Origin of the sequence: Caballeronia temeraria, assembly GCF_001544795.2 — a bacterium.
Taxonomy (GTDB): Bacteria; Pseudomonadota; Gammaproteobacteria; order Burkholderiales; family Burkholderiaceae; genus Caballeronia; species Caballeronia temeraria.
On record NZ_FCOI02000002.1, the window covers coordinates 227647 to 284165 of the forward strand.

Here is a 56519-nt window from a genome sequence, read left to right on the forward strand (position 1 = left end):
ACGCTGCTTTCGGTCGCTCGGCTCGAATGGGAGCACATCCAGCGCGCGCTCGCCGAGAACAACGGCAATATTTCCGCGACGGCGCGCGCGCTCAACATGCATCGGCGCACGTTGCAGCGCAAGCTGGCGAAGAAGCCGGTGCGTCAGTAAGACGGATCACGCCCGGGCCACGCTCGGGCGTCGATTCAATAGAGGCGGGAAGGGCGGCGTTCGACGCTTTAAGAGTCGCGTCGACGCAAAAAGCGAGCGCCCAAAAAAGAACCGCCCAAGCCGGGTGCCAAGGGCGGAAAAATCGGAGAGTTGCAACGACATGCGCGTACATGGAACACGCATGTAGAAAGCTTACGTTGCAAACTTAAGCACCCATATAAGAAAACTCCTAATTAAGAATCCACTTAACTTGTCTGCTTTTTGGCAGCAATCGGTGGATTTCTTTCGGATGCGCTTTCGGTCGACTTTCGTCGATATTTCGACGCCCATGCCCGCGGCGTTATCCCCTTCATACGCGCTCAAGAAAAATCGAACGAGCGCCGTAAAGCCACTCTGTGCGCGAACCGGAGTTTGCGCCACGCTGTCCGCGGGCGTCGTCTGCGGGGCGTGACAGAGGAGACATCGATGAAATGGTTTGACCGCCTGTCCGTGCGCAGCAAGCTTTTGCTGTCTTTCGCGGTGGTGATCCTGTTTACCGCGTGCGTGGGCGCCACCGGCGTGATTTCGCTCGCGAAGATGAACGGCTTGATCGAGGAAATCGGCGACCGTCATATGGACGGCCTCTATTGGGTCGAGGAAATCAACAAACACAAGCTCAACACGGATCTGGCCGCCGCCAATCTCACCTTCGCCGACGATGCCGGCAAGGCGCAGTTGAAGGAAGGCATGGCCGGCTCGCTCGACAACATGCACCGCGCGTTCGAGCGCATGCGCCCGACGATGCGCTCCGCCGAAAGCCTCGCGCTCTACGACACGGCGAGCAAATCGGTCGCCGCGTGGGAAGACATCGTGCTCATGCAGATGGGCAAGAAAGCCATGCCGGTCGATGTCGATCAGATGGGACTCATCGCGCGTGCGATCGCCGCGAGCGAAAAGGCGCGCGATTCGCTGGAACGCCTCGCCGACTTCAAGCGCAAGCGCGCGACCGACGCGCGCCACAACGCGGCATCGGAATATGAAACGATGCGCATCGTCATGCTCGCGCTCGTTTTCGGCGCGATGATCGCGGGCGCGCTGCTCGCGGTGCTGATCGGGCGGCGTCTGTCCGCGCAACTCGGCGGCGAGCCGGCGTACGCGGCGGATATCGCCGACCGCATCGCGCGCGGCGATCTGACGGCGCGCGTCGACACGCGCCCCGGCGATGACACCAGCATGCTCGCGAGCCTCGGCAACATGAGCGCGAAGCTGGCGGATATCGTCGGCGGGATTCGTCATTCGAGCGATTCGATCCTGTACGCATCGCGCGAAATCGCGCAGGGCAACACCGATCTGTCGCAACGCACTGAAGAGCAGGCGGCGTCGCTGGAGGAAACCGCGTCGAGCATGGAGCAGCTCACGCAGACCGTGCGCCAGAACGCGAGCAACGCGGATGAGGCGAGCGGGCTCGCGCGCGGCGCATCGGATGTGTCGGCGCGGGGCAGCGAGCTCGTCGGCGAAGTCGTCGACAACATGCGCGAACTGGCGTCGGGTTCGAAGCGGATGACGGACATCATCGCGGTGATCGAGGGCATCGCGTTCCAGACCAACATTCTTGCGCTGAACGCGGCCGTGGAAGCGGCGCGCGCCGGCGAGGAAGGGCGCGGCTTCGCGGTGGTCGCGGGCGAAGTGCGCTCGCTCGCGCAGCGCAGCGCGATGTCGGCGAAGGAAATCAAGGAGCTGATCGAAGCGTCGACGGCGCGCGTGGACAGCGGCGCGGCGCTCGCCGAACGCGCTGGCGCGACGATGGCCGAAGTCACGCAGGCTGTGCAGCGCGTGACGGACATCATGGCGCAGATTTCGTCGGCGTCGCATGAGCAGAGCGCGGGCATCGAGCAGGTGAATCGCGCGGTCGCGCAGATGGACGAGGTCACGCAGCAGAACGCGGCGCTCGTCGAGCAGGCCGCCGCCGCCGCGGGCGCGATGGCCGATCAGGCTGAGCAACTGAAGAGCGCGGTCGCGGTGTTCGAACTGGAACGCGGCGTCTGACGCGGCGAAACAGCCGGGCACGCGGCGGGCGAGCGACGGCCAAACGGACGTAATATCGGCTCGCTTGCCACCCGGCAGCCCGCTCCGTACACTCGCGCCTGTTTTTTTTCAGAACATGCGCGCCGCACGGGCGGCGCCTCACCGCCCACAAGGAGCCCGCCGATGTCCGATTCCTATTTCCCGCGCTGGCCGGTCCAGCCGGACGCTCAGGAGGGCCGCGTCGTCGCGCCCGACGAGCGCCTCGCCTGGCCGCAGATGATCGCGATGGGCATTCAGCACGTCGTCGCGATGTTCGGCTCGACCGTGCTCGCGCCGCTCCTGATGGGCTTCGATCCCAATCTGTGCATTTTCATGTCGGGCATCGGCACGCTGCTGTTCTTCGTGCTGGTCGGCGGGCGCGTGCCGAGTTATCTCGGTTCGAGTTTCGCGTTCATCGGCCTCGTGATTGCGGTCACGGGATACGGCGGACACGGCACGAACATGAACATTGCGGTGGCGCTCGGCGGGATCATCGCGTGCGGTGTGGCTTATACGATTATCGGGCTGATTGTTGCGGCGGTCGGCACGAAGTGGATCGAAGCGCTGATGCCGCCGGTCGTGACGGGCGCGATCGTCTGCGTGATCGGGCTGAATCTCGCGCCGATCGCCGTGAAGGGCGTGATGGGCAGCAGCTTCGAATCGTGGATGGCGCTCGTCACCGTGCTGTGCGTGGGCGGCGTCGCCGTGTTCGCGCGCGGGATGGCGCAGCGGCTGCTGATTCTGATCGGCCTCGCGATCGCGTACCTCATTTATGCGGTGCTGACCAACGGCATGGGCATGGGCAAGCCGATCGATTTCTCGATCGTCGCGAACGCCGCATGGTTCGGCATGCCGCACTTCACCGCGCCCGTGTTCGAAGCCCCGGCGATGACGCTGATCGCGCCGGTCGCGATCATTCTCGTCGCGGAGAACCTCGGGCACATCAAGGCCGTCGGCGCGATGACGGGCAAGAGTCTCGATAAATATATCGGCCGCGCGTTCGTCGGCGACGGGCTGGCGACGATCGTTTCCGGTTTCGCCGGCGGCACGGGCGTGACGACGTATGCGGAGAACATCGGCGTGATGGCCGTCACGAAGATCTATTCGACGCTCGTGTTCGTCATCGCGGCGCTTTTTGCGATCGTGCTCGGGTTTTCGCCGAAGTTCGGCGCGCTCATTCAGACGATTCCGGGGCCAGTGCTCGGCGGTGTGTCGATCGTCGTGTTCGGTCTCATCGCGGTGACCGGGGCGCGGATTTGGGTCGTCAACAAGGTGAACTTTTCGGATAACCGGAATCTGATCGTCGCGGCGGTGACGCTCGTGCTCGGCACTGGGGATTTCACGCTGAAACTCGGCGGGTTTGCGCTTGGTGGGATCGGGACGGCTACGTTCGGTGCGATCATTTTGTATGCGCTTTTGCGTCGGCGTGGGGCGGGGGTGGTTTGATGCTTGACGTCAGGGTCTGCCGGATATCTCTCTCTTCGTAGCAAACACTTCCAGATGGCGATTGACGCGGCGCATCGATGCGCCGCGTTTCGCATCGGTTTATTCGCATTTCTCTGAAACCATTCGGACTTATCTAGTTTGGCAGTTTGTCTTGCCTCGCTAGAGTCTTTTTCTGCGCCTCGCCGAAGACTCCGTTTTGGCGATGGTCCGAATTAACTCATTAGGAATGCATATGAACCGGAATATTTGGAGGCGTGTCACGCGGCGTGATTCGCTTGGATTGACGCGAAAGTCGACGAGACGTGGTGCGAGTTCGTCGATGCTGGCGCGTGCCGCGGGGATTCCTCGGGTTCTGATGATGCTTCTTTCCGTGGTGGGGATCGGGCTTGCGGGGAATAGTTATGGGCAGAATATCGTCAACGGCAGCGGTGCGCATGCCGACAACACATCCGTCGGCTTCAACAACGGCGTGGCGATTGGCCTCGACGCGGATGCCGACACGGGTGCTCCCAGAGGGGCGGCTCCCGTGGCAATCGGGTCCAAGACAAGCGCTTCCGGCACAGGCTCGCAGGTGGCGATCGGCGATGGTGCGGCGGCCAACGGAAGAAATTCCGTTTCCATAGGCGGTCTACCGGGAGCCGACGGCGCGCAGAAGTCGGGTACGACGGCTTCGGGGGATTATTCGGTGGCGATCGGCTCATCGGCACAGGCGACCGGAGCGGGCGCGCTCGCGCTCGGGGGCGACGACACCAGCGTAAGCGGGGGCGCTGTTGCCGCGGGCGATCACGCAATGGCGTTCGGCGCGCTGTCAAATGCAAACGGAGGGTACTCGCAAGCATTCGGAATTGGCTCAACTGCATTAGCAAACGATTCGCAAGCCTATGGAACGAACGCCAAGGCGACCGGAACGTCCGCGCTGGCGCTGGGAGCGAACTCTAACGCCGCCAACGCAAACGACGTCGCCCTCGGCAGCGGAAGCGTCACGGCAGTGGCCGTAGGCACCTCGAGCGTGACGATCAACGGCGTCACCTACGCTTTCGCCGGGCAGGTTCCCAACGGCACGGTCAGCATCGGCTCGGCGGGCAAAGAGCGCACGCTGACGAATCTCGCCGCTGGCCGTCTCGACGCAACCAGCACCGACGCGGTCAACGGCTCGCAACTCAACGCGACCAACCTCGCGGTGGAGGCCACGAACGTCAAGGTCAACACGCTCGGCGGCGACGTTGCGACCGCACTGGGCGGCGGCGCGAGCTACGACGGCAACGTCTTCACGATGCCGAGCTACAACGTCTACGGAAGCCAGTACAACAACGCAGGCGCCGCGATCGCCGCATTGCAAAACCTCGCGCCGCTGCAGTATTCCACCGCCGCCGCGCCGACAACCGGTCTCGGCGCAAATGGCGCGCCCGTATCGAACGATGTCACGCTCGTCGGGCCGCTCGCCGGCGCGGTGACGCTGCACAACGTCGCAACCGGCATCGATGGCACCGACGCCGTGAACGTCGATCAGTTGAACAATGCGATCAGCGCAGCTGTCATCAACGTCGGTCCGACGGGCGCGGTCTACGTCGCGGGCAATCCGGACACGTACGCCATGCCGAGCGCCACCGGCGCCAACGCCACGGCGGTCGGCAGCGGCAGCGTCGCATCGGGCCAGGGCAGCACGGCTATCGGCAACGGCGCGTCCGCGACCGCCGACAATTCCGTCGCGCTCGGCGCGAATTCCGTCGCGAATGAAGCGAACACCGTGTCGGTCGGCGCCGCGGGCAGCGAGCGCCGCGTCACCAATGTCGCGCCGGGCGTCAACGGGACGGATGCCGTCAACAAGAACCAGCTGAACGCCGGTCTCGGGCAAGTTCAAAATCAGGTGAACGACAACCTCAAGAAGTCCTACGGCGGCACCGCCGCGGCGATCGCGATCGCCGGCCTGCGCTATGACGATCGTCCCGGCAAGATTTCGGCAGGCGTCGCGACCGGCTGGTACCACAATCAGATGGGCCTCGCGATCGGCGTCGGCGGCACGTCGGACGATGGCGTGTGGCGCGTGAACGGCGGCCTCACGATGTCGCCGACATTGTCGTCGCCGGACATCGGCGGCGTGGTCGGCGTCACGTACACGTTCAACTGATCGAGCGTCGGGCGCGCGTGCAACCGTCGCGCGTCCGAGCCGGTTCCCTCACGCTCCACTCCCCCGCTTGCGATTAACAATCGCAGTCTCCGAAAGATCGACCTCCCGCATCAGCTTGTTAAGCGTTTCATCGTTGATATGCTGCAATGAGCGCAGCCTCAGCAACTCCGCCCGCTCGGCCCGCAACGCCGCCATCTTCAGCCGCGTCTCCACCATCTCGCTCTTCTTCGCGGCCTTGCGCGGCGCTTCCTCTTCGCCGAGCGATTCCAGCCGCCGCCGATACATCCCCATCACGCGCGCGGTCGAATCGGCGCAACGCGCGGACCCGGCCTCATCCATCTGCTCGATGAGCTCATCGTGCGTGTCGTCAATCGCGCGAATCGCCGCCTGCGCCGCACGCCGGCGCGCCATGCGTTCCTCCGCCGCGTGCGGATTTTTTTCGCGTTCGATGCCGCGCAGCATCAGCGGCAAACCGACGACCGCGATCAGCAGCGACACCAAAATCACCGCCGACGCGATGAAAATCGCCAGGTCGCGCCCGGCGAGCGTCACCGGCAGCGACAGCACGCCCGCGAGCGTGACCGCGCCGCGCACGCCGCCGATCGTCGTCAGCGCGAGCGTGCGAAAGCCGGGCGCAGCGCTGTCGAGGCCCTGCTTCGCCGTCCGGCGCGCCGCGACCCAGCGCAGCGAATACACCCAGACGAAACGCAGCGCATAGAGCGCGACCAGCGTCGCGAACACATAGCCGATCAGAAGGCCGACCTGCGCGTTGCTGTCGTGATGCGCCTCGATCAGCGCCTGCCCGAGGATGTGCGGAAACTGCAGCCCGAGCAGGATGAAGACCATGCCGTTGAACACGAATTCGATCATCGTCCAGGTGCTCGTCATGCGCACGCGCACCGCGCTCGGAATGCCTTCGCGCAGGCTCTGGATGTTCATCATCATGCCCGCCGATACCGCCGCCAGAATCCCCGAACACCCCGCATGCTCGGCCACCACGTAGGCCGCGAACGGAATCAGGATCGTGAGGATGACGCCCGCGGCGGGATCGTCGTCGTCGGAAAATTTCAGCAGGCGCGACGGAATCTCGGTGACCGCCCAGCTGATCGCCGCGCCGATCACGAGCCCGCCCGCCGCGATGATGAAGAAGCTGATCGTCGCGTCGCGCAGCGAGAACACGCCCGTGAGCGCCGCCGCAATCGCGAACTTCAGCGCGACGAGGCCCGACGCGTCGTTCATCAGCGCCTCGCCTTCGAGAATGTGCATCAGGTTCGCGGGAATCCGGTTGCGCCCGGCGATGCCCGTCAGCGCGACGGCATCGGTCGGCGAGAGCACGGCGGCGAGCGCGAACGCGATGGGCAGCGGCATCGACGGAATCATCGCGTGCAAGAAATAGCCGAGCACGCCGACGGTGATGAACACGAGCCCGAGCGCGAGCATCAGGATCGCGCGGCGCTGCATATACAACTCGCGCTTCGGAATGCGCCAGCCGTCCGCGAACAGCAGCGGCGGAATAAACAGCAACATGAAGAGTTCGGGATCGAACGTGACGTGCAGCGCGAAGCCCGGCCACGCGAGGCACGCGCCGATCGCGATCTGGATGAGCGGCAGCGGCAGCTTGACCGGGAGCAGGCTCAGGCCGAATCCCGACAGCGCGACGGCCAGCAGAAGAATGAGAACGGTAAAGACGATTTCCATGTGTGCGCTACTGCACGACGCACGCGAGCGGCCGGCGCCCGCGGCGTCTAGCATTGATTCGATGAGCCGAAAGTTTAGCCCGTGCCCGCAAGACGTTGCAGCGCGCGCGACGCGGGATGGCGCACCGCGATGGTGCGCGTGCACGAGAGGTCGCCTGTTGACGGTGCACACACGGCGCAAAAGTCCCGCCGGACGCAGCGCGCTCTGCGCACGGAGCTTGCTTAAGCGAAAGCCACGGGACACAGAGACTCCCGGCGAGATCATCGAGGGCAGTTCTTATGGAAATGGCATGGGGCATCACGCGGTCGACCGCGTTTCGCCAGAACGTTTGGGCGGGGGCATCGGGATGGTGATTGCAAATCCTGAAAAGACGGTTTCCGCGCGCAGCTTCGAGCTGGGCGTGACTTCGGGCTTCGACCGCTATTCGGTCGAGCATGGCGAGTTGACGCTGTCGAGCGTCTTTCAGCCGGTGTTCAGCTTGTCGCACATGCGTGCGGTCGGCTACGAGGGCTTATTGCGCGCGCACGATGCGCTCGATCGCCCGGTATCGCCGCTCGACGTGTTCGGGCAGGCTACGCGCGTCGGCGAAGCGTTGCAGATCGACCGGCTCGCTCAGGCGCTGCATCTCGAAAACTTCAAGATGCTCGGCGCGCGCGACGAGTGGCTCTTTCTCAACGTGCATCCCGGCGCGCTGACCGAGCCGTATCACGCGGCCTCGCTGCTCGCGAATCTGAAGCGCCTGAATCTGGAGCCGCGCCGCGTCGTGCTCGAAGTGCTCGAACAAAGCGCGGAAGATGTGGAACGGCTCGCGCTCGCGGTGCAGCAGTTCCGCGATCACGGCTTTCTCATCGCGCTCGACGATTTCGGCGCGGGACATACGAATATCGAGCGCATCTGGCAACTGGACCCGGATATCGTCAAGCTCGATCGCGTGATGCTTTCGCACGCCGGCCACAACGTGCACGCGCCGCTCTCCGCGCGCTCGCTCAAGCAGCGGCAGAACATGGAGGCGGTGCTGTCGGGGATCGTGTCGCTGCTGCACGAGGCGGGCAAGCTCGTGCTGATCGAAGGCGTCGAGACCGAGCACGAAGCGCAACTCGCGCTCGCGAGCGGCGCGGATTTCGTGCAGGGCTTTTTCTTCGCGCGGCCGCATCCGGGTCTCGCGGACAGCGTGCACGCGCAGAACGTGATCGGCGAGCTGACCGAGCGATATCGCTTGCAGACGGAAGCGCGCGAACGGCGCGTCGCGACGCGGCTTCAGCCGTACGTCCGCGCATTCGAGCGCGCGGCCGAGCGGCTCGCGGCGGGCGAACCGCTCGAAGAAGTGTGCTGGAATTTCCTCGCGCTCGATAACGCCGCGCGCTGCTTCCTGCTCGATCAGAACGGCAAGCAGGCCGGCCGCAACGTCGTGCTGCGCGCCGACCGCGCCGCGCACGAAGCGCGCTTTCTGCCGCTCATCGACGCGCAGGGCGCGAACTGGCTGCGTCGTCCGTATTTCCGTGCGGCGCTCGGCGACCCCGAGCGTGTGCATGTGACGAAGCCGTATCTGTCGATCAACGAAGCAATGCCCTGCGTCACGCTCTCCGTGGAGACGCGCGCGCAGGGCAAACGCTGCGTGCTGTGCGGCGATATCGACTGGCTGCCCGACGACGCCGACTAGTTACTTCGCCACGACGACCGGAATCCCCTTGAGCGATGCCGCGCCTTTCATCGAATCGATGGCGGCGCGCACCGCATCGCCCGTCGCCGCTTCGATGCCGATGCGTTTGGCGATATCGCGTTCGCCGCGCTTGACCATCGCGACGTTCGCGAGCTTCACGTGACCGTAGCCGCGCACCTTCTCGAACGACGCGGCGAGCGATTGAACGTCCTTCGCGGTGCCGGCATCCACGCGAGACAAGGCACGCGTCATCGTGATTTCGAAGTCGTCGGCGAGCTGGCGCTCCATGCGACGTTCGAGCGTCCGGCCGAAGACATCGAGCGCGGTGCCGCGCAGCGCGCGAATCTTCGCGAGGCCGCCGAGCACCGGCCACATCCACTGGCCGAACACTTTCTTCTTCGGCGCGCCGTGCGATAGCGCCGGCGGCGCGAGGTTGAACTTCACCGTGTAGCTTTCGCCCGCTGTGCCTTCGAACTGCGCCCCGAGCGCCGCGCGGAACGCCGGGTCCGCGTGCAGACGCGCGACTTCGTATTCGTCCTTCACGGCCAGCAGCTTGAAGAACGAAATCGCGATAGCCCGCGCAATCGCCTCGTTGCCCGCCGCCGCATTTACCAGCTTGCGATAACGCGCGACATATTTCGCGCCGCCATACGCGAGCAGCCGCGCTTCGCGATCGCGGATCAGATCGGGCAGCGACATCGCGTCCATCGTGACGCGCTTCGCCATCGCCTGCGCGGTCAGCGCGTCGAGCGCGGCCATGTCCGACGCCGCGAGACGGCCGATCGAAAACGCCAGCTTGTTCGCCGCGACCGCGACATTGTTCAGCTCGATCGCGCGCATCAGCGCCGCGAGCGACAGCGGCACGAGGCCCAGTTGCCACGCGAAGCCGAGCATCAGAATGTTCGCACCGATGGTATCGCCGAGAAAACGCTGCGCGAGCGCCTGCGCGTCGCAACTGCGCATGGCGTCGTGCGCGCCGGGACCAGCGGCGTGACGCATCTTGTCGAGCAGCGCATCCGCATGAAGATTCGCCTCGGGATTCTGCACGAAGCTCGCGTTCGGAATCGCGTGCGTATTCACGACGATCTTCGTGCGATCGTGCCGCACCGTCTGCAGCGCTTCCGGGCTCGCGCCGACGACCATGTCGCACGCGAGCAGCAAATCCGCCTGCTGCGTGTCGATGCGCACCTGGTTCAGCAGCGCATCCGTCGCGGCGAAGCGCACGAACGACAGCACCGAGCCGCCTTTCTGCGCGAAGCCCATGAAATCGAGCACCGATGCGCTCTTGCCTTCCAGATGCGCCGCCATGCTGATGAGCGCGCCCACGGTCACGACGCCCGTGCCGCCGACGCCTGTCACGAGAATGTCGTAAGGCGCGTTATCGAGATGACCTTGCGGCAGCGGCAGCGCATCGACGCGGCGCGCGAGTTCGGCGGGATCGAACGCGTGGCCTTCGGCTTTTTTCAGCTTCGCGCCTTCGACCGTGACGAAGCTCGGGCAGAAGCCGTTCACGCACGAATAATCCTTGTTGCACGACGACTGATCGATGCGGCGCTTGCGCCCCAGCTCCGTCTCCACCGGCTCGACGGACAGGCAATTCGACTGCACGCCGCAATCGCCGCAGCCTTCGCAGACGGCTTCGTTGATGAAAAGCCGCTTGTCCGGATCGGGAAACTCGCCCTTCTTGCGGCGGCGGCGCTTTTCGGCGGCGCACGTCTGATCGTAGATGAGCACGGTGACGCCCGGCGTGTCGCGCAGGCGGCGCTGCACGTCATCCAGTTCGCCGCGATGATGAAACGTCGTGCCGCGCGGAAACTGATCTTCGTGACCGATGTATTTCTCCGGCTCGTCGCTCACGACGACGAGCAGCGCGATGCCTTCCGCTTCCACCTGCCGCGCGATCTGCGGCACGGAGATGCTGCCGTCGACCGGCTGGCCGCCCGTCATCGCGACGGCGTCGTTATACAGAATCTTGTACGTGATGTTCGCCTTCGCGGCCACGGCCTGACGAATCGCGAGAATGCCCGAATGGAAGTACGTGCCGTCGCCGAGATTCTGAAAGACGTGCGGCGTCTTGGTGAACATCGAATGCGAGGCCCAGTCGACGCCTTCGCCGCCCATCTGGATCAGGCCGGTCGTGTCGCGCTCCATCCACGACGCCATGAAGTGACAGCCGATGCCCGCCTGCGCCACCGATCCTTCCGGCACCTTCGTCGACGTATTGTGCGGGCAGCCCGAGCAGAAATAGGGCGTGCGCTTCACGGCATCGGCGACATTCGAGAGGATTTGCGGCGCGACGAGATCGACCACTTTGTCGCGGCGATCGAGCGCCGGCTTGTGATGCGCGAGCCATTGCGCGAACACCGGCAGCACGCGCGACGGACGCAATTCGCCGAGCGCGGAAAGCAGTTGCGCACCGTCGCGCGCGTTCTTGCCGATCACGACCGGCCGCGCGCCGTCGACGCGGTTGTACAGATGATCCTTGATCTGCTGCTCGATGACCGGGCCTTTTTCCTCGATCACGAGCACTTCGCTCAAACCTTCGACGAAGCTTTCGAGCCGCGTCGTTTCGAGCGGATACGAGAGCCCGACCTTGTAGATGCGCACGCCCGCGCGGTCGAGATCGTCGACGGTGAGCTCGAGGCGGCGCAGCGCTTCCATCAGATCGAGATGCGCCTTGCCGCACGTCACGATGCCCACGTTCGCGCGCGGGCTCGGCGCGATCCATTTGTCGATGCTGTTCACGCGCGCGAAGTGGCGCACGGCGTCGATCTTCGCGGCGAGGCGCGCTTCGATCGTGAGGCTCGGCAGATCGGGCCAGCGGTTGTGCAGTCCACCTTGCGGCGGCGTGAAATCTTGTGGGGCTTTCCAGTCGAGCCTGAGCGCGTCGAGATCGACGGTCGAGCCGGATTCGACCGTCTCCGAAATCGCCTTGAAGCCGATCCACGCGCCCGAGAAGCGCGACAGCGCCCAGCCGTAGATGCCGAATTCCAGCATGTCCGCGACGTTCGACGGATTCACGACCGGCATGTGCCAGGAGATCATCGTCTGATCGCTCTGATGCGGCATCGACGACGACACGCAGCCGTGGTCGTCGCCCGCGACGACGAGCACGCCGCCATGCGGCGACGAACCGTACGCGTTGCCGTGCTTGAGCGCATCGCCGGCGCGATCAACGCCCGGGCCTTTGCCGTACCACATTGCGAACACGCCATCGACGGTGCGTTCCGCGTCCGATTCCACGCGCTGCGTGCCGAGCACGGCGGTGCCGCCGAGTTCTTCGTTGATCGCGGGCAAAAAGCGCACATCGTGCGACGCGAGCAGTTTCTTCGCTTTCCACAATTGCTGGTCGACCATGCCGAGCGGCGAGCCGCGATAGCCGCTGATGAAGCCGGCGGTGTTGAGACTCGCGGCGCGGTCGAGCTCGCGCTGCATCAGGACGAGGCGCACGAGCGCCTGCGTGCCGGTCAGGAAGATTCGGCCTTTGGTGGCGGAGAGGTTGTCGCTGAGTTGATAGTCGGACAGCGCGGGAGGAAAAAATGCATCGGCGGGGACGCGCGCGTTCATGGAATCTCCGATCAGTTTTTGGTATGTGAGGCAATGCGACATTCTTTGCCGACAAATGCGAAATGTTTTTGCGCACTTGCTGCCTTTAGGCACACATCGAGAAGCAACCGCCCTATTTTTGAGATGCGCGAGCGGAATTTTCTCGATCCGTCCGGGCTGCGCGTAAACCCGGATCGGGCGACGACGCATGAAGGGACTAACCTGAATGCCTCGAAAGCCAACCAGAACAACGCCGATGAAGCTCTTCTACTGGCCGAAGACGCGCGCCTTCCGCGCACTGTGGATGCTCGAAGAAATGCGCGTGCCGTATGACCTGGAATTCGTGAACATCCGCGCGGGCGCGCAGAACGATCCGAACTTTTGCCGCGTCAATCCGATGTCGAAGCTGCCCGCGCTGCAAGACGGCAGCGTGCGCGTGGCCGAATCGGGCGCGGTGCTGCTGTATCTCGCGGATCGCTACCCGGAGACTGCGCTCGGCGTGCCGCTGCACGATCCGTCGCGCGGACGCTTTTTGCAGTGGATGTTTTTCACCGGCTCGTGTCTCGAACCCGCGATGGCCGAACGCATGACCGGCGCGCAAGGCAACACGGTGAGTTTCGGATGGGGCGATCTCGCGCGCGTCGAGCACGCGATCGAGAACGCATTGGAAGAAGGTCCGTGGCTGCTCGGCGAGCAGTTCACCGCCGCCGATATTCTCGCGGCGAGCACGCTGCAGATCGCGTTCAAGGCGAAGCTGATCGAGCCGGAGGGCGTGCTCTTCGATTACGTCGAACGCTCGCTCGCGCGCGAAGGCTACGAGCGCGCGTCAGCGATCGACCGGCGCGAGGCCGAGCGGCTCGCGCTGAATGCGCACGTCGGTGTGGCGCATTCGTCGAATGAACATTGATTAAGGGAACGCGCGCGGCTTCGGAATGCCCGCGCCGGCCTCGATATCCGACACCGCCCGCTGATGCGCAAGCTCGACGGCTTCGGCCTTGTCGGCGAGACCGTCGTCGCCGCCGACAGTCGTCCACGTCTGCACCGCCTTGTCGTGATGACGGATCTCGTATTCCGCGTCCCAGCGCGATCCCTGAAGCTCGACCGGCCTCACGTGGATGGCGTAGACGCCGTACAGGAAGATCTGCTCAGGCATGATGTCCTCCGATGCAGGCGCCGCGCGGCCGCCTACAGTTCGATTTCCCCGAGGATGCGGTGCGCGAGCGCGCGCGCTTCGTTGAGCGCTTCTTCTTCGTTGCCCGATGCGGCTTCCACTTCGTAGAAGGTCGCTTCGGTATCCTCGCCGTCGTCGCGGGCGAGCGAGACAAGACCCTGGAACTGACCGCCGTCGATGGCGCGCACGCCGATCGTCGCGGTATAGATGCCTTTCGTGTAGGTAGTGTCTTCCATCAGGATTCGCCTCCAGGCAAGGACGAACCCATGCTAGCACGCTGATATGTAACGCGCGCGACGCTCATTCGAGCAAACTTTCGACCTCTTCCAGCGAAGGCGAATGCGCGCCCGAATGACGGCACGCGGCCGCGCCCGCCGCGAGCGCAAACTTCAGATGTTCGGGCCATTCGCCGTGACGCGCCATCAGGCTATAGAGCAATCCGCCGATGGACGCATCGCCCGCGCCGACCGTATCCGCCACTTCGACGCTCGGCGGACGCGCGCTGTACTGCTTGTCGCCGGCATAGAGCGTGGCTTCCGCCGAGCCGCGCGTGACGAGCACGGTGGCTTGGCGGTTCATCGAACGGATTTTGGCGAGCGCGTCTGCTTCGGGCATGCCCTTGAAAAGCATGTGCAGATCTTCGTCGGACACCTTGATGAGATCGGCGAGGCTTGCCATGTTGCGCAGGATCGGCTCGTAGTCGTGCTCCATCAGATTGCGATAGTTCGGATCGAAGCTGATCTTCACGCCGTGCTCGCGCAGCTGACGGGCGAGCGCGGCGAGCGTCGCGCCGAGCGGCTGGCGCACGAGGCTGATGCAGCCGAAATGCGCCCACTTCACGCGCTCCATCCAGCCTTGCGGCAGCCGCGAAGGATCGAACGCGAGATCCGCGCCGTTCTCGCCCATGAAGTAGTACGTGGGCGGCTGCGTCTTGTGGACGATCGCGAGCAGCGGCGGACGTTCGACGCGCTGCATGAAGCGCATGTCGAGACCCGACGCGACGCTCGCTTCCCAGAGATCGTCGGAGAAATTGTCCGTGCCGAGCGATCCGGCGCAGGCTGTAGGCAGGCCGAGCCGCGCGACTGCGCGCGCGACGTTCCAGCCCGCGCCGCCCGGACGCGAAAGCCAGCTCGACACGTCCGTACGGATCATGTCGGTGAGGATGTCGCCGGCGGAGACGAATTGGGGGAAGTTGGGTTGCTCGCTTGCCATCGTTGTCACCGTTGGTGTTGGGGCGAAGAAAGCGCGTTCAGCACTTCGTAGCACGCGCCCATCGTGTGATAGTCGGTCTTGCCGGCGGGACTTTTCTCGTCGCCGTACTTGCGGTTGTCGCACGTGAGAATGCGATACCACGCGCCGTATTCGTGATCGACGAAGTGGTTCCAGCTATAGCGCCAGAGTTCGTCGTAGCAGTCCCAGAAACGCTCGCGGCCCGTGCGCGCGCCGAGCAGCGCCGCCGCCGCGAAGCTTTCCGCCTGCACCCAGAAGTATTTGTCGTGGTCGCAGATGGTGTCGTCCGGGCCGAAACCGTAATAGAGGCCGCCGTGACGACTGTCCCACGCGCGGTTGAAGCCGGCGTCGAACAGTTCGACGGCGCGCGGTGCGAGCCAGGGCAGCGCGCGATGCCGTTCGAGGATCAGCAGCAGCTTCGCCCATTCGGTCTGGTGCCCCGGCTGAAAGCCCCACGGACGGAAAATGTTCGAGCTGTCCGATTCGTTGTAATGCCAGTCGACCGACCAGTCGCGATGAAAATGCTCCCACACCATGCCGTGCGACAGCTTCGCCTGCCGCAGCGTGATGTTGCCGGCGATCTTTTCCGCGCGGTCGAGATAGATGACGTGGCCGGTCGCCTCGTAGGCGGCGAGCAGCGCCTCGGTCGCGTGCATGTTCGCGTTCTGCCCGCGATAGTCCGAAAGCTGCCAGTCGGCCGTGGCTTCGTCGGCGTAGAGGCCGGCGTCGGCGTCCCAGAAGCGCTTTTCCATCAGCGCGAAGGTGTCGTCGATCATCGGCCTGGCTTCGTCGATGCCCGCCATCGCCGCATGCGCGCACGCGAGCAGCACGAACGCCGTGCCGTAGCAGTGGCGCGTGCCGTCGAGCGTGCGCTTCTGGCCGTCGCGCCACTCGATTTCCCAGTCGTAGCCCTCGTTCGCGGCGTCCCAGTGCGCGTCGCGCAGGAACTTGAACGCGTGGCGCGCGTCGTCCTGATAGGCCGCGTCGCCGAAGTGGCGGAACGCCATCGCGTAATTGAAGACGAAGCGCGTGCTGCTGACGAGATGGCGCGTCGTGCGGTCGTAGACGCTGCCGTCGTCCTTGAAGAAATGGAAGAAGCCGCCGGACGGGTCGCGCGCGTTGGGCGCGTAGAACGCGAGCGTGTCGCGCACGTGCGAGAGCAGGAAGTCGCGGCTGCGGAAGTCGATCGCGCGTTCCGCTGGCGCGCGTTCCGCGATGGCAGGTGAGGCGGTCATATTCATGGCGTGCTGATGTCCTGTTTCGTGCCCGAACTCGCGCGAGGAACGAAATTGACGGCGACGAGCGTGTCGGCCTGGCTCGGCGGGCTCGATTGATCTTCCAACAGCAATTCGACGCCGCGGCGCCCGAGCGCTTCCTTGTCGACGCTCACGGTCGAGAGCGGCGGCGTGCTTTGCGCGGCGGCCGGAATATCGTCGAAACCGACGAACGCGATGTCGTCCGGCACCCGCAACCCGTGCGCGAGGCAGACGCGCATCGCGGCGAGGGCCGCTGCATCGTTATAGGCGAAAACGGCGTCGGGCAGGGGACTGGATTGCGCGCGGGCGTCGGCGATCAGGCGTTCCATCGCGTCGGCGGCGGCGAGATCGGCGGTCAGGCCGGGCTGGGTCATGATTTCGAGCATCGGATCGAAAAGCTGGCCGGCATCGAAATACGCCTTCCGATAGCCGAGCGCACGTTGCGCGATGCTGTAATGCGCGAGCGATCCGCCGATGAACGCAATCCGCCGCCGCCCTTGCGCGAACAGATGCTGCATGGCGAGCGACGCGCCTTTCACGTTGTCGATATTCACCGACCGGAATCCCGGCGCGCGCAGATCGATCAGCACGGTGGGCCGCGCGAGCGAATGCAGGTGCGCGAGCAGTTCCGGCTCGACGAAACCCGCGACCGCGATGGCGTCCGGCGCGTGCAGGCGCATCTGCTGGGCGAGATCGTGCGTCGGACCGGCGGCGAGCACCGACGGCACGAGCCGCCGCTCGCGGCAGGCTTCCTCGAAGCCGTTCAGCACATGCGAGAAAAACGGGCTGACGGCGAAATTGTTGTGCTGCCGATGCAGCAGAAAGGTCACGCGACGAATGCGCGTGCGCAATTGCGCCGAGTCGTAGCCGAGCTGCTGCGCGACTTCGACGACTCGTACGCGCGTGGCTTCTGACAAGCCCGGCTGATTCTTGAGCGCGCGCGACACCGTCCCGATCGAGACGCTTGCCGCACGCGCGACATCGCGAATGGTGGTGGCCATCTTGGTGTTTCCAGTCTCCGCTTTTTCGCCTTGTTCCCGGCGGACGCGGTGTTTATCGCGTTCGTCCAGTTCGCTTATTGGAGGCGATTGTATAGTAAAGATGCATGAAAGATCGTCGCGAAGAGACTGGAGAAAACCAGTAGAACCTTGTTATATATGAGATTCCTTGCGATTTGTTTGTTTAGTAAAAATTGGGAAACGCTATGGCGCTTCCCGGTCGTGAATCGACCGCTTGTCGGGCGTCCATACGTCTAGGATCAGATCGTCGTCCCAGTAGTGACTCAGCAGCGGAAGGCTCATGCGGCCGCGCAGTTTCGCGTGCACGTCATCGCCGTTCTGCAGCCAGCCGTCGATCGGCCGACGCCAGTGACACGCGACGACTGCGCCGTCACGCGACAAGGTCTGATGAATGTGCTCAACGATATGCCAGAGCTGCGGCTCGTCAAGGTAATAGCCGATCTCGCTGATCACGACGAGATCAAGCTTGCCGTCCGGCCAGATATCGGGCAACAGCATTTGCTGAACTTTCACGTTCTGATAGTCCGCGACGCGCTGCCGCGTCAGCGCGACTGCGTCCTCTGCGATGTCGGTGGCGATCAGCTCGTCGCAGCGCGCCGCGAGCAGGGCGGTCAGCTCGCCGTTACCGCAGCCCGGCTCGAACGCGCGCGCGTAGCGTTCATGCGGAAGCGAGGCGAGCAGAAGCGCACGCTTGCGCCGTTCATACCAGCGATTTCTGATTTTCCAGGGATCGTCATTATCTTGATAAAGATCATCGAAGTACTGCTTAGTATTGTTGCTGGTGTTGTTCATATGAGTACGACTTCGAAAGGCCGGGTCAGCCTGGCCAATACATGCTCGGGCAGCACGGGTGCCTGCCCGGTTGTAGCGTCGGGGTCGAGCTGGCTTCGAAAAGCCTGCACGGCCCGAAGCTTCCGGGCATGCGTGGCGCCGTCGAGGACGATGCGGCGGGCACGGCTCCATGGCACGCGCGTATCGTCCGGCGACGCCCAGTGCCAGGTCCAGAGCGGCACTTCCACGCAGGGCAGGTCGAGCGCCTGTGCCGCGGATTGTACGGCGCGCCCGGCTGCCTCGTGGTCGGGGTGCCCATCATAGCGCCAAGTGGTGAAAACTATATCGCCCGGTTGAAGAAATTCTGATAGGGCTCCTGACAAGCTGGCTTCGATTCGATGGTGATCGCCGTCCTGAAGACCGAGCCTCGCCACCTGAACCTGACGCAGACGCAGACGTTGCAGTGCCGCCCTCGTTTCCTGCGGGCGCACGCGTGCAAGGCGCTCAGGCGGCCATTCGGACGATTTCGGGTGGCTCGCGGTGCCGTCCGTCACGGCGACGATGAGAATCTGCCGGCTGATTTCCGATAGACGCGCGAGCAGGCCGCCGGTGCCGAGGATTTCATCGTCGGGGTGTGGGGCAACTACGACAGCGCGTCCACCGAACGGCACGAGTTCGGCCGGATCGACTTCCGGCAGTGCATTGAGACGCGCCCATCCTTGCCATGCGGCTTCAGGCGTGCCTTCGCCGGAAATGGCGCGATCGATGGCCGTGTTTTCGGCGGGTGTTTGCGTGGTCACACTTGCCATGAAATCTCTTCCCCCTCTATGACGCGCGCGGCGAGCGCTGCTTCGTCCCGCTCGGCGTGGCTTTGCCGGATAAATACCGGCAGATCGGCCATGAGTTGCGCGAAGTGCGCGTCGCGGCACAGCGGACCGGCGCCCAGTGCGCGGCCGGCGCGCTCCACGACCAGCGCGGCCGCCCGTTCCGCGGCGAGGCGGGCGCGCATCGTGTGCGCCATGACGTCGGCGTGCGGCTCACGGTCGATGAACGCCGCCGTTTCGCGCAGCAACGCGGCCGTGGCCGACAACGCGGTGTCGATGGCGCCGAGATGCGCGAGCTTATGCGGTTCTGCCCGGCGCTTCGCGTCGCGCGCGACGAACGCCGCGATGTCCGCTGCCGCGCCGAACCAGCACGCGGCAATCCCCGCGCCGCCTTGCCAGAAGCCGGGGCGCTCGAGATACGCGCGTGGCGCACCGACGATTCGCGCGGGCACGCGCTCGAAACGCACGTCGACACTCGCGCTCGCTTTCATACCGACGGCTTGCCATCCGGCGTTGGTGATCTCGACGCCGTCCTGCCGCAGATCGACGGCGGCGAGCACCGGTTCGTCACGCTCGTTCCATGCGGTCACGAGCGCACGCGTGACCGATGCCGCGCCGGAGCACCATGCCTTCGTGCCTTCCAGAAACACGGTCTGTGAATCGCTGCCTGCCAGCGCCGATAACCGTGCGCTCGGCGGCTCGGCGGCCCAGACTGCCCATGCGCTGCCGTCCTCCGGTTGTGTACCGTCGAGTTCGGCGAGGATCGCGAGCGCGTCCGTGTGGCCTTCGTAGAGTTTGACGAGCGAAAGATCGAACGCCGCGACCGCGCCCAGCGCGCGCCAGCGCTCAGCCGTATCGCCGCGCCCCGGCAAAGGCAGGCGATCCAGACCCGCGCCGATCAGCGCATGCAGCGCGCGGCCTGCGTCTTCGGCACTGTTGCGCCGATACGGCATCTCGGCGAGAAAGCCCTGCAACGCGCATAACGTCGCATGTTGTTCGACGTTGTTCATGGCTTCTCGCGCCGCTGAAGGGTGATGCGTTGTATCCACATGGCGTGTCCTGTCCATTTCTTTGCGGTTCTGAACAAGAGTGTGGCAAGGGACATGCCCGCACGCTATTCAGCCGAACGGCGTAGGCCGAAGTGCCGGACGCGCGGCAGCGCATTTTCGTAAATAGATGAGAGGCATCAGGTTTTCCGGCCTACGCCATTCGGCCGAGTCGACGCCGGCGTGCAGCCGGGTTCAAATGAGCAAAAGGCCGCGCAGGGCGGCCTTCTGAAGGATGAAAGATGATGAACCTAAGGAGTGGTTCAGCGGCGGGCGGGCGCTCCGACGCTCTTGCCTTCGCGCGCCGTGTCGGGCGCGGTCTTGCGTGCACCCCAGCGCTGCGCGAGCACTGCGCAGACCATCAACTGAATCTGGTGGAACAGCATGAGCGGCAGCACGACCGCGCCGACGGCATGCGACGCGAAAATGACCTTCGCCATCGGAATGCCGGAGGCGAGACTCTTTTTCGAGCCGCAGAAGATGATCGTGATCTGGTCCGCGCGGGAAAAGCCAAGGCGCTTGGCCGTGAATGCCGTAATAAACAGCGCGGCCGCCAGCAGCAGGATATTGACCGCGAGCAGCCCCGCGAGCGTCGAGAGGGAGATCGAGTGCCAGATGCCTTCGTTGACGGCCTCGCTGAACGCGACATACACGACGAGCAGGATCGAGCCCTGATCGACGAATTTGAGCAGCGCGCGATGCTTGTCGATCCATTTGCCGATAGCCGGCCGCAGCAATTGCCCCGCGATGAACGGCACGAGCAATTGCAGCGTGATATTGCCCACCGTGTGCCACGGCGAGCCGGTCGTCGCGCCGTGATTGCTCACCACCAGCCCGACGAGCGCCGGCGTGATGAAAATGCCGAGCAGGCTCGACGCGGACGCGCTGCAGACGGCTGCCGGCACGTTGCCCTTCGCCATCGACGTGAACGCAATGGACGATTGCACCGTGGACGGCAGCGTGCAAAGGAACAGGATGCCGGTGTAGAGCGCGGGTGTGACGAGCGGCATCAGCACCGGCTTGAGCACGAGGCCGAGCAGCGGGAAGAGCGCGAAGGTGCTGAGCAGCACGACCAGATGCAGCCGCCAGTGCGTCGCACCGGCCACGATCGCCTCGCGGGACAGCTTTGCTCCGTGCAGGAAGAACAGCAACCCGATGGCGACGTTAGTGATCCAGTTGAACGCCACCGCCGCGCTGCCGCGGCACGGCAGAACGCTGGCGATGATGACAGTGCCGACAAGCGCCAGCGTGAAGTTGTCGGGAAGAAGTTTGGGCCGTGCCATCAAAGGATCTCGTACCTGGACACGCCGGGCGCGCTGCGCGGCGTTGTGTGCGTCAAGTCAGGAAAAACCATGATTCTCGCTTGTACCCGATTAAATTGGCAAATTCATTTACTGGATCGATTGATTCCCGATGCGCATGAAAGCACGGTTTCCACCGCGCAGGCCGGAAGTTCGAGTCAGCAACATTCGGGCCGGAAACCCGTCAATTTGGGCACCGGAGAATCATCAGACAAGCATAATTTTTCGTAACATGATTGGTGGTCCGAAACGGTCGGCAAACGCGAAAAACTCTGACGTAACATAGTGTTACAACCATCGAGCAGGCCTAACACTTTTTGGCTCGACTGCCGCCGCGGCTCGAAATAAATTGTTGAATACACCGGTTGGCGGGTTTTTGCATCACCCGATGCAATGGCTCGATTGTTCCGACTACGGCCGGTTGCCCGTCTGGATCGAAAGCCCTGCGCTTTCGTCGAGCGGGCGGGAATATCGTCGGACCAGGCTGTTTCGACATGGCGCTCATAAGCATTCGCAAGACTACCCGGCTTTTCGCATCCGCAGCGCTTGGCGCGCTCGCGGTGGCGGGTTCGCTTGCGCTTGCGGGGCCGCGCGTCGAGTGGCTGTCGTCGGCGGTATTCAACGATTCGGCGGCCAGCCGGCAATCGCTGCATTACACGCCGGTCGCCGCGAAAGACGGTTTGACGCCCGTGAGCGCCGAAGTCCGTCCCGGCCCGCGTGCCGATCAGGCGGTGCCCATGCGCGGCGCGGGTTCCATTCGCGCCGACATCACGCGCTACAACGAAGAGCGCAGCCTTCCACGCCCGCCCGGGCGTCCAGCGGACGACGGCCGCGCGCCGGCGAACGGCAACTATCGCAACTGATCCCAGAGTCTCCCCGACACTTGGCTAACAGGCTCGGCCGTTTATCGCGCGGAACGAAAAACTATTGGCGCGTCTAGTTCCGCTGTCACGATGACGTAATCTCGCCACAGTTGCGCCTCCGATTCTCATCAGACATTCCGATCTTTTTTCCACGCAAGGACAATGCGCCTTGCGCGGGGAAATGCCGTTTTTCTTATTTCAAACGCCTTTCGACGCCTGAAAACGCGCGCCCGCACTCGCTGTGCGTCGCGCCGGTCGTCGAATTGGCCGTCGCGAGTCTGAGGCGACGCGTCCCGATGAGTAGCCGGGCCAGGTGAGAAGTATCCGAACCGCTATACCCGTAATAACCAAAAACATTTTTGACCGGATAAATGGTCCGTAAAGATGGTGCCGCTCCACACGCGATGCCTCTTCGCCCACTAAACCGTTAGCCGGTCAGACGAGGCGAGCGCAACGCAACTCGCCCGCCAAGATTTCAATTTTCGACAAAGAACAGGAGAGTTCATGAAGTCAACCGTCAACCGTGCGACGACTACGGTGAAAGCATCGGTCAAAGCCACCGCAGTCGCCGCAGCGATGCTCGGCCTTTTTGCCACGGGCGCGGCTCACGCGCAGTCGAGCGTTTCGCTGTACGGGCAGGTCGACGAATGGGTCGGCGCTCAGAAATTTCCGGGTGGTGATCGTGCGTGGAACGTGAGCGGCGGCGGTATGTCGACGTCATACTGGGGCTTGAAGGGCGCCGAAGATCTGGGCGGCGGCTACAAGGCCATCTTCACCTTGGAAAGCTTCTTCCGCGCGCAGAACGGCCAGTACGGGCGCTTCCAGGGCGACACCTTCTTCGCGCGCAACTCGTACGTCGGCATTCAAGGTCCGATCGGCACGTTCACCGCCGGCCGCCTGACGACGCAACTCTTCGTATCGACGATTCTGTTCAACCCGTTCGTCGACTCGTACGTCTTCTCGCCGATGGTCTACCACGTGTTCCTCGGCGCAGGCACGTTCCCGACGTATCGCACGGATCAGGGCGTGATCGGCGATTCGGGCTGGAACAACTCGGTCCAGTACACGTCGCCTGACTTCAACGGCCTGTCGGGCAGCGTGATGTACAGCTTCGGCAATCAGGCGGGCGACGGCCGTTCGAAGAAGTACAGCGCGCAGTTCCTGTACTTCCACGGCCCGTTCGCGGCGACCGGCGTTTATCAGTACGTGAACTTCAACAACACGCCGGGCGATCTGACTTCGGTCGACGGCTTCGCGACGCCCGGCTACAAGAGCCAGAGCGTCGGCCAATTGGGCGCGTCGTATGACATGAAGTACGTCAAGTTCTTCGCGCAGTACATGTACACGAAGAACGACTACGAAGGTCCGGGCACGTTCCACGTCAACACCGGACAGGGCGGCGTGACGATTCCGGTCGGCCCGGGCACGGTGATGGCGTCGTATGCGTACTCGCGCAGCAACGGCGGCCTCGACCAGACGCACAAGAGCTGGGCGCTCGGCTACGACTATCCGCTGTCGAAGCGCACCGACGTCTATGCCGCGTACCTGAACGACAAGTACACGGGCATGTCGACGGGCGATACCTTCGGCGTCGGCATCCGCGCGAAGTTCTAAGCCGCGCGTCCGCCGGAAAGAAAACACCGCGCCTCGTGCGCGGTGTTTTCTTTTCGCACCGACCGAAAGAGCGTCAGCCGATCGCGAGGCGCGCTTTCGCGTCGTCGTATTCGCGCTTCAGGCGTCCGACCAGCTCCGCGACGCTCGGCACGTCTTCCATCAGGCCGACGCCCTGGCCCGCGCCCCAGATGTCCTTCCACGCTTTCGCCTTGCTCGTGCCTTCGGCGAAGTTCATCGCGGTTTTATCGGAGAGCGGCAGCGCGTCCGGATCGAGCCCCGCATTGACGATGCTCTCGCGGATGTAATTGCCATGCACGCCCGTGAAGAGGTTCGTGTAGACGATGTCGGCGGCGGTCGCATCGACGATCGCGCGCTTGTAGTCGTCCAGCGCGTGCGCTTCCTTCGTCGCGATGAAACGCGTGCCCATGTAGGCGAGATCCGCGCCCATCGCTTGCGCCGCGAGAATCGAGCCGCCATTGGCGATGGCGCCCGAGAGCACGATCGGGCCGTCGAACATGCGCCGCACTTCGCCGACGAGCGCGAACGGCGACGTCGTTCCCGCGTGACCGCCCGCGCCCGCCGCGACGAGAATCAGGCCGTCGACGCCCGCTTCGAGCGCCTTCTGCGCGTGCCGCAGATTGATGACGTCGTGCAGCACGATGCCGCCGTACGAATGCACCGCGTCGATCATCTCCCTGACCGGCGCGCGCAGGCTCGTGATGAAGATCGGCACCTTGTGCTCGACGCACACGCGCACGTCCTGTTCGAGCCGCGCGTTCGACTGATGCACGATCTGATTGACTGCGATCGGTCCGATCACGGCATCCGGATGCGCCGCTTTGTGCGCCGCAAGCTCGCTCTGAATCTGCGTGAGCCATTCGTCGAGCATTTCGGCGGGACGCGCGTTCAGCGCCGGAAACGAACCGACGATGCCCGCCTTGCATTGCGCGAGCACGAGTTCCGGATAGCTGACGATGAACATCGGCGAGCCGACGACGGGCAGTGCGAGGTGCTGCAAGATGGCGGGCAGGGCCATGTCACGAATCTCCTGAGTGTGTCCGGGCAGCGTTCAAATCATTCTAGAAACTGGCGCCCGATTCGGCACGCACGATCATTTTCCGGAAAGCGCGGGCATTCGACTATCGAACGATCGTTCGATTATAGGCGCGGCGCCATTTTTGAGATATCCGCCATTTCCCGAGGAAGTATTCGGTTTCGAGGTTTGCGGGGCCGCCGCGCGCCGGCGAGCGGGTGCGCGCGCCTACAATGATCCGCAACGCCACGAACAAGAAAACACCATGTCCTTCGGAGACTACGAATCCTTTCGGGTCAATGCCGGCGCCGATGCCGGGGGCGTCGAAATCGTCGGAATGAAAGGGGGTGACGGGCCGCCGTTGCTGCTCCTGCACGGTCATCCGCAGACGCACGAAATCTGGCACAAATGCGCCGCCGATCTCGCGAAACACTTCACCGTGATCGCCACCGATTTGCGCGGCTACGGCGCCTCGGGCAAACCGAAGAGCGACGCGCGCCACACGCCGTATTCGAAACGCGCGATGGCCGCCGATCAGGTCGCGGTGATGCGCCACTTCGGCTTCGAGCGCTTTCTCGTGTGCGCGCACGATCGCGGCGCGCGCGTCGCGCATCGGATGGCGATGGATTTCCCCGATGCCGTCGATCGCCTGATGCTGCTCGATATCGCCCCGACGCTCGCGATGTACGAAGCCACCGACCGCGAATTCGCGACCGCGTATTTCCACTGGTTTCTGCTGATTCAGCCGTCGCCGCTGCCGGAGTTGCTGATCGGCGGCAATCCGAATGCGTATATCGATCGCGTGATGGGCAATCGGCACGCGGGGCTCGCGCCGTTCGCGCCGCACGCGTTGCAGGCGTATCGCGACGCGCTGGCATCGCCGGGTGCGATTTTCGCGATGTGCGAGGACTATCGCGCGGCGGCGGGCATCGACCTGGAACACGACCGCGCCGATCTCGAACGCGGCATGAAGATCGCGTGTCCGCTGCGCGTGTTGTGGGGCGCGGAAGGCGTGATCGAAAAATGCTTCGATGCGCTCGAAGCATGGCGGCGCGTCGCGCGCGACGTGAGCGGCCGCGCGCTGCCGTGCGGGCATTACATTCCCGAGGAGCAGCCCGACATGCTGCTCGCGGAAATGCTCGCGTTCTTCGAGGCCGATGCGCCTTGAAACCCGCGCCGGCATTGGGTCTTACGCGGATTCAGGTGGCCGTTAAAGATTTGTAGGGAAAGCACCGATGCACGTGAAATAGTGTCGCGCTACGATACGCTGGACGTTGATCACGTCCATATGATTCCGCCGCTTGCCGTAGCTGACAAGCGGCTTTCTTTTTGTGCGCCGCGCGCTTCACGCCGCCGACACGGTCTCGCCGCTCACGGTCACCGAACCGCCGCGCGCCAGTTCCCCGACAATTTTTTCGATGAGCACGCGACGCTCGCCCGATGGCGCGAGCGCGTCGGCGGCGGCACGCATGGCGCGTGCGTGCGTGGTCATCGCGACGAGCGCGTCGAGCGTCATCGTGCGGACTTCCATCAGCTTGAAGACGATCAGCACCTTGAGCGCGTTTTTCGCGTTGCGCGCGGGATCGGCCTGCAGATAATCGAGCCGCGACGAGGCGACGTCGAGCGCGCGGGCGACATCGGTGAAGGGCGCGCCGTGGCCGGGAATCACGATATCGATATCGAGTGTCGAAATCAGTTCGAGCACCGCGCGCTCTTCCGCGAAACCGCTGTCGCCTTCCAGTTCGGGAAAGATCACGCCGAAGCCGTTTTCCCACAACGCGTCCGCGCTGATGAGCACGCGCGTCTCGGGACAGTGGAGCATCAGCGAATGCGGATCGTGGCCGGGCGCGCCGAGCACGTTCCAGTCGAAGCCGCCGAGCGCGAGCGTCGCGCCGTGCTCGATCGTGCCCGTGAAATCGAAGCGGTCGCAGCGCTGGCCGGTCGCGCGAAAGGTGAGCGCGTCTTCGTCCCACGCGCGCACGGCGTGCGCCTCGCTCGCGGGAATCAGCGTGTCGCACGCGTACGTCTGCTGAAGCAGCGCGTTGCCGCCGCAATGATCCGAATGCAGATGCGTATTGACGATCAGATCGAGCGCGCGCGCGCCGAGCGTCCGCTTCACGAGCGCGAGCGTTTGCGGCGCGTGCGATGCGTAGCCTGTATCGACGATCGCGGTGCCTTCGGCGCTTGCGAACAGCACGTTGTTCGACGAGAGCCAGCCGCGCTCGAATACCGTCATCGACTCGGGAAGCGACTCGGGAAGCGTTTTCACGCGGGTTGCTCCAGCGGCATCACGACGATGGTCGCCGTCGCCTTCATCACCGTCTCGCCGAGCTGATTGCGCGCGCCGCCTTCGAGCTTCACGAGATCGCCGTTCAGGCTCGCTTTCCACTTCGCTTCGGTGACGCGCCAGGACATCGTGAGCACGTCGTGCGCCTTCACCGCACGCGTCAGCCGGATGCCGAATTCCAGCCCGAGCGGCTGCGCGTATTGCGAGAAATGCGCGGCGAGCATCGCCATCAGATGCGCGGTGGGCTGCGTGCCCGATGCGATCAGCGTTCCGAAACGGCTCGCGCGCGCATAGGCGTCGTCGTGATGCAAGGGGTTGAGATCGTTGACGAGCGTCGCGAAATGCCTGATCGAATCGGGCGGCAACGCGAGCGTCGCTTCGAACGATTCGCCGATCGTCACGACGCGCGCGCCCTGACGACGGCTCTCGACGCGCGCGAGCACCGCGCGTTTCGCGTCATCGTCATAGGCGGACCACGACGCGATTTCGTCGATGGTGCGAAAGCAGCCGTCGCAAAAGCCCGTTTCCGGATTCATGCGGCACACGTCGACGCACGGCGACGCCACGCCGGTCATGACTCCGCGGTCTCGCGCAACGCGACATCCGCGACCGGCGCGCCGGTCAGCTCGATCAGCTCCTGCGGCGACAAGTTGAACACCGCGTGCGGATGCCCGGCCGCGGCCCACAGGCTTTCGAGCGCGAGCAAGTCTTCGTCGATGAGCGTGACGGGCGTGACCGCATGGCCAATCGGGCACACGCCGCCGATCGCGTAGCCGGTCTTCTCGCGCACGAACTTCGCGTCCGCGCGCGCCAGAGGGCCGACGCGCGCCGCGACCTTCGCTTCGTCGACGCGATTCGCGCCGCTCGCGATCACGAGCACGGGCGCGTCATCCTTCTTGCGGCGAAAGAGAATGGACTTGGCGATCTGCGCGACCGCGCAGCCGAGGCCGGCCGCCGCTTCCGCCGATGTCTTGCCGGTTTCGGGCAGCATCACGACGTCATGCGGATGGCCGCGTTCCTTCAACAAAAGCGCGACGCGGCGCGCGGAATCGGGTAACTGATCGATCATCGTTTTCCTTTGCTGTTCAGACGCAGGCGGCCACGCCGTCGCGCTTTTTCGTGAAGATCGCACGGCCCGCGCGCGACGAACTCGGCTTGCCGATCGCGCGCGAAATGAAATCGCCGATATCGACGAGCTGATCCAGATCGACGCCCGTTTCGATGCCGAGCCCGTTCATCAGATAGACGACGTCTTCCGTCGCGACATTGCCCGTCGCGCCCTTCGCATACGGACAGCCGCCGAGCCCCGCCACCGACGCGTGGAAAATCTCGATGCCTTCGAGCAGCGCCGCATAAATATTGCCGATGGCCTGCCCGTAGGTATCGTGGAAGTGCCCGGAAAGACGCTCGCGCGGAAACACCTTCTGCGCCGCCGCGAGCACTTCGCGCGTGCGTTTGGGCGTGCCGACGCCGATGGTATCGGCGATATCGATTTCGTCGCAGCCGAGCGCCTTCATCCGCTCGACGACATCCACGACCGATTCGATGCTCACTTCGCCCTGATACGGACAGCCGAGCGTGCACGAAATGCTGCCGCGCAGCCGCATGCCCGCGTCCTTTGCGGCCTTCGCGACCGGCTCGAAGCGCGCGATGCTCTCCGCGATGCTGCAATTGATGTTCTTCTGCGAGAACGCCTCGCTCGCCGCGCCGAAAATGACGATTTCATCCGCCTTCGATTCGAGCGCACCTTCGAAGCCGCGCATGTTCGGCGTGAGCACGGAGTAGATCGTGCCCGGACGGCGCTCGATGCCGGCCATGACGGCGGCGGCGTCGGACATTTGCGGCACCCATTTCGGCGACACGAACGATGTCGATTCCACGTTCACCAGACCTGCGCGCGCGAGCCGGTTCACGAGCTCGATCTTGGTTTCGGTGGGCACGAACGCCTTTTCGTTCTGCAGGCCGTCGCGCGGCCCGACTTCGACGATTTTCACTTTTGACGGAATCATGTCTCGCTCCTTGTGATGTGTTCTCAATAGCCGCGCTTGAAATCGACGATGCCGCTGATCGGCTCACCGCGCGCGAGCGCTTTGATCTTGCCGGCGATCTGCACGATGCTTTCCTCGCGCAGCGTTTCCGCCGATATGTGCGGCGTCACCGACACGCGCGGATGCGTCCAGAACGGATGATCCTGCGGCAGCGGCTCGTGGTGGAACACGTCGAGCGTCGCGGCGGCGAGCTGGCCGCTGTCGAGCGCGGCGAGCAGATCGGCATCGACGAGATGCGGGCCGCGCGCCACGTTCACGAGATACGCGCCGCGCGCGAGCTTGCCGAACGTGCGCGCGTTCAGAATGCCTTCGGTGTCCGGCGTGTGCGGCAGCAGGTTGATGAGCATGTTCACGCCGTCGAGGAACGCGTCGAACTTGTCCGCGCCCGCGTGGACGTGCACGCCTTCGATCGTCTTCGGCGAGCGGCTGTAGCCGCGCACCGGCACGCCGAGCTTCAGCAATCCCTTCGCGACTTCCGCGCCCAGCACGCCGAGCCCGAGCACGCCGACCGTGAATGACTCACGCGCGTGCTGCGGCCGCTTTTCCCAGCGGCGTTCGCGTTGCAGCGCGTCGTATTCGTCGAAGCGGCGCAGGTAGCGCAGCGCGCAGTACGTCGCGTATTCGACCATCTGCTGCGCCATGCCGGTGTCTTCGAGACGCACGAGCTTCGCGTTCGGCGGCAGCGTGCCGGGTTCCTTGCGTTCGACGTCCAGAATGGCATCGACGCCCGCGCCGAGATTGAACACAGCCTGAAGATCGGGCCGATTCGCGAAGAGCTCGCGCGGCGCGCGCCAGACGATCGCGTAATCGGCGGGCGCCGTGTCGCCCGGCTCCCACACGCGCAGGTCGGCATCCGGCAGCTCGCGTCGCAGGCCGCCGAGCCACGCGTCGATATCGGCGCCCTTTTCGTAGAAGATGATTTTCATGGCCGCGTGTGTATTAGCTCGCGTGTTGGTGTCCGCAGCCGCGCCCGGTTTCCTGCGCGCCGACGTTCTGCGCCGCTTCCGCGCGCATGCCGAGCCGCTCGATCAGCTTGCGGTCCGCTTCGGCTTGCGGGTTGCTCGTCGTCAGAAGCTGGTCGCCGTAGAAGATCGAGTTCGCGCCCGCCGCGAAGCACAGCGCCTGCAACGCCTCGTCCATCTGCTCGCGGCCGGCGGACAGACGCACCATCGCTTTGGGCATCGTGATGCGCGCGACCGCGATCGTGCGCACGAACTCGAACGGATCGAGCGCGTCGATGCCGGTGAGCGGCGTGCCCGCGACTTGCACGAGATTGTTGATCGGCACCGACTCCGGATACGGCTCCATGTTCGCGAGCTGCGAGATCAGCCCGGCGCGCTCGCGTCGCGATTCGCCCATCCCGACGATCCCGCCGCAACACACATTGATGCCCGCGTCGCGCACGTGTTCGAGCGTGTCGAGGCGATCCTGGTACGTGCGCGTCGAGATGATCTGGCCGTAGAACTCCGGCGATGTATCCAGATTGTGGTTGTAGTAATCGAGGCCGGCATCGCGCAGACCTTGCGCCTGATGCGCTTCGAGCATGCCGAGCGTCACGCAGGTTTCGAGGCCCATCGCCTTCACGCCGCGGATCATGTCCTTGATCGGCTCCAGATGGCGATCCTTCGGATTGCGCCACGCCGCGCCCATGCAGAAGCGCGTCGCGCCGTTCGACTTCGCGACTTCGGCGGCCTTCAGCACTTCGTCGACGTCCATCAGCTTTTCGGCTTTCAGGCCGGTGTCGTGATGCACCGACTGCGGGCAGTACGCGCAGTCTTCCTCGCAGCCGCCGGTCTTGATCGACAGCAGCGTGGAGAGCTGCACCGCGTTCGGATCGAAGTGCTCGCGATGCACGGTCTGCGCGCGGTAAAGCAGATCGTTGAACGGCAACGCGTACAGCGCGACGACATCGGCGACGCGCCAGCGCTGCATTGGCTGCGGCGTGGCCTTGGAAGTGGTCTCAGTGGCGATGTGCTGTGTCATGAATTCAATCCTTTCGATGAAGCGGGTGAGTCAGAAGGCCGATATCGAGCGAATCGGCGGCGCGCGAGGCATCGGCTGCCGCGAAATGCGGAATCACGCCGATGAGCGGCGCCTCGATACGTCGTTTGAGCGTTGCGATGTTTTCGTCGGGATACAGCATATTCGGATCGACGCGATTCGCGACCCAGCCCGCGAGCGTCAGTCCGCGCGCGGCGATGGCTTCGACCGTCAAGAGCGCATGGCTGATGCAGCCGAGCCGCATGCCGACGACGAGCACGACCGGCAGATTCAGCGCGACGGCGAGATCGGCGGTGTCGTGCGTGTCGTCGAGCGGCACGCAAAAACCGCCGACGCCTTCCACCACGACGATATCCGCTTGTGTCATCGCGACGTGATGCGCGTCGACGATGCGCCCGATGTCCAGAGCGATGCCCTCGCGCGCCGCCGCGATATGCGGCGCGATCGGCTCGCGCATCATGAACGGCGTGCGGATGTCGTCGGGCAGCGCGACGTTTGCGGCGGCATCGAGCTGATCGGCGTCTTCGTTGTGCAGCACGCCGTCGCGCAGCACGGCGCCCGACGCGATCGGCTTCATCGCGGCGGCGCGCAGGCCCGCGCGCGCGAAGCCGTGCAGCAGCGCGCAGGAGACGAACGTCTTGCCGATTTCCGTATCGGTTCCGGCGACGAATATCGATAAAGCGGTCATAGCGTATTCAATGCGTTCAATGCGTGATCGAGCCGCGCGAGATCGTCCTCGCTGTGCGCGGCGGAAAGCGAAATGCGCAGGCGCGACGTGCTGGCGGGCACGGTCGGCGGACGGATCGCGGGCACCCAGAGACCGTGCTTGTCGAGCGCGGCGGCGATTTCCAGCGTTTCGTCGTTGCCGCCGATCACGAGCGGCTGCACGGCGGTAAGCGAATCGACGGGCATCCAGCGCGTGCGTTTCAACATCGCGCGCGTGGTGTCGATGAGCGATGCGAGATGCGCGCGCCGTGCGTCGCCTTCATCGCCGGCAATGATCTCGATGCTCTTCGACACCGCATGCGCGACCGCCGGCGCCGACGCCGTCGTGAAGATATACGGACGTGCGCGCTGAATCAGCCATTCGATGACCGTCTCATGCGCCGCGACGAACGCGCCCGACACACCCGCCGCCTTGCCGAGCGTGCCGACATAGACGAGATGCGGCGAGCGCAACGCGTAATGCGCGAGTGCGCCGCGTCCTTGCGGGCCGAGCACGCCGAAGCCGTGCGCGTCGTCGACGATGAGCCACGCGCCGTACTTCTCCGCCAGTTCGACGAGACGCGCGAGCGGCGCGATATCGCCGTCCATGCTGAACACGGTGTCGGTGACGATGAGCTTCGTCGCGGCTTCATCGCGCGAGGCGTCGAGCATGGCGTCGAGCGCGTCCATGTCCGCGTGCGGATAGATCTGCGTTTCCGCGCGCGACAGACGCACGCCGTCGATCAGCGATGCGTGGTTGAGCGCATCGGAGAACACGAGCGTGCCGCGTCCGGCCAGCGCCGTGACGACCGCGAGGTTCGCCATGTAGCCGGTGCTGAAGTAGAGCGCGCGCGGGTTGTCGACGAAACCGCCCGAGAACGCGGCGAGATCGTCTTCCAGTTTCGCGTGCGCGCGTGAATGCCCGCCGAGCAGATGCGAGCCGCCGCTGCCCGCGCCGAAGAGCGACGCGCCTTCCGCGAGCGCCGCGCGGATCGCTTCGTGCGCGGCGAGGCCGAGATAGTCGTTGCTCGCGAAACCGATGATCTCGCGGCCATCGACGGTCATATGCGCCGAACACGCGCCGTCGATGGTCTTGCGCCGGCGGCGCAGGCCGCGCGCGTCGATATCGGCGAGACCTTGTTTCAGCGTGTCGTACAACGCCTGCGATGTGTGCTTCATGCGGCATCCCCGGCAAGCGTGGCGTCGAGCGTGTCGCGCGTGCGTTGGGCGAGCAGCAGCAGTTCGTCGTCGGTGAGGATGTACGGCGGCATCATGTAGACCGTCGTGCCGATGGGCCGCATCAGCAGTTCGCGCTGCAACGCGTTCGCGAAGAAGCGGCGCGAGAAGGTCTTGTCGTCGATGTCGGCGTCGAACGCGAAGATCGTGCCGCAATGGCGCAGGTTCTTCACGCGTTCGTGCTTGCCGAAGTGCGCGCGCAACGTCTCGCCCAGCAGCGCCGATTTGCGTCTGTTTTCGGCGAGCACGTTCGCGCTTTCGAACAGATCGAGCGTCGCGAGCGCGGCGCGGCACGCGAGCGGATTGCCCGTGTACGAATGCGAATGCAGGAAGCCGCGCGTCACGTCGTCGTCGTAGAAGGCGGCGTAGATGTCGTCGCGCGTCAGGACGATCGAAAGCGGCAGGTAACCGCCGCTGATGCCCTTCGACAGGCACATGAAATCCGGCCAGATGCCCGCCTGCTCGCACGCGAAAAAAGTGCCGGTGCGCCCGCAGCCGACCGCGATTTCATCGGCGATCAGATGCACGCCGAATTCGTCGCACAACGCACGCAGACGCGTGAGATACGGCGCGTCGTACATCGCCATGCCAGCCGCGCACTGCACGAGCGGCTCGACGATGACCGCCGCGAGCGTCGACGCGCGTTGCTCGAAGAGCGCGCGCATCGCGGCGATGGCTTCATCGACGCCGACCGCCGCCGGCGACGCGACCACATGCGCGTGACGGATCAGCGGATCGTATGCGTCCTTGAAAATGGCGACGTCGGTCACGCCGAGCGCGCCGATCGTTTCGCCGTGGTAGCTGTTCGCGAGGCACGCGAACTCGCGTTTCTCGCTCTGGCCGCGATTGCGCCAGCAGTGAAAGCTCATCTTCAGCGCGATTTCGACCGCCGATGCGCCATCGGACGCGAAAAACGCATGACCGAGCGTGCGCTGCGTGAGCGACGAAAGGCGCTCGGCCAGCTCGACGGCGGGCGCGTGCGTGCAGCCCGCGAGCATCGCGTGTTCGAGCGTGTCGAGCTGATCCTTGAGCGCGCGGTTGATGTCGTCGTTCGCGTGGCCGAAGAGGTTCACCCACCACGAGCTGATTGCATCGAGATAGCGACGGCCTTCGTGGTCGTAGAGCCACGCGCCCTTGCCACGCGCGATCGGCACGAGCGGCACGCGCTCGTGATGTTTCATCTGGCTGCACGGATGCCACACGGCCGCGAGCGAGCGGGCAACCCAATCCTGATTGGCTTCTGTGTTCAAAAACGGCTCCCAGGCACGCGTGCGCGACGCGGGCCGGATACTTCGGGCAGACGCCGGGACGCCTGCGTTACGGGGAAGACTGCGAACAAACTGCGCGAGTCAATTATCCCTAAAACGTGGCCAACCTTCCGTAATCGGAAGGTTTTTTGAGCGTGCGTGCACGCGCAATGGAAATGCGAAAACGCGCTATCGCGTGCAACGTCGGTCAACTGGAAGCGTTAAGGTGCGATCGACGCAAAAACGCCGGCGCGAAGGCCGGCGTTCTCAGCAAGCGGAAAAACGGTTTTAGCGCGATGCGGTCTGCGTGCCGGCCACCTGATCGTGCCAGACGACGCGATTGTTCACCGCGTAGAGGCGGCACGGATCGGCGCTCTGCTTCTGGCAACTCGCGATGGCGACCGACATCGGATCGTCGCCGCCTTCGGCCCACGACCACGCGCCCGAATCGGACACGGCGAACGCGCGGCTCGAATACTGCGAAAGAAAGTTGCGGTAACCTGCACGGCCGTTTTCATCGACGAACGGAACGGCCTGCACGGAATCGAGGTCCGCGAAATGGGTCGCGTCCGGCATATTCGGCTCGGACACCTGATACTGCACGGCGGTCGGCATGCCGATCTGCGCGAGGAAGGCCTTCACGCGCGGCCACCAGATCTGCACGCCGTCGCGATCGCCGACGAGCCGGTGCGCGTCGTTCTTGTAGGTGCCGAAATCGACCATGTTCGCGCGCGCGCCGTGCGCGGTGAACGCGGTGAACATCTGCGCGGACAGATCGCCTTGCCAGACCGAATCGTTGTCGCCGTAGAGCCACAGCGACGGCAGGCGCACGTTCTGGCCGTAGTCGCCGAACGCGTTGACGAGATTCTTCTGCCAGCCCGTGCATTCGTCCTGACGCAGGCCGCCCGAGAAGTTGATGAGACCGCGCACGCCCGGCGCCGCGACCGCATCGCGCGCGCCGTAGGCGATGGTCGTCAGCCCGCCGTGCGACGTGCCCGCGACGACGATATGCGTCTTGTCGACGTAAGACTGCGCGCTCATGTAAGCGACGGTCGCGGCGACGTCCTGCGCCTGCGCGAAACCGTTCGCCTCGACATCGCAGCCGTGGCCGGTGTAGTCGCCGCCCGAGCCCGCGAAGCCGCGGCGGTTCGGCACGACGACGACATAACCGTGACGCACGAATTCACGCGCGAGCGCGACCGGGCGGTTGCGCGGTTGCGCGTGCGAATCGCCGGGGAGCTTGCCGTGATTGAAGACGATCATCGGGAACGGACCGGCGCCGTCCGGCTTGAACACCGTGGTTTCGAGCGAGATGTCGGCTTCGGGAATCTGGACGACGCTTTCGTTCAGTCCATTGGCGACGACGGGGAGGCCCGCGTCGAGCGAATCGGGAATGCGGGAAAGCGGCTGGCCGAACGCGGCTGCCTGGAGGCCTTCGGTTTGACGTACGCCGCCGATCGGTTCGGCACGCACGGCGGACGTGACGAGCGATGCCGCGAGCGCGCACATCATGCTGCATCCGACCAACCAGGTTCTGATCGCCATCCGTGAACTCCGACTGCGCTTCCAAAAAGACGTGGATACCGCGTGGCCCCGAACGTCAATTTTTGAAGTCACAAACCTATCGCGCTGCTCGATTTGAGCAGTATCGGCTGCGGGTTCCGGGAGTCATGCCCGGAAAAGGCATGACAATTGGCTTCAAAACGGGGCTTCGCTGCGAGTGTCCGGGCACGGGAATGACTGCGCCCTGACGTGAACAGAGATTAACCGTTCAAAATTGCACTGCACAATAAGTGGTACCCCGTAACTGTTTAATCTGAAAGGAAATTCTTAGGAAATTAATACCGCGTGCCACCGCATATTTCTTAAAGAATTATTTACTTTTCTTTTATCTGACCATCGACGTAAATCCAGTCGCCCGCATTGTTGCGCATGAAGCGGCTGGCTTCGTGCAGTCGATGCGCGCGCCCGTCGACCTTGTAGCGGGCGACGAACTCGACCTCTTCGTGGTTCGCGTCGATCGGCGTGTGGCGTTTGATCTGCAAGCCGAGCCAGCGCGTGCCGGCGTCGGAGGCGTCGAGATCGGGCGGGCAGGTCGATTCGGCCCAGGTCGCGCGCAAATACGCGGTGTCGCCGAGCACGTAGGCGGTGTAGCGCGAGCGCATCAGTTCCATCGCGTCAGCGGGCTTTTCGCCGCCTTCGATGAATCGTCCGCAACACGCTTCGTAGCGCGGCGCGCGCGCATTTGCGCGCTGATCGGGCGCGGCGCCGCCGCAGGGACAGTCCACCGGCTTCATTGATCGACACCCGGCATCTCGACGTGACGCGGCTGGCTGCGCACGCGTTCGAGCCACGCGCGGATCGCGGGATAGCGCGACAGATCGACGTTCGCTTCGTCCGCGACGTGCGTGTATGCGTACAGCGCGATATCCGCGACGGTGTAGCGCTCGCCGACGAAAAACGTGCGCGTCGCGAGATGCTGCTCCATCACGTCGAGCGCGCGATACGAGCCGGCGATTTTTTCGGGCAGACGGGCGTCGCCGGGATTTTTCTGAAATTGCAGGATGAACCGCGCCACCGCGACATACGGCTCGTGGCTGTACTGCTCGAAGAACATCCATTGCAGCACTTGCGCGCGTTCGAGCCGGTCATCGGGCAGGAGCGGCGTGCCGTCGGCGAGATAGCAGAGGATCGCGCCGGATTCGGCGAGCGTCGTGTTTTCGTCGATGACGAGCACCGGCACCTTGCCGTTCGGATTGAGCCGTCTGAACTCGCCGGTGCGTGTGGCGCCGTTCATCATGTCGACTTCGTGCCAGACGTAAGGCTGGCCAAGCTGTTCGAGGACGAGCCGAACCTTGTAGCAGTTGCCCGATGGGGACACGCCGTGTACCTGATAACTCACATTCGCTCCTTTCTCACCATTCCAGTTTCGTTCCGTCGTACTGCACGAAGGTCCCGTTGAATGCGTCGTGCATCGCGCCCGCCTCGGCGATCACCGCGCGCATGCCCGACACGCTGTGCGCGACGTCGATCGCCGCCGACGGCCCGCCCATTTCCGTGCGCACCCAGCCCGGATGCAGCGCGATGCACGCCGAATGCCGCGTTTCCAGCGACGCCACCTTCAGCGCCGAATTGAGCGCCGCCTTGCTCGCGCGATACAGCCAGCCGGTCGTGCCGCTCGCCCCGCCGATACTGCCCATCTTGCTCGACACGACCGCGAGCACGCCGCTCGCGGCATCGGTGAGCGGCAGAAGCACGGGAATCAGTTGCATGGGGCCGCGCACGTTGGTGTGCATGACCTGATCGAAGTCTTCGGGGCCGATCGTTTCGACGCCTTCGGTGCGCGGTCCGTACACGCCCGACACGACGATCGCCACGTCCAGCTTTTCCTCGTCGAGCTGCCACGCGAGCGCGGCGATCTGCTCGGGCTGCGTGACGTCGAGGGAGAAGGTTTGCGCGCCCATCGCGTCGAGCGCGGAAAGCGAGGTTTTGTCGCGGGCGGTGGCGAGCACGCGCCAGCCGTCACGACAGTATTCGCGTGCGAATTCGTGGCCGAGGCCGCGCGACGCGCCGACGATCAGTACCGTTTTCATGAGCGACATGTTCCTTGTGTGAACAGATGAAGATGACTATAACGCGCGACCCGCTGTCGCGGATCAACCGCCGGCCTTTCGGCTAATGTTGTGCGCTTTCAACCAGTAAGACCGGAAAGATGATGCAAACCGATGTCGTGATCGTCGGCGCGGGGCCGGCGGGCCTGTGTCTCGCGAATGCGCTGAGTGGCGCGGGTTTGTCGATCGTGCTCGTCGAGCAGCAAAGCGTCGACGCGCTGCGCGAGCCCGCGTTCGACGGACGCGAGATCGCGATGACACAGAAATCCGTCGCGTTTCTGAAGACGCTCGGCGTGTGGGAGCGCATCGATGCGCACGCGAAATCGCAGCTCGCCGACGCGCGCGTCTTCAATGGTTCGTCGACGTTCGCGCTGAAGATCGGACATGCGCTATCGGGTCACGCGGAGCTTGGATGGCTCGTGTCGAATCATCTGATCCGGCGCGCCGCGTTCGACGCGCTCGAGCCTCTTCGCGCAGCGGGCGCGGATATCCGCATCATGGCATCGGAGCGCGTGATCGATGTCGATACCGATGCCTGCGGCGCGCGCGTGCGGCTCGAAAGCGGCGCGACGATCGCGGCGCAGCTCGTCGTCGCGGCGGACAGCCGTTTCTCCGCGACGCGCCGCATGATGGGCATCGCCGCCGACATGCACGATTTCGGCAAGTCGATGCTGGTCTGCTGCATGACGCACGACAAGCCGCACGATCACGCGGCGTGGGAGTGGTTCGGCCACGGGCAGACGCTCGCGCTGCTGCCGATGAATCCTGATCCGGAAAGCGGCGCGCACCGGTCGTCGGTGGTCGTGACGCTGGAGGCGCGCGACATCGATCGATTGAGCCAGCTCGATGCGGACGCCTTCGATCGCGAGATCGAACGCCGTTTCGAGCGCCGGCTTGGTGCGATGTCGCTGCGCACGACGCGGCATGTGTATCCGCTGGTGTCGGTTTATCCGAAGCGCTTCGTGGCGAAGCGTTTCGCGACAGTCGGCGATGCGGCGGTCGGCATGCATCCGGTGACGGCGCATGGGTTCAATTTCGGGCTGGCGGGCATCGAGATGCTGTCCCGGTCGATCCGCGATGCGCGCGCGGCAGGGTTCGATATCGCCGGCGATGCGCTGCTTGCGCGCTATGAGCAGACGCATCGGCAGGACACGCGGCCGCTTTATCTGATCACGCGATTCATCACGGAGGTCTATACGCATGACTCGCTGCCGGCGCGCATCGCGCGTGATGCGATGTTGCGGATCGGAGAAACGTTGACGCCGTTCAAGCGCGCCGTGGCGATGTCGCTCGCGGGAAGATGAGCGGTCGTTTGCGGAAATTCCTATATCTTTCGGATGAGTAGGGATGCTGATGAAGTTGGAGTAAAGTCTCGCTGTTCGCAACGCTCAGCAAGGAGGAAAGCCATGCGCGAATTCAAGATCATTCAAGGAGAGTTACCGTCGAATATCGACCCGGAATGGCTCAAGGAGATCCAGGAATATTCGGCACGACGCAGCGAAATCGAGGCAGAGGTGCGAAGGCAGATGGGCGAGCCGGACGATGACGATGACGTGGGCTTCATCGACGCGCTGTTGAGTTTTCCGAAGATCGACTGCGAGGACGCCATCTTCGATCGTCATGCCGACAACGGAGCGTCCGATGTTTCTGGCTGATACGAATGTCATCAGCGAGACCAGACGGGAAGAGCGCGCGAACGAAGGTGTTCGCGCGTTTTTTGAGGATGCCAGACGAAGACGGAAAAAAATATACCTGTCCGTCGTCACTGTCGGCGAACTTCGACGTGGGGTCGATTCGCTGCGCCACAGGGGCGACGCCCCGCAGGCAGAGAATATGGAGGCGTGGCTGAGGGGTGTCCTTCGCAGCTATGACAAGAAGATCGTGCCCGTGGACAGGAGGATCGGAGAATTGTGGGGACGTCTTCGTGCGCGGCATCCGGAGCCTGCGGTAGACAGGCTCATTGCGGCAACGGCCCTGGCTCGCAATCTGACGGTGGTCACGCGCAATGTCAGGGATTTCGAGACTGTGGGCGTCAAAATGATTAACCCCTTCGAATAGCAACGAGAGCCGGCCCGGCGCGCAACGCGCGGACCGGCCCGAAGCCATCAAAGAAGCTCGACGCCCATCGCCGTCGCTTCCCCGCCACCGATACACAAGCTCGCGACACCGCGCTTCAAGCCGCGCGTCTTCAACGCGCCCAGCAACGTCACCAGAATCCGCGCCCCGGATGCCCCGATCGGATGTCCGAGCGCGCACGCGCCGCCATTCACATTGACCTTGTCGTGCGGCAGATCGTGATCGCGCATCGCGGCCATCGTCACGACGGCGAAGGCTTCGTTGATCTCGTAGAGATCGACATCGCCCGCGCGCCAGCCGTTCTTCTCGAGGAGCTTGCGGATCGCACCGACGGGCGCCGTCGTGAACAACGCCGGCTGCTGCGCGAACGTGCTATGCCCGACGACACGCGCAATCGGCGTCACGCCGAGCCGCGAGGCCGTCGACTCGCGCATCATCACGAGCGCCGCCGCGCCATCCGAAATCGACGACGAATTCGCCGCCGTGACCGTGCCGTCCTTCGCGAACGCCGGCTTGAGCGTCGGAATCTTCTCGATGTTCGCCTTGAACGGCTGCTCGTCGCGCTCGATGACCGTATCGCCCTTTCTGCCCTGCACGGTGACCGGCGCGATTTCCCACTTGAACGAGCCATCGTCGTTCGCGCGTTGTGCGCGTCGCAGCGATTCGACCGCGAACGCATCCTGCGACTCGCGCGAGAACGCATACGACGACGCGCATTGCTCCGCGAACGTGCCCATCAGACGGCCTTTCTCGTACGCGTCTTCGAGGCCGTCGAGGAACATGTGATCGAGCACCTGTCCGTGGCCCATGCGCATGCCGCCGCGCGCTTTCGGCAACAGATACGGCGCGTTCGACATGCTTTCCATGCCGCCCGCGACGATCACATCGACCGAACCGGCGAGCAGCATGTCATGCGCGAACATCGCCGCGCGCATGCCGGAGCCGCACATCTTGTTGATGGTCGTGCAGCCGGTGGCAAGCGGCAGGCCGGCGCCGAGCGCCGCCTGACGCGCGGGCGCCTGGCCTTGTCCCGCGGGCAGCACGCAGCCCATGATGGCTTCGTCGATCTGGTCGGGTTTCACGCCCGCGCGTTCGACCGCCGCCTTGATAGCGGCCGCGCCGAGTTGCGGCGCGGTGAGCGACGCGAAATCGCCCTGAAACGCGGCCATCGGCGTGCGTGCCGCCGACACGATGACGATCGGATCTTTCTGTGTCTCACTCATGTTTCAGCTCCTTGATGACGCCTTTGATCACTTCGGGAACGTCGCCCAGACGCGCCGCATCGGACGCGAGGACATCGTTCTCCGCGGAATGCGCGCCGCTGCGGCTCATCGCGGCAATGCACGACCGGTACACCGGATCGATCTCCCCCGGTGCGCTGATCATCATGCCCATGTTGCGCAGGCGGCCGTCGTGCACGCCGTAGGTCCAGCCGTGCACGGTGAGTTCCTGTCCGCGCGCCCATGCATCGTCGACGATGGTCGTGCGGCACACGTTGACGGTCTGCTCGATCGTGTTCAGCTCGACGAGCCGGCGATGCCGCGCGTCGCCCACGGGCCATTCGTCGAGCAACGCGCCATGCTTTTCGCGCACGTCCTCGACGTGGCGCAGCCAGTTATCGGCGAGACCGACGCGCCGCCCGACGAGCGCCGCGCCCACGCCCGAGCAGCCGTAATGGCCGACGACCATGATGTGCTTCACCTTCAGCACTTCGACGGCGAACTGGATCACCGACAGACAGTTGAGGTCGGAGTGCACGACCACGTTCGCGATATTTCTGTGCACGAACACTTCGCCCGGCGGCAAGCCGATGATCTGGTTCGCGGGCACGCGCGAATCCGAGCAGCCGATCCACAGATATTCGGGCGCCTGCTGATGCGCGAGGCGCTCGAAGAATTCGGCGTCTTCGCCCAGCTTGCGCTCGACCCATTGCTGGTTGTTCGCGAACAGATGGGCGAGGGGATTCGAAGCGTTGTTGTTGTCGTCGTTGTGGTTCATGTTCAAAAGTCAAAGCATGACGGCGCGCTCAGGCGGCGCGCGCGTCTGTTCGACCGGGCTCGCCGAAACGCTCCGGATAGCGGATGCAGAATCGGATGTCCCGGTCATAGGGAAAGAAATCGGCGAGTTCGCCGCGCAGCAACTGTTCCTTGTGATGCTGCCAGAGCGCGGGATCGAAGAAATCCGCGTGATGTCGCATGAACGCTTCGCGCACGCGCGGATCGCCGAGCAGAAACGTGCCGTACGTTTCGGGAAAAATGTCGTGCGGACCGACGGTATACCACGGTTCGCCCGACAACTCGTCTTCCTCGTTGCGCGGCGCAGGCACGCGGCGCACGTTGCAATCGGTCAGATACTCGATTTCGTCGTAGTCGTAGAACACCACGCGACCATGCCGCGTCACGCCGAAGTTCTTGTACAGCATGTCGCCGGGAAAGATGTTGGCCTGGATCAACTGTTTGATCGCATCGCCGTATTCCTTGATGCCGTGATCGATTTCGTCGGCGTTGCCGTTCTGGAGGAAGAGATTGAGCGGCACCATGCGGCGCTCGATATACACATGCCGGATCACGAGATTGTCGCCCTCGTATTCGATCATCGAGGGCGCGTCTCGTTCGAGTTCGCGGATGAGCGCATCGTCCAGCCGCGCGACGGGCAGCGCGACGCTCGAATATTCGAGCGTATCGGCCATGCGGCCGAGGCGATCGTGCCGCTTCACGAGCTGATACTTGTCCTGGATCTTCTGGCGCGTGGTTTCCTTCGGCGGCGGAAACGCGTCCTTGATGAGCTTGAACACATACGGAAAAGACGGCAGCGTGAAGACGATCATCACGAGTCCCTTGATGCCGGGCGCGACGATGAACTTATCGCTCGAATGCGACAGATGGTGCAGCAAGTCGCGATAAAAATCGTTCTTGCCCTGCTTCTGCAAACCGACCGACGTATAGATTTCGGCCTTCGGCTTGCGCGGCATGATCGTGCTCAGGAACTGCACGAACGCGGATGGCACTTCCATGTCGACGAGAAAATACGAGTGCGAGAAGCTGAAGATGATGAGCACCTGCTCGCGCGAAAGCAGCACCGTATCGAGCGCGAGCAGTCCGGGCTTCGTATGCCGGACCGCGATGGCGAAGGGCAAGAGCGCATCGCCATTGATGATGCGCCCGACGACATACGCCGCCTTGTTGCGAAAGAACAGCGACGAAAGCACGTGAATCTGAAAGTTCGGCGCGGGCGTGATGTCGCCGAAGGCATCGCGCAACGCCTGCATCACGCACTGCACGTCGCGCGGCAAATCCTCGAACGGCGGCTCCAGCTGAAAGTTCGTGACAATGCGCTCGAGCGTCGCGTCGAGGCCGTCCTTCTCCGGGTAATACGCGCGATACGTGGGCTTCGCGGCGGGTTCGTCGTTCTCGATGTACTCGGTCGAAATGGCCGGCCGCACGAAGATGAAATCGTTGTTGAAGTACGAGCGATGCAGAATCTTGCAGCACACGGAATTGAAGAACGTTTCCGCGCATTCGGGTTGACGGTGCGTCGTCAGCAAGCCGATGTAATGCAGCTTGATCTGTTGCCAGACGTCGTCGTCGATATTCTCCGCGTCGTACTCGTCTTCGAGCGCCGTCACGCATTCCGCGACGCGATCGTCATACGACGCGATGCGATCGCGCGCGAGCTGTTGCATCGCGAGCCATTCGCCGCGCTCGAAGAGACCTTTCGCCTCGATCGCCGCTTCGCGGAACACGCGGTAATGATGCTCGAAGCCGTCGAGGATCGTCTTGGCGACATCGAAGCCGATTTGCGACGAGAGCAGCTTGGGGAAATGATTCATGTCGACCCTGCGCTTCGTGTTTGGACGTCACGTCATGCCGCTTTGGGTTTGCGCGCGCGCTTCTCGGCTCCCGCCGCGAGCAGCGCACGGCCTTGCTCCTCGTAGGCGGAGAGTTCGGCGAGCGTCGTGTTCAGATCTTCGAGCTGACGCTGGAGCACTTCGCGATGCGCCGCGATCGTATCGACGAAAGCCTGCAATTGCGCGGCGGTGCCGGTGGGCGAATCGTAGAGATCGAGCAGCGTGCGGATTTCCGACAGCGTGAAACCGAGGCGCTTGCCGCGCAGCGTAAGCTTGAGGCGCGTGCGATCGCGCGCCGAATACACGCGCCGCAGACCGTTCGAGCCTTCGCGCTTCGGCGCGAGCAGGCCCTGATCTTCGTAGAAGCGAATGGCGCGCGGCGTGATGTCGAACTCGCGCGCCAGTTCGGTGATCGTGTAATGCGTCGGTTGAGTCATCGCGGGCCGGCAGCGCAATTGCGCGCGCAACGTTAGAATGGGCGTTTACGTTATCGTCAACTTGGCCAAATTGCAACGCGGCGCAAACCCGGAGGCAGGAACCGCATGAACGAACTCGAACGACAGCTCGACTATGTTTTCGCCGATGCCCTGCCCGAATCGGGCGGCGTCAAGGAAGTGGCGCCGGGTGTGCTGTGGCTGCGCATGCCTTTGCCGTTCGCGCTCGATCACATCAACCTCTGGCTGCTCGCGGATGAAATCGATGGCGTGAAGGGCTGGACCGTCGTGGATTGCGGCATTTCGAACGACGCGATCCGCGCGAACTGGGAGCGCGTGTTCGATTCCGTGCTCGACGGCTTGCCGGTGCTGCGCGTGATCGTCACGCATTGCCATCCGGATCATCTGGGACTCGCCGACTGGATCTGCAACGGCGGCGACAAGAATCGCTGGAACGTGCGACTGTGGATGTCGCTCGGCGAATACGCGATGGGCCGTGTAATGGCCGCCGGCGACGGCTCCAACGCGGGCGGCGAGCGCGCGGCGGCGCATTTCGCGGCGCACGGTTTGACCGACGAAGCCTCGCTCGACGCGCTGCGTAAGCGCGACAGCTATTACCCGGCGCTCGTGCCGTCGATTCCGGCGGAATATCGGCGCATTCGCAACGGCGACGTCATTCGTATCGGCGCGCGAAACTGGGAAGTCGTGTCGGGCTATGGCCATTCGCCGGAGCACAGCGCGCTCTTCTGCGCGGCCGACACACTGCTCATTTCCGGCGACATGGTGTTGCCGCGCATCTCGACGAACGTGTCGGTGTTCGCGGTCGAGCCGGAAGGCAATCCGCTCGCGCTGTATCTGGAATCGCTTGGCCGCTACGAAACGATGCCCGCCGATACGCTCGCATTGCCCTCGCACGGCAAGCCGTTTCGCGGCGTGAAGACGCGCATCGGGCAATTGCGCGAGCATCATCGCGCGCGGCTGGCGGAAGTGCGCGACGCGTGTGCGGAAAAGCCATGCAGCGCCGCCGATATCGTGCCGATCATGTTCAGGCGCAAGCTCGATATTCATCAGATGACATTCGCGCTCGGCGAAGCGCTCGCGCATCTGAACTTGCTTTGGCTCGATGGCACGTTGAAACGTCAGACCGGCGACGATGGCGTGATCCGCTTCGCGCCGGCCTGATCTCGCTTACTGCACGGACACCGCGCCGAAATTCACGCGCCCGAACGGACTCACGCTATACCCGCTGACGTTCGCGCGTGTGAGCGCCGCCGCCGTCGGATAGACGAGCGGAATCCACAGCGCCTGATCGTGGATGATCTTCTGCGCGTCGACATACGCCTTCGTGCGTTTGGCGATATCGGCGGTCGACTTGCCATCGGCGATGAGCTTGTCCAGTTGCGGATCGCAATAGCGCGCGAAGTTGATGCCCGACTTCACCGCATTGCAACTGAAGAGCGGCGACATGTAGTTGTCCGGGTCGCCGTTGTCGCCGGCCCAGCCCATGAAGAGCATGTCATGCTGACCTTGTTTGGCCTGCTTGATCAGCTCGCCCCATTCGATCACTTTCACCTGCGCCTTCACGCCGATCTTCGCGAGATCGGCTTGCAGCAGTTCCGCGCCCGCCTTCGGATTCGGATTCAGCACGCTGCCGTTCGGGCGCACCCAGATCGTCGTGTCGAAGCCGTTCGGGAAACCCGCGTCGGCGAGCAGCTTCTTCGCATCGGCCGATGAATACTTGTACGCCGCGATGTTCTTGTCGTAGCTCCACGTGTTCGGCGGATACGGATTCACGGCAGCCGTGGCGGTGTTCTCGAACACGGTCTTCATGTACGTCGTGCGATCGAACGCCATGTTGATCGCCTGGCGCACCTTCGGATTGTCGAGCGGCTTCTTCTCCGTGTTGAGCGCGACGAACGCCGTCATGAAAGCCGGCGCTTCGCTCACTTTCAGCGACTTGTCCTTCTTCGCGTCGATGACATCCTGCGGCTTCGGCGACAGCGCGATCTGGCATTCGCCCGCCTTGATCTTCTGCGCGCGCACGGCCGCATCGGGCGTGATCGCGTAGATCAGCCGGTCGATCTTCGGCTTCGCGCCCCAGTACGACGGATTCACGTCGTAGCGGATGACCGAATCCTTCGTGTAGCTTTTCAGCATGAACGGGCCGGTGCCGATCGGCTTGCTGTTCAGATCGACCTGCTGGTTCGCCTTCAGCAGCTTGTCCGCATATTCCGATGAATAGATCGATGCGAAGCCCATCGTGAGGATCGGCACGAAGGTCGCGTTCGGTTCGTTCAGCTCGAACTTCACGGTGTGGTCATCGACTTTCGATACGGCCTTGATGAGCTTCACGAGGCCCATCGACTGCGCATGCGGAAAGCCGCTCGCGCCCGCGACCTTGTGCCACGGATTGCTATCGTCGAGCATGCGCGAGAACGTGAAGACGACGTCGTCCGCATCGAGCGGACGCGTCGGCTTGAAGTAGTCGGTCGTCTGAAACTGAACGTTCGGACGCAGATGGAACGTGTAGGTGAGGCCGTCGCTCGTCACGTCCCACTTTTCCGCGAGCGAGGGCACGACCTTCTTCGCGGCTTCGTCGTAGGAGACGAGCGTATTGAAGATGACGTCCGCCGACGCGTTGGTCGTCACGAGCGAGTTGAACTGCACGACATCGAAGCCGTCCGGGCTCGATTCCGTGCAGACGGTGAGCGGTTTGGATATCGCGAGCGCAGGCGCGGCGAGGATGGCCAGCGCGGCGGCTGCGGCGAAGAAATTGAGGCGCATGAGATCTCCGGTGATCTTCATTTTTTGTTCGTGGATGAGCGTGGGCACGCGCAGCAAGCGACGCGCCCGGCGCGGCCAGATTACCGAATGCGTTCGTCCACGACAACGATTCGATCGGCATACGCTTATGCGCGGCTTGCCGAAACCGTGGGCATCGGGCTAAACTTGCGCCTTCTTTGGGGAGTAGCCTTCCTTCGCGAGCGAAGGAGAACGCGTCAACATCCTCGGCCCTGCTGCCGTGGCGCGTTCGACCGGAACGGTTTGGCGAGACCATCGATGCGTTATGCCGTTCCTGGCCGGACGGCGCGTGGCGCATCGTGGTTCGCTTGACGTCCGGCCGTGGAATCATCGTGTCCCCACAACTACAACCTCTCCATCTCTCGCGCACGCTTGCGCGCCCATCGCATATTTCGATGCGAGGTGCCGCATGACGATGCTCTTTCTCGAACTCGCGCTGATGCTCGCGATCATTCTGATCGCGTCGGAGCTGTTCACCAATGCGCTCGAACATCTCGGCGAGCGGCTCGGCATTTCAGAAGGCGTGACCGGATCGCTGTTCGCGGCGGTCGGCACGGCGTTGCCGGAAACCACGGTGCCGATCATCGCGCTGCTCGGCGGCACGACGAGCCGTGCGGTCAACGAAGAGATCGGCGTCGGCGCGATTCTCGGCGCACCGCTGATGCTCGCGACGCTTTCCACCTGTCTCATGACGTTCGCGATCCTCAAGTCGCGCGGCTTGCGCGGACGCATCGTGCCGGAGCGCAGCGGCTTCACGCGCGATCTCAACTTCTTTTTGTTCGCGTTCCTGATTGCGTGCGCCGCGATGTTCGTGCCGCATCACGCGTGGCAGGTGCGCGCGGTGTTCGCGGCGGGACTCGTCGGGCTGTATGTCGTTTATGTGATTTCGACGTTCAGGGCGTCGGCGAAGCTCGTCGAAGGCGGGCATGGAACCGAAGCGCCCGAGGCCTTGTTCGCGTCGCGTCTCGGCTTGAAGACGTCGTTCGGCTCGATCATGCTGCAGTTTCTCGTCGGCATCGTGCTGCTGGTGGGCGGCGCGAAGGGCTTCATTCACGGCGTCGAGGGCGTGTCGCATGCGCTGGGCATTTCGGCGCTGCTGCTGTCGCTCATCATCATTCCGATTGCGACCGAGCTGCCGGAAAAGGTGAACAGCATTCTGTGGGCGCGCCGAGGGAAAGACACGCTCGCGTTCGGCAACATCACCGGCGCGATGGTGTTTCAAGGCACGTTGCTGCCCGCGATCGGCATCATGCTGACGCCGTGGGAGCCGCGCATCGAAGTGCTGACGGGTGTGCTGATCACGCTCGCGGCCGCCGCCTGGCTGCGCGTCAACGCGAAGCCGAACGGCGTCGTGCTCTGGGCGTTGCTCGGTAACGGCGTGCTGTATGTGGCTTATCTCGTGCTGACGCTCGGGCGTTGAGAAAGCGGCGTCGCAAATAAAAATGCCCGCCGAGGCGGGCATCGAAGAGCGAAGCAGCGCGCTGACTGATCAGCGCGTCGTTCTTGTTGTTCTTAAGAGAGTTATCGGCGCGTGCGCGGAAAACTTTAGAAGCGCGCGGCCTGATGATATCGGCTGACGGCTTTCGCGCCGTCCATCGAGCGGCGATACATCGTCGAGAGCGCCGCCTGCGCATCTTTTGCGCGCGCGGCGACCGCATCCATGCTCGCCTGAATCTGCCGAATTACCGCGAGCGCTTCGGCCGGCTGGTCCGCCTGCAGCGACATCACGAGCGGCGCACGCGCTGAGTCGAGTTCGGCGGCGCGCGCCCAGTCGTTCTGGTTCACTGCTTCTTCGATCGCCCCGGTCAGCGCCCAGGCGTTCTGAATCGTTTCGTGCTGGTTCATGTTCCGTCTCCGCCTTTACTTCGCGTTCGTGGCCAGCGCGCCCGCGCTGTTGGTGCCGCCGAAGAGGGCGGTCAGATAGCTTCCCTGAGTCGCCATCGAAGACATGAGCGTGTTCAGCGCCGTGAACTGCTGGTTATACGAGGTCGTCAGTTGCTGCGTGTACGCGGTGAGCTGCGTCTGCTGATCGGCGATGCTCTTCAGATCGGCGTTCAGCGCGGTGGTGCGCGTGTCGATCAGTCCGCCCGTCTGCAGGAACGACGTCAGGCTGTTGTTGAGTTGCGCGGCGACGCCGTTGGTCGAATTGAACAGCGACGCGACCTTGCCCGAATTGTTCGTGAGCGCATCGGTGAGCGCGTCTTCATCGGTCTTGAGCGTGCCGTCTGGCTGCAGCGCGATGCCGATCGACGCGAGGTTGACCTGGCCCGAGCCAGTCCCAATCGCCTTGCTGATCGTGCTCGCGATCGTGTTCTTGATCGTGTTCATCATCGAGTCGCCGAGCAGCGCGCCGCCCTGCGAGCCGGCCGCCTGCGTCGAATCGAACGAGGTCAGTGACGCGGCCGTGGTCACGAAGTTGTTGTAGGCGGTGACGAATGCGTCGATGGTCGTCTTCTGGCCGCTGACATCCTGGCCGACGGTGAGCGTCTGCGTGGTGCCGACGGAATCCGCCGTGAGCGTCATGGAAATGCCCGTGATGGCTTCCTTGACGGTGTTGCTGGAGCTCGTGACCGGCGTGCCCGCGATCGTCAGATGCGAGTCCACGCCCGCGCTCGACTGGGTCCAGCCATTCGTACCGTCGATGGTCGTGTGCTCGGGAACGGTGATGGTCTTGGTCGAATCGCTCGGATCGGGATCGGTCGTCGTGGTGGACGACGTGACCGCGAGCTTGTTGATCGCCGAGCTGCTGTCATCCGCGTTGACTGTTACGTTGATCGCGTTGGCGAGCCCCGTCGACGAGGAGCGCAGCACGAGGTGCGCGCCGTCCGAGCCGTTGACGACGGTGGCCGTGATGCCCGGATTGTCGGACGCCGAGTTGATGGCCGACACGATGCCGGACAACGTGTTGTTCGTGCTGTCGAGCTTGATGGTGCTCGATTTGCCGCCGACGTTCAGCGTGATCGAGCCGGTGCCGAGCGCGGCGGTCGTCGAGAACACGCCGGACGTGATCGATTGCGCGGATGCGATATTCGTCACTTTCACCGCGTAGCTGCCCGCGACCGCGGTGGAGTCGGCGGTGGCCGAGAGGCCCTTGCCGTCGGCGGTGGCCGTGTACGAACCGAGGGTCGTGCCGTTGGCCAGGTTCGCGATGGAACTTTGCAGCAGCGACAGCACGGACTTCAGCGTGCCAATCGCGGTGAGTTGCGTGTTGTCGGCGGTTTTCTTGCTGTTGAGCGCGTCGGTCTGTCCTGCGACCTTAGCGTTGACGATCGCGGTGACGAGCGAGTTCACGTCCATCGTCGAATTCGTGGAACCGCTGATGATCGACTGTGCGGCCTGCTGTACGGCGCTTGTCGGATCGACAGTGGAACCCGTTGTCGTGGCTACGGTGGTCATGTGTACTCCGGTCCTTACGTGTTCGCGATCGTTTGAATTGGGCGGGAGTCGTCGTCTCCCGGAAATGCGCGCAGGGAGACAAGCTCCCCGGGCGCTGACTGCGTGCTTCTGCTGCGAATATTTGTTACGTCCGGCGCGCGTCGTACCGATAACGCGCGCCGGTTAAAGCGCCGGCCGAAATGCTTAGCCGAGGAGCTTCAGAACTTGCTGCGGCATCGAGTTCGCTTGAGCCAGAACCGAGATACCAGCTTGCTGCAGCACTTGAGCCTTCGACAGATTCGCGGTTTCCTGCGCGAAGTTCGCGTCGGTAACTTGCGATTGCGCCGACGACAGGTTCGTCGATTGTTGCGTCTGCGTTGCCGCGATCGACGTGAAGCGGTTTTGCGCGGCGCCCAGGTTGGCCTGGATGCTGTTCACCGAGTTCAGTGCGTTGTCGATCGCTTCGATCGCGCCGTTCGCGCCATCGGTCGTGCTGATGTCGATTGCCGAAACGAGCGGCGGGTTGTTGTTCGAGTTCAGCGAGGCGAGTTGCGTCGTCTGAGCGGACGTTGCGCCCGTGCCCTTGAACGCGATCGAGCCGGGGGTCGTGCCCGAAGCCGCCGTCACGGAGAATTCCGAAGCGGTTGCCACGCCGGACGTGATCGCTTGGTTGTTCTGGTCCGTGTACGTGAAGCCGCCCTTGCCATCGGCGAGAACGTTGATCGTCGTGATCGCTGCCGTGCCGGTCGTTGCCGCACCCGCTGCGTCGAGGCTCAGGCCCGTGATCGAACCGATCGTCGTGCCCGATTGAGCGAAGCCGCCGCCGATCTTGGCTGCCGACACGTTCTGGCTCAAATCGACCGAGATGGTCTGGCCGACGTTCGCGCCGACCTGGAAGTTCACCACGCCTGCCGAACCGTCCAGCACGTTCGTGCCGTTGTAGGTCGTTTGCGACGAAATCCGGTTCACTTCAGCGATACGCTGGGCGACTTCCTTCTGCAGCGCGGACTGGTCGCTCGGCGACAGCGAGCCGGTTGCCGATTGAACGGCCAGCTGGCGGATACGCTGAAGGTTATCGGTGATCTGGCTAAGACCGCTCGATGCCGTTTGCGTCATCGACACGCCGTCGTTCGCATTCGAAACGCCTTGGTTCAGGCCGTTGATCTGCGAGGTCATGCGCGATGCGATTGCCTGGCCGGCTGCGTCGTCTGCCGCGCTGTTGATGCGCTTGCCCGAGGAAAGGCGCGTAATGGCCGACGACAGTGCGCTTTGCGTGCCGTTCAGGTTTTGCTGAGCGACGAGCGAGTTGATATTGCTATTGATACCGATCATTTTGTTTCTCCAAGGGCCTGGCGGTTGTATCTGAAACAACGCCGATTCTGGTCGAGGCGGCTAGTTGTTTTGCCGCTTGTTTAGGTTTTCGGCGGCGGTCGGCCAAAACTTTAGGCGTGATTTCGAGCCAACCCAGAAATTTTTCAGACGAATGTTCCGCGCGGCTTTCGGAGCGGCCTGCCGGACGCGCAGAAAAAAGCGCCCGGCCGGGCGCTCGCGCGGGACGATTACACGAGGTCGAATTCGTCCAGCATGGCTTTGACTTCGTCGGCCGGGTTGAACATCAGTAGGTCCAGAATGGAAAGCCACGGTACGAACGGCTCGCCGAACTGGTGGTATTCGAGCGGCCGGGGTTGCAGAAAGCGCAGATCGACTCCGCGTTCGGCAAAATCCGGCGCCGAATAAAGCGCGGTTCCGCCAATCGGATTGATATACGTCGTCGCGCCCAGCGCGCCGCAGATCGCCAGCACCTTTTCGTGCGCGCGCAGCGAATGGTCGATCGGCAGCGTCGATGAAACGACGATCCGCGTGTCGAGCGACAGCCGCGCGGCCGTCGCAAGAATCGAACGGTGCAGGAAACGAAAGAGGTTGTGGTCGTCATGCTCGACGCATTCACGCAGCAATTCGAAGCCTTGCGCGAAATGCGGTGCCCGCCGGTACGCGCCCTGTATCTGATTGAGCAATTTGAGGCGGTCGAACGAAGGCGCGATGGCGCGCTCGACGACATCTAGCGAATCGGAATCGCTGGCGATTGGGATACTGAAGTATGCGTCGCCGCCGTTTTGCAGGAAGCGATTGCGATTGAACCAGCCTTTCTTCGTGTATTTGATGTTGTCGTAGACGACGAACAAATCCACTGCCCCGATCAGCTGGAAGTAGCCGATATAGGGCAGAAAGTAAGGCTGCATGATCGCGACTTTCATTTGCCGCAGATGAGGTAAATGCTCGCGCACATCTGCGGATAGATCATGCCGAGGTTGTAGATGCCTTCGAGATATTTCTCGTCGATGATGCCGGCGTCGAGCGCACGATCGAACTGGAAGTTGGCGAGCGCCTTGAACATCAGGCCGCCGCGCTGCTCGACCGTGAAGCCCGCGGCGTGCACGTCGGCTTCGAGCGTATCGAACGAATACGTCCGGCGATGCCCGTGCGCCCATTCGCCCGGGGTCACGGCGTTCTTCGATGCGATCAGCCCCATTTGCACGGCGATCTGTCGTGAAGGCGCGTCGGCGTTCGGGACGAGTACGTAGAAGTGTCCGTCGGGCGCGAGCCAGTCGTGAATATTGCGCAGCACCGGGCCGGTTTCGTCGAGATGCTCCAACGTGTTTATCAGGAAAATCGAGCGGAACTTGCGGTCCACGTTCGCGTCTTCGAACGTCGCGTTGATGAAGCGCACGTGATGCGGCGAATTGCGCTGCGCGATGGCGATGGCATCGGACGAAGCTTCGATCACCGTGAGATCGGCGAAGTGTTGCGCGAGCAGCGTCGTCGAGCGGCCTTCATGGCAGCCGAGTTCCAGCGCGGGACCCGGCTCGAAATGCGGCGCGAACCGCTTCATCATGTAGTCGCGTACGATTTCGTCAAAGTTGTAGTCGTATTGCTTGTCGGGCCGCGACTGGGCCTCGGCATTGTAATCACGCATCGCTTGCCTTCTATGTCTTGGTTGGGACTTGCCCGGTTAGCCCTGATCGGGCTGATAGAGTCTTTCAGTACGCGGCCGATACCATTCCGACAGGCTCACCGGCACGCGCGAATTGAAGCCGAGCACCTGCCGCGTGAGCGGCGCGAGTTGCGCACCGCGCTCTTCGCCGATGAGCCGCGCGTAATCCATCTGCGGCTTCACGAACGCGGGCCCATAGCTGAGCGTCAGCGCAACGCGATTGCGCGCCGTCGTATTGAGCGTGCCGCGATGCCACAGGTACGAATTGAAGAGCACGACCGAGCCCGCGCGGCCCGTCAGATATTCGGCGTGCGCGGCGAAGGCGGCGGCGTCGGGTTGCTCGCTTTGGACGTGCGAGCCGCTCAGAACCTGCGTCGCCCCGTTTTCGATCGTGAAGTCGTCGAGCATCACGAGCATGTTCATGCGCAGATTGAAGTTCGGGATGAACGTCGCGACATCGCGATGCACGCGGTGCACATAGTTCTGCGCGTGCGGAAAACCGCCCACGGGATTGCACGCATGAAGAATGTACGGCTTGCCCGCGAAGAAATGCTCGAGCCACGGGTGAAAGAGATGCATCGCGATGTACTCGTCGATGCTGTCGTTCTCGCCGATGCTGTGATGCGCGGTGCCGTCGCCATTCGCATTGATGCCGTTCGCGACCTGATAGCCCGTGCAGATATCGACCCACTTCAGGCAGTCGCGACGCAGACGATCGACGAGTGCGGCGTCGAGCGCATCCGGAAATACGATCCAGCCTTGCTTCGTTAGACCGTGATCGAACGTGTTCATGTCCATTGCGTGTCCTTGCTCAATGCCGCGCGGCTTGATCAGTCGCGAGCGTCGCCATCGTCAGCAGATCAATGTAGCGTCCGCACTTAAAAACCGCGTCGCGCTGCACGCCTTCGTGACGAAAGCCGATGCGCTCGTAGAGCCGGATCGCACGCGCGTTGTCCGCAAGCACCGACAAATACACGCGGTGCATGTTCAGATCGCCGAACGCGTGTTGCAGCATGAGTCGCGTTGCCGATTCGCCGATGCCGCGGCCGCGCGCCGCGCGATCGCCTATCTGAATGCCGAACTCACCCGAACGGTTGATCCAGTGAATATTCAGCAGGTACACGACGCCGACGCATTGGCCGCTTTCGCGCAGACAGATCGCGAGGCGCACGTTGTTCGCCCGGCTGGCGAGATACGCGTCGTACCAGCGTCGGTCCATGTCGCCGTTCACATGGCGGAAGTTGCCGACGAGCGCGTCGACGACATCGCGATCGGCGCGCCATGCGGTGATCGTGGGCAGATCGGCGGCCTCGATCTCGCGCAGAAAAATGTCCATCGTCGTGTTCAACGTTGCGGCGCAGCGATCAGGCCGACGATGCGTTCCATGTCGTGATTCTCAAGCGCGGGATAAATAGGCAGACACAGCACGCGACGCGCGGCATCGGCGGCAACCGGCAGGTTCGCACCATGTGCCGAGGGCAGGCCGCGATACATCGGAAACTCCGAAATCAGCGGATAGAAATAGCGGCGCGCGTAGATGTCGTGATCGCGCAGATGCTGGAACAACGCATCGCGCCCGACGGGATACTCGTCGGTGACGAGAATCGGAAAGTACGAGTGATTCGCGACGTATTCGTCGGCGCTCCCGGGTTCCGGGAGACAGCGCACGCCCTTAACATCGGCGAGCATACCGCGGTACTTCGCGTCGATCTGCCGGCGGCGTTCGAGCGCTTCATCAATATGCTTCAGTTGCAGTAAGCCGAACGCCGCATTGATCTCGCTCATCTTGCCGTTGATGCCCGGGGCGACGACGGTCGTTTCGTCGACGAAGCCGAAGTTCTTCAGATGATCGATGCGCTGTTTCGTCTTCGCGTCCGGGCAGACGATCGCACCGCCTTCGAACGTGTTGAATACTTTCGTCGCGTGAAAACTCAACACGGAAAGATCGCCGTGACGGAGCACGCTCGCGCCGCGCGTCTTCACGCCGAACGCATGGGCTGCGTCGTAGATCACCTTAAGGTTGTAGTTGTCGGCGATCTTCTGTATCGCTTCGACATCGCACGGACGGCCGTAGCAGTGCACCGGCATGATCGCCGTGGTATGCGGCGTGATGGCCGCTTCGATCTTCGCGGGATCGAGATTGAGCGTATCTGGATCGATATCGACGAACACCGGCTTGATGCCGTTCCACAACAGCGAATGCGCCGTCGCGACGAACGAATACGGCGTCGTGATGACTTCGCCCGTCACCCGATGCGCCTGCAACGCGGTTACAAGCGCGAGCGTGCCGTTGGCGAACAGCGCCAGATGATCGATGCCGAGATAGTCGCACAACGCCTTTTCGAGCTGCTGATGGAACGGCCCGCCGTTGGTCAGCACCTTGCTGTTCCAGATTTTCTCCAGATACGGCAGGAATTCCGCGAGCGGCGCGAGATGCGGCTGCGTGACGAAAATACGTTCGTCGATGACCGGCTCGATGAGGCGAACAGGAAGGCTGCTCATGATTTTTCCAGGTTGTTACGCGCGGCTGTGCCAGGCGTTTGCACGCCGAGCGCGGCGGGCGCGACGCCCGCGCACCAGCGGCGCCACATTTCGCGCAGGGAAGCGGACAAGCCCGCTGCGATGACCGCCGGTTGAAACATCGGCGATTCGGCGCAGCGGTTGCGCATGCTCGCGCGCAGTTCGGCGAGCCCCGTGAGATCGTTCGCCCACGCCATTCCCTTCGCGACGAAGTCGGCCGTGTCTTTCGCGACGAACTCGCTGAGTTCGGCGAGGCTCAACGCGGCGGTGCTTCCGCGGCTTGCCATCAGGCGGCCGGGCAGCGTGAGCGTCGGAACGCCCATCCACATGGCGTGAAGCGTGGTCGTGCCACCCGCATACGGGAATGTGTCGAGGCAGATGTCGACGTGATGATGCTGCTGCAAGTAGATCGGCATGCCCGAGCGCGTGCGGAAATCGAGCCGTTCACGCCCAATGCCTTCCTTGGCGAACCGTTCGATGAGCTGTTCGCAACCCGATTCAGGCGGCATCGCGCCAAGCAACATGCGCGAGTCGGGCAA

Annotated in this window: 52 protein-coding genes, 3 pseudogenes and 1 riboswitch (2 of these 56 only partly in view); of the genes and pseudogenes, 16 read left to right on the plus strand and 39 right to left on the minus strand. The window is 63.7% G+C overall.

Annotated elements, in window-relative coordinates; all coding sequences use genetic code 11:
• The 6 genes and pseudogenes from AWB76_RS03530 to AWB76_RS43245 all read left to right on the plus strand — a co-directional run.
• Positions 1–150, plus strand: the final stretch of a protein-coding gene (locus AWB76_RS03530) for a response regulator transcription factor (RefSeq protein ID WP_061158733.1). Its footprint begins 393 nt before the window's first position; only the last 150 of its 543 coding nucleotides appear in the window; its start codon lies off the left edge, out of view; the stop codon is at positions 148–150.
• Between the two features lie 465 nt (positions 151–615).
• Positions 616–2175 carry a methyl-accepting chemotaxis protein gene (locus AWB76_RS03535; protein WP_061158734.1) on the plus strand — a complete coding sequence of 520 codons (1560 nt, stop codon included), beginning with the start codon at positions 616–618 and terminating at the stop codon, positions 2173–2175.
• Positions 2176–2337: 162 nt separating this feature from the next.
• The gene (locus AWB76_RS03540) at positions 2338–3639 is read left to right on the plus strand and encodes a solute carrier family 23 protein (protein WP_061158735.1); all 1302 of its coding nucleotides are present in this window, start codon (positions 2338–2340) and stop codon (positions 3637–3639) included.
• A gap of 358 nt (positions 3640–3997) precedes the next feature.
• Positions 3998–4837, plus strand: a pseudogene (locus AWB76_RS42990) (hypothetical protein); the annotation flags it as partial.
• Between the two features lie 264 nt (positions 4838–5101).
• A pseudogene (locus AWB76_RS43240) lies at positions 5102–5569 on the plus strand (YadA family autotransporter adhesin); the annotation flags it as partial.
• Positions 5570–5584: 15 nt separating this feature from the next.
• Positions 5585–5767, plus strand: a pseudogene (locus AWB76_RS43245) (YadA-like family protein); the annotation flags it as partial.
• 48 nt (positions 5768–5815) lie between these two features.
• On the opposite strand, the gene AWB76_RS03550 reads toward AWB76_RS43245, so the two are convergent.
• The gene (locus tag AWB76_RS03550) at positions 5816–7465 is read right to left on the minus strand and encodes a Na+/H+ antiporter (protein WP_061158737.1); all 1650 of its coding nucleotides are present in this window, start codon (positions 7463–7465) and stop codon (positions 5816–5818) included.
• 346 nt (positions 7466–7811) lie between these two features.
• Between AWB76_RS03550 and AWB76_RS03555 the strand changes: the two genes are divergently transcribed.
• Positions 7812–9125, plus strand: coding sequence for an EAL domain-containing protein (locus tag AWB76_RS03555; RefSeq protein WP_061159000.1), 1314 nt, complete (start codon positions 7812–7814; stop codon positions 9123–9125).
• On the opposite strand, the gene AWB76_RS03560 is transcribed toward AWB76_RS03555, so the two are convergent.
• Positions 9126–12692, minus strand: coding sequence for an indolepyruvate ferredoxin oxidoreductase family protein (locus AWB76_RS03560; RefSeq protein ID WP_061159001.1), 3567 nt, complete (start codon positions 12690–12692; stop codon positions 9126–9128). It abuts the gene before it with no gap.
• A 235-nt stretch (positions 12693–12927) separates the two neighbouring features.
• On the opposite strand from AWB76_RS03560, the gene AWB76_RS03565 reads away from it, so the two are divergent.
• On the plus strand, positions 12928–13578 hold the full coding sequence (locus AWB76_RS03565; RefSeq protein WP_061158738.1) for a glutathione S-transferase family protein: 651 nt from the start codon (positions 12928–12930) through the stop codon (positions 13576–13578).
• Here the strand turns inward: AWB76_RS03565 and AWB76_RS03570 are convergent, their stop codons facing one another.
• From AWB76_RS03570 to AWB76_RS03610, 9 genes are all read right to left on the minus strand, one after another.
• A complete protein-coding gene (locus tag AWB76_RS03570) occupies positions 13579–13824 on the minus strand; it encodes a hypothetical protein (protein WP_061158739.1) in 246 nt (81 codons plus the stop codon).
• A 32-nt stretch (positions 13825–13856) separates the two neighbouring features.
• Complete coding sequence (locus AWB76_RS03575) at positions 13857–14078, minus strand: hypothetical protein (RefSeq protein WP_061158740.1); 222 nt, start codon at positions 14076–14078, stop codon at positions 13857–13859.
• 64 nt (positions 14079–14142) lie between these two features.
• Complete coding sequence (locus tag AWB76_RS03580) at positions 14143–15054, minus strand: carbohydrate kinase family protein (RefSeq protein WP_061158741.1); 912 nt, start codon at positions 15052–15054, stop codon at positions 14143–14145.
• A 5-nt stretch (positions 15055–15059) separates the two neighbouring features.
• A complete protein-coding gene (locus AWB76_RS03585) occupies positions 15060–16313 on the minus strand; it encodes an AGE family epimerase/isomerase (protein WP_061158742.1) in 1254 nt (417 codons plus the stop codon).
• On the minus strand, positions 16310–17329 hold the full coding sequence (locus AWB76_RS03590; protein WP_061158743.1) for a LacI family DNA-binding transcriptional regulator: 1020 nt from the start codon (positions 17327–17329) through the stop codon (positions 16310–16312). The genes AWB76_RS03585 and AWB76_RS03590 overlap by 4 nt, the downstream gene beginning before the upstream one ends.
• A gap of 201 nt (positions 17330–17530) precedes the next feature.
• Entirely contained in the window at positions 17531–18139 is a 609-nt protein-coding gene (locus AWB76_RS03595; RefSeq protein WP_061158744.1) for a class I SAM-dependent methyltransferase, read from the minus strand.
• Positions 18136–18927: a PIG-L deacetylase family protein gene (locus tag AWB76_RS03600; protein WP_061158745.1), complete on the minus strand. Its 792-nt coding sequence runs from the start codon at positions 18925–18927 to the stop codon at positions 18136–18138. The genes AWB76_RS03595 and AWB76_RS03600 overlap by 4 nt, the downstream gene beginning before the upstream one ends.
• Positions 18915–19952, minus strand: a complete 1038-nt coding sequence (locus AWB76_RS03605) for an acyl-CoA dehydrogenase family protein (RefSeq protein WP_061158746.1) — start codon at positions 19950–19952, stop codon at positions 18915–18917. Before AWB76_RS03605 ends, AWB76_RS03600 begins: the two co-directional genes overlap by 13 nt.
• Before the next feature lie 299 nt (positions 19953–20251).
• A complete protein-coding gene (locus tag AWB76_RS03610; protein WP_061158747.1) occupies positions 20252–21271 on the minus strand; it encodes a bile acid:sodium symporter family protein in 1020 nt (339 codons plus the stop codon).
• A gap of 512 nt (positions 21272–21783) precedes the next feature.
• On the opposite strand from AWB76_RS03610, the gene AWB76_RS03615 reads away from it, so the two are divergent.
• Together AWB76_RS03615 and AWB76_RS03620 are read left to right on the plus strand one after the other, a co-directional pair.
• On the plus strand, positions 21784–22152 hold the full coding sequence (locus AWB76_RS03615; protein WP_061158748.1) for a hypothetical protein: 369 nt from the start codon (positions 21784–21786) through the stop codon (positions 22150–22152).
• Positions 22153–22656: 504 nt separating this feature from the next.
• Positions 22657–23766, plus strand: a complete 1110-nt coding sequence (locus AWB76_RS03620; protein ID WP_061158749.1) for a porin — start codon at positions 22657–22659, stop codon at positions 23764–23766.
• 73 nt (positions 23767–23839) lie between these two features.
• Here AWB76_RS03620 and AWB76_RS03625 read toward each other — a convergent pair whose 3' ends face one another.
• Positions 23840–24802 carry an NAD(P)H-dependent flavin oxidoreductase gene (locus AWB76_RS03625; protein WP_061158750.1) on the minus strand — a complete coding sequence of 321 codons (963 nt, stop codon included), beginning with the start codon at positions 24800–24802 and terminating at the stop codon, positions 23840–23842.
• A gap of 262 nt (positions 24803–25064) precedes the next feature.
• Here AWB76_RS03625 and AWB76_RS03630 point away from each other — a divergent pair, with 262 nt between their 5' ends.
• Positions 25065–25967 (plus strand): alpha/beta fold hydrolase, encoded by a 903-nt coding sequence (locus AWB76_RS03630; RefSeq protein ID WP_061159002.1) that lies wholly within the window; start codon positions 25065–25067, stop codon positions 25965–25967.
• Positions 25968–26144: 177 nt separating this feature from the next.
• Here the strand turns inward: AWB76_RS03630 and AWB76_RS03635 are convergent, their stop codons facing one another.
• The 13 genes from AWB76_RS03635 to AWB76_RS03695 form a co-directional block, all read right to left on the minus strand.
• The gene (locus AWB76_RS03635; protein ID WP_061159004.1) at positions 26145–27035 is read right to left on the minus strand and encodes an MBL fold metallo-hydrolase; all 891 of its coding nucleotides are present in this window, start codon (positions 27033–27035) and stop codon (positions 26145–26147) included.
• 29 nt (positions 27036–27064) lie between these two features.
• Positions 27065–27622 carry a DUF1289 domain-containing protein gene (locus AWB76_RS03640; RefSeq protein WP_244173218.1) on the minus strand — a complete coding sequence of 186 codons (558 nt, stop codon included), beginning with the start codon at positions 27620–27622 and terminating at the stop codon, positions 27065–27067.
• Between the two features lie 35 nt (positions 27623–27657).
• Positions 27658–28155, minus strand: coding sequence for a YbaK/EbsC family protein (locus AWB76_RS03645; RefSeq protein WP_061158751.1), 498 nt, complete (start codon positions 28153–28155; stop codon positions 27658–27660).
• A 16-nt stretch (positions 28156–28171) separates the two neighbouring features.
• Complete coding sequence (locus tag AWB76_RS03650; RefSeq protein WP_061158752.1) at positions 28172–29095, minus strand: hydroxymethylglutaryl-CoA lyase; 924 nt, start codon at positions 29093–29095, stop codon at positions 28172–28174.
• A 23-nt stretch (positions 29096–29118) separates the two neighbouring features.
• The gene (locus tag AWB76_RS03655) at positions 29119–30060 is read right to left on the minus strand and encodes a 2-hydroxyacid dehydrogenase (protein ID WP_061158753.1); all 942 of its coding nucleotides are present in this window, start codon (positions 30058–30060) and stop codon (positions 29119–29121) included.
• Positions 30061–30073: 13 nt separating this feature from the next.
• Positions 30074–31117, minus strand: coding sequence for a biotin synthase BioB (gene bioB, locus AWB76_RS03660; protein ID WP_061158754.1), 1044 nt, complete (start codon positions 31115–31117; stop codon positions 30074–30076).
• A gap of 4 nt (positions 31118–31121) precedes the next feature.
• Positions 31122–31823 (minus strand): dethiobiotin synthase, encoded by a 702-nt coding sequence (gene bioD / locus AWB76_RS03665; RefSeq protein ID WP_061158755.1) that lies wholly within the window; start codon positions 31821–31823, stop codon positions 31122–31124.
• A complete protein-coding gene (gene bioF, locus AWB76_RS03670) occupies positions 31820–33019 on the minus strand; it encodes an 8-amino-7-oxononanoate synthase (protein WP_061158756.1) in 1200 nt (399 codons plus the stop codon). The genes bioD and bioF overlap by 4 nt, the downstream gene beginning before the upstream one ends.
• Positions 33016–34326, minus strand: a complete 1311-nt coding sequence (locus AWB76_RS03675) for an adenosylmethionine--8-amino-7-oxononanoate transaminase (protein ID WP_061158757.1) — start codon at positions 34324–34326, stop codon at positions 33016–33018. Before AWB76_RS03675 ends, bioF begins: the two co-directional genes overlap by 4 nt.
• Before the next feature lie 285 nt (positions 34327–34611).
• A complete protein-coding gene (locus AWB76_RS03680) occupies positions 34612–35868 on the minus strand; it encodes a dienelactone hydrolase family protein (RefSeq protein ID WP_061158758.1) in 1257 nt (418 codons plus the stop codon).
• 332 nt (positions 35869–36200) lie between these two features.
• A complete protein-coding gene (locus AWB76_RS03685) occupies positions 36201–36620 on the minus strand; it encodes a YchJ family protein (protein ID WP_061158759.1) in 420 nt (139 codons plus the stop codon).
• A complete protein-coding gene (locus tag AWB76_RS03690; protein WP_061158760.1) occupies positions 36617–37225 on the minus strand; it encodes a glutathione S-transferase family protein in 609 nt (202 codons plus the stop codon). Before AWB76_RS03690 ends, AWB76_RS03685 begins: the two co-directional genes overlap by 4 nt.
• A 13-nt stretch (positions 37226–37238) precedes the next feature.
• Positions 37239–37916 carry an SDR family oxidoreductase gene (locus tag AWB76_RS03695; protein WP_061159005.1) on the minus strand — a complete coding sequence of 226 codons (678 nt, stop codon included), beginning with the start codon at positions 37914–37916 and terminating at the stop codon, positions 37239–37241.
• Positions 37917–38035: 119 nt separating this feature from the next.
• Between AWB76_RS03695 and ubiM the strand changes: the two genes are divergently transcribed.
• The 3 genes from ubiM to AWB76_RS03710 all read left to right on the plus strand — a co-directional run bounded on the left by ubiM (position 38036) and on the right by AWB76_RS03710 (position 39992).
• Complete coding sequence (gene ubiM / locus AWB76_RS03700; protein ID WP_244173204.1) at positions 38036–39238, plus strand: 5-demethoxyubiquinol-8 5-hydroxylase UbiM; 1203 nt, start codon at positions 38036–38038, stop codon at positions 39236–39238.
• A gap of 102 nt (positions 39239–39340) precedes the next feature.
• On the plus strand, positions 39341–39589 hold the full coding sequence (locus tag AWB76_RS03705) for a hypothetical protein (protein ID WP_061158761.1): 249 nt from the start codon (positions 39341–39343) through the stop codon (positions 39587–39589).
• Entirely contained in the window at positions 39576–39992 is a 417-nt protein-coding gene (locus tag AWB76_RS03710) for a type II toxin-antitoxin system VapC family toxin (RefSeq protein WP_061158762.1), read from the plus strand. Before AWB76_RS03705 ends, AWB76_RS03710 begins: the two co-directional genes overlap by 14 nt.
• Before the next feature lie 47 nt (positions 39993–40039).
• Here the strand turns inward: AWB76_RS03710 and AWB76_RS03715 are convergent, their stop codons facing one another.
• The 4 genes from AWB76_RS03715 to AWB76_RS03730 are packed head-to-tail and all read right to left on the minus strand — an operon-like array spanning position 40040 to position 44294.
• Positions 40040–41233, minus strand: a complete 1194-nt coding sequence (locus tag AWB76_RS03715; RefSeq protein ID WP_061158763.1) for an acetyl-CoA C-acetyltransferase — start codon at positions 41231–41233, stop codon at positions 40040–40042.
• Positions 41226–42008, minus strand: coding sequence for a carbonate dehydratase (gene can, locus AWB76_RS03720; RefSeq protein WP_061158764.1), 783 nt, complete (start codon positions 42006–42008; stop codon positions 41226–41228). Before can ends, AWB76_RS03715 begins: the two co-directional genes overlap by 8 nt.
• A gap of 28 nt (positions 42009–42036) precedes the next feature.
• Positions 42037–43839 (minus strand): bifunctional isocitrate dehydrogenase kinase/phosphatase, encoded by a 1803-nt coding sequence (gene aceK, locus AWB76_RS03725; RefSeq protein ID WP_061158765.1) that lies wholly within the window; start codon positions 43837–43839, stop codon positions 42037–42039.
• A gap of 32 nt (positions 43840–43871) precedes the next feature.
• Entirely contained in the window at positions 43872–44294 is a 423-nt protein-coding gene (locus tag AWB76_RS03730) for a MerR family transcriptional regulator (protein WP_061158766.1), read from the minus strand.
• A gap of 105 nt (positions 44295–44399) precedes the next feature.
• Here AWB76_RS03730 and AWB76_RS03735 point away from each other — a divergent pair, with 105 nt between their 5' ends.
• On the plus strand, positions 44400–45473 hold the full coding sequence (locus AWB76_RS03735; protein ID WP_061158767.1) for an MBL fold metallo-hydrolase: 1074 nt from the start codon (positions 44400–44402) through the stop codon (positions 45471–45473).
• A 6-nt stretch (positions 45474–45479) separates the two neighbouring features.
• Here the strand turns inward: AWB76_RS03735 and AWB76_RS03740 are convergent, their stop codons facing one another.
• On the minus strand, positions 45480–47075 hold the full coding sequence (locus AWB76_RS03740) for an ABC transporter substrate-binding protein (RefSeq protein ID WP_061159007.1): 1596 nt from the start codon (positions 47073–47075) through the stop codon (positions 45480–45482).
• A gap of 163 nt (positions 47076–47238) precedes the next feature.
• Positions 47239–47414, plus strand: a riboswitch (yybP-ykoY riboswitch).
• Between the two features lie 88 nt (positions 47415–47502).
• Here AWB76_RS03740 and AWB76_RS03745 point away from each other — a divergent pair.
• Positions 47503–48513 (plus strand): sodium:calcium antiporter, encoded by a 1011-nt coding sequence (locus tag AWB76_RS03745; RefSeq protein WP_061158768.1) that lies wholly within the window; start codon positions 47503–47505, stop codon positions 48511–48513.
• Positions 48514–48638: 125 nt separating this feature from the next.
• Here the strand turns inward: AWB76_RS03745 and fliT are convergent, their stop codons facing one another.
• The 9 genes from fliT to AWB76_RS03790 all read right to left on the minus strand — a co-directional run.
• Positions 48639–48938 carry a flagellar protein FliT gene (fliT, locus tag AWB76_RS03750; protein ID WP_061158769.1) on the minus strand — a complete coding sequence of 100 codons (300 nt, stop codon included), beginning with the start codon at positions 48936–48938 and terminating at the stop codon, positions 48639–48641.
• 15 nt (positions 48939–48953) lie between these two features.
• Positions 48954–50489 (minus strand): flagellar filament capping protein FliD, encoded by a 1536-nt coding sequence (fliD, locus tag AWB76_RS03755; protein WP_061158770.1) that lies wholly within the window; start codon positions 50487–50489, stop codon positions 48954–48956.
• Positions 50490–50672: 183 nt separating this feature from the next.
• Positions 50673–51800 carry a flagellin gene (locus AWB76_RS03760; protein ID WP_061158771.1) on the minus strand — a complete coding sequence of 376 codons (1128 nt, stop codon included), beginning with the start codon at positions 51798–51800 and terminating at the stop codon, positions 50673–50675.
• 227 nt (positions 51801–52027) lie between these two features.
• Complete coding sequence (locus tag AWB76_RS03765; protein WP_244173205.1) at positions 52028–52708, minus strand: WbqC family protein; 681 nt, start codon at positions 52706–52708, stop codon at positions 52028–52030.
• 11 nt (positions 52709–52719) lie between these two features.
• The gene (locus AWB76_RS03770; RefSeq protein ID WP_061158773.1) at positions 52720–53442 is read right to left on the minus strand and encodes a class I SAM-dependent methyltransferase; all 723 of its coding nucleotides are present in this window, start codon (positions 53440–53442) and stop codon (positions 52720–52722) included.
• A 36-nt stretch (positions 53443–53478) separates the two neighbouring features.
• Positions 53479–54258 (minus strand): phytanoyl-CoA dioxygenase family protein, encoded by a 780-nt coding sequence (locus AWB76_RS03775; protein ID WP_061158774.1) that lies wholly within the window; start codon positions 54256–54258, stop codon positions 53479–53481.
• A gap of 13 nt (positions 54259–54271) precedes the next feature.
• On the minus strand, positions 54272–54796 hold the full coding sequence (locus AWB76_RS03780) for a GNAT family N-acetyltransferase (RefSeq protein WP_061159008.1): 525 nt from the start codon (positions 54794–54796) through the stop codon (positions 54272–54274).
• Between the two features lie 8 nt (positions 54797–54804).
• Complete coding sequence (locus AWB76_RS03785) at positions 54805–55962, minus strand: DegT/DnrJ/EryC1/StrS family aminotransferase (protein WP_061158775.1); 1158 nt, start codon at positions 55960–55962, stop codon at positions 54805–54807.
• Positions 55959–56519, minus strand: the final stretch of a protein-coding gene (locus AWB76_RS03790; protein WP_061158776.1) for a tetratricopeptide repeat protein. 1767 nt of this gene lie beyond the right edge of the window; only the last 561 of its 2328 coding nucleotides appear in the window; the start codon falls outside the window, past its right edge; its stop codon occupies positions 55959–55961. Before AWB76_RS03790 ends, AWB76_RS03785 begins: the two co-directional genes overlap by 4 nt.

What these genes read in the sequence shown, in the direction of transcription:
- AWB76_RS03535 (WP_061158734.1), top strand. Translation starts at nt 616, where the DNA reads ATGAAATGGTTTGACCGCCTGTCCGTGCGCAGCAAGCTTTTGCTGTCT.
- AWB76_RS03540 (WP_061158735.1), top strand. Translation starts at nt 2,338, where the DNA reads ATGTCCGATTCCTATTTCCCGCGCTGGCCGGTCCAGCCGGACGCTCAG.
- AWB76_RS03550 (WP_061158737.1), bottom strand. Translation starts at nt 7,465, where the DNA reads ATGGAAATCGTCTTTACCGTTCTCATTCTTCTGCTGGCCGTCGCGCTG.
- AWB76_RS03555 (WP_061159000.1), top strand. Translation starts at nt 7,812, where the DNA reads ATGGTGATTGCAAATCCTGAAAAGACGGTTTCCGCGCGCAGCTTCGAG.
- AWB76_RS03560 (WP_061159001.1), bottom strand. Translation starts at nt 12,692, where the DNA reads ATGAACGCGCGCGTCCCCGCCGATGCATTTTTTCCTCCCGCGCTGTCC.
- AWB76_RS03565 (WP_061158738.1), top strand. Translation starts at nt 12,928, where the DNA reads ATGAAGCTCTTCTACTGGCCGAAGACGCGCGCCTTCCGCGCACTGTGG.
- AWB76_RS03570 (WP_061158739.1), bottom strand. Translation starts at nt 13,824, where the DNA reads ATGCCTGAGCAGATCTTCCTGTACGGCGTCTACGCCATCCACGTGAGG.
- AWB76_RS03575 (WP_061158740.1), bottom strand. Translation starts at nt 14,078, where the DNA reads ATGGAAGACACTACCTACACGAAAGGCATCTATACCGCGACGATCGGC.
- AWB76_RS03580 (WP_061158741.1), bottom strand. Translation starts at nt 15,054, where the DNA reads ATGGCAAGCGAGCAACCCAACTTCCCCCAATTCGTCTCCGCCGGCGAC.
- AWB76_RS03585 (WP_061158742.1), bottom strand. Translation starts at nt 16,313, where the DNA reads ATGAATATGACCGCCTCACCTGCCATCGCGGAACGCGCGCCAGCGGAA.
- AWB76_RS03590 (WP_061158743.1), bottom strand. Translation starts at nt 17,329, where the DNA reads ATGGCCACCACCATTCGCGATGTCGCGCGTGCGGCAAGCGTCTCGATC.
- AWB76_RS03595 (WP_061158744.1), bottom strand. Translation starts at nt 18,139, where the DNA reads ATGAACAACACCAGCAACAATACTAAGCAGTACTTCGATGATCTTTAT.
- AWB76_RS03600 (WP_061158745.1), bottom strand. Translation starts at nt 18,927, where the DNA reads ATGGCAAGTGTGACCACGCAAACACCCGCCGAAAACACGGCCATCGAT.
- AWB76_RS03605 (WP_061158746.1), bottom strand. Translation starts at nt 19,952, where the DNA reads ATGAACAACGTCGAACAACATGCGACGTTATGCGCGTTGCAGGGCTTT.
- AWB76_RS03610 (WP_061158747.1), bottom strand. Translation starts at nt 21,271, where the DNA reads ATGGCACGGCCCAAACTTCTTCCCGACAACTTCACGCTGGCGCTTGTC.
- AWB76_RS03615 (WP_061158748.1), top strand. Translation starts at nt 21,784, where the DNA reads ATGGCGCTCATAAGCATTCGCAAGACTACCCGGCTTTTCGCATCCGCA.
- AWB76_RS03620 (WP_061158749.1), top strand. Translation starts at nt 22,657, where the DNA reads ATGAAGTCAACCGTCAACCGTGCGACGACTACGGTGAAAGCATCGGTC.
- AWB76_RS03625 (WP_061158750.1), bottom strand. Translation starts at nt 24,802, where the DNA reads ATGGCCCTGCCCGCCATCTTGCAGCACCTCGCACTGCCCGTCGTCGGC.
- AWB76_RS03630 (WP_061159002.1), top strand. Translation starts at nt 25,065, where the DNA reads ATGTCCTTCGGAGACTACGAATCCTTTCGGGTCAATGCCGGCGCCGAT.
- AWB76_RS03635 (WP_061159004.1), bottom strand. Translation starts at nt 27,035, where the DNA reads ATGACGGTATTCGAGCGCGGCTGGCTCTCGTCGAACAACGTGCTGTTC.
- AWB76_RS03640 (WP_244173218.1), bottom strand. Translation starts at nt 27,622, where the DNA reads ATGAATCCGGAAACGGGCTTTTGCGACGGCTGCTTTCGCACCATCGAC.
- AWB76_RS03645 (WP_061158751.1), bottom strand. Translation starts at nt 28,155, where the DNA reads ATGATCGATCAGTTACCCGATTCCGCGCGCCGCGTCGCGCTTTTGTTG.
- AWB76_RS03650 (WP_061158752.1), bottom strand. Translation starts at nt 29,095, where the DNA reads ATGATTCCGTCAAAAGTGAAAATCGTCGAAGTCGGGCCGCGCGACGGC.
- AWB76_RS03655 (WP_061158753.1), bottom strand. Translation starts at nt 30,060, where the DNA reads ATGAAAATCATCTTCTACGAAAAGGGCGCCGATATCGACGCGTGGCTC.
- bioB (WP_061158754.1), bottom strand. Translation starts at nt 31,117, where the DNA reads ATGACACAGCACATCGCCACTGAGACCACTTCCAAGGCCACGCCGCAG.
- bioD (WP_061158755.1), bottom strand. Translation starts at nt 31,823, where the DNA reads ATGACCGCTTTATCGATATTCGTCGCCGGAACCGATACGGAAATCGGC.
- bioF (WP_061158756.1), bottom strand. Translation starts at nt 33,019, where the DNA reads ATGAAGCACACATCGCAGGCGTTGTACGACACGCTGAAACAAGGTCTC.
- AWB76_RS03680 (WP_061158758.1), bottom strand. Translation starts at nt 35,868, where the DNA reads ATGGCGATCAGAACCTGGTTGGTCGGATGCAGCATGATGTGCGCGCTC.
- AWB76_RS03685 (WP_061158759.1), bottom strand. Translation starts at nt 36,620, where the DNA reads ATGAAGCCGGTGGACTGTCCCTGCGGCGGCGCCGCGCCCGATCAGCGC.
- AWB76_RS03695 (WP_061159005.1), bottom strand. Translation starts at nt 37,916, where the DNA reads ATGAAAACGGTACTGATCGTCGGCGCGTCGCGCGGCCTCGGCCACGAA.
- ubiM (WP_244173204.1), top strand. Translation starts at nt 38,036, where the DNA reads ATGATGCAAACCGATGTCGTGATCGTCGGCGCGGGGCCGGCGGGCCTG.
- AWB76_RS03705 (WP_061158761.1), top strand. Translation starts at nt 39,341, where the DNA reads ATGCGCGAATTCAAGATCATTCAAGGAGAGTTACCGTCGAATATCGAC.
- AWB76_RS03710 (WP_061158762.1), top strand. Translation starts at nt 39,576, where the DNA reads ATGTTTCTGGCTGATACGAATGTCATCAGCGAGACCAGACGGGAAGAG.
- AWB76_RS03715 (WP_061158763.1), bottom strand. Translation starts at nt 41,233, where the DNA reads ATGAGTGAGACACAGAAAGATCCGATCGTCATCGTGTCGGCGGCACGC.
- can (WP_061158764.1), bottom strand. Translation starts at nt 42,008, where the DNA reads ATGAACCACAACGACGACAACAACAACGCTTCGAATCCCCTCGCCCAT.
- aceK (WP_061158765.1), bottom strand. Translation starts at nt 43,839, where the DNA reads ATGAATCATTTCCCCAAGCTGCTCTCGTCGCAAATCGGCTTCGATGTC.
- AWB76_RS03730 (WP_061158766.1), bottom strand. Translation starts at nt 44,294, where the DNA reads ATGACTCAACCGACGCATTACACGATCACCGAACTGGCGCGCGAGTTC.
- AWB76_RS03735 (WP_061158767.1), top strand. Translation starts at nt 44,400, where the DNA reads ATGAACGAACTCGAACGACAGCTCGACTATGTTTTCGCCGATGCCCTG.
- AWB76_RS03740 (WP_061159007.1), bottom strand. Translation starts at nt 47,075, where the DNA reads ATGCGCCTCAATTTCTTCGCCGCAGCCGCCGCGCTGGCCATCCTCGCC.
- AWB76_RS03745 (WP_061158768.1), top strand. Translation starts at nt 47,503, where the DNA reads ATGACGATGCTCTTTCTCGAACTCGCGCTGATGCTCGCGATCATTCTG.
- fliT (WP_061158769.1), bottom strand. Translation starts at nt 48,938, where the DNA reads ATGAACCAGCACGAAACGATTCAGAACGCCTGGGCGCTGACCGGGGCG.
- fliD (WP_061158770.1), bottom strand. Translation starts at nt 50,489, where the DNA reads ATGACCACCGTAGCCACGACAACGGGTTCCACTGTCGATCCGACAAGC.
- AWB76_RS03760 (WP_061158771.1), bottom strand. Translation starts at nt 51,800, where the DNA reads ATGATCGGTATCAATAGCAATATCAACTCGCTCGTCGCTCAGCAAAAC.
- AWB76_RS03765 (WP_244173205.1), bottom strand. Translation starts at nt 52,708, where the DNA reads ATGCAGCCTTACTTTCTGCCCTATATCGGCTACTTCCAGCTGATCGGG.
- AWB76_RS03770 (WP_061158773.1), bottom strand. Translation starts at nt 53,442, where the DNA reads ATGCGTGATTACAATGCCGAGGCCCAGTCGCGGCCCGACAAGCAATAC.
- AWB76_RS03775 (WP_061158774.1), bottom strand. Translation starts at nt 54,258, where the DNA reads ATGGACATGAACACGTTCGATCACGGTCTAACGAAGCAAGGCTGGATC.
- AWB76_RS03780 (WP_061159008.1), bottom strand. Translation starts at nt 54,796, where the DNA reads ATGGACATTTTTCTGCGCGAGATCGAGGCCGCCGATCTGCCCACGATC.
- AWB76_RS03785 (WP_061158775.1), bottom strand. Translation starts at nt 55,962, where the DNA reads ATGAGCAGCCTTCCTGTTCGCCTCATCGAGCCGGTCATCGACGAACGT.